Here is a 57671-nt window from a genome sequence, read left to right as displayed (position 1 = left end):
TGGCCATGCTGCTGTAGCCCGGAGTAGCTGGTGACCCGCCAGTCATCGACGATCGCACGCGCCAGCATTCGCGCCGACAGCGGGGGAAGAACCTCCTGCGGCGCCTGCCAGGGCTGCCGATCGGCAACGCCGGGGGTTTGCAGCGCAATATCCGCGCTGCAGAATGCCTGCAGGCGGGCCGCCAGCCCCGCGGCATCCATCGCTTCGCCTCCCTGCAGAAGGCGCCCCAGCGCGCTGTGGTGAAAATCGCTGTCGCCCGGCTTGTCGCTGCGCCGGGTGCTGAGCGGAGCCACGCCAAGGCTGCAGTGCCAGACCGCTCGCGTCAGGGCTACGTACAGCAGGCGTAAATCCTCCGCCAGGCGCTCCGCTTCCGCCAGCTCGAGGCTCCCCTCATTCTGTTCAAGGTCGAGCACCGCCGCAAAGGAGTCGCGATCGTGATAAAACGCCTGATCCTGCTTGCGGAAGCGGGCGATAAACGGCAGCCACACCAGCGGATATTCCAGCCCTTTCGATTTATGGACGGTGACTACCTGCACCAGATGCTTGTCGCTTTCCAGGCGCATCTGCTGGCTGGAGGCATTGCTGTCCGGCTCGGCGATGCGCTGCGTCAGCCAACGCACCAGCGCATGCTCGCTTTCCAGCTGGTTGGCCGCTTCCTGCAGCAGCTCGCTGATATGCAGGATATCGGTTAAGCGCCGCTCGCCGCCGCTCGTCGCCAGCAGGTTTTCGGCAATATGCCGGGCGGTCATCAGCGCTCGCAGCATCGGCATCACCCCGCGCTGGCGCCAGATGCGGCGATAGTCGCTAAACTCTTCCACCAGCGCATCCCACGCGCGCTCGTCCTGGTTCAGGTTTTCAATATCGCGGGCGTTCAGACCGAAAATCGAGGTCGCCAGCGCGCTGCGCAGCGTGTTTTCACGTTCGGGCGCCAGCGCCGCCTGCAGTATCCACAGCAGCTCCTGCGCTTCCGGCGTTTCAAATACGCTATCGCGGTTGGAGAGATAGACCGAGGGGATCGCCAGAAGCTGCAGCGCATCGCGGATTAGCGACGCCTCCTGGCGATTGCGCACCAGCACCGTGATATCGGAAGCCTGCACCGGCCGGGAGGTGCCGTCGCGCCACAGCAGCGCGCGCCCCTGCTGGCCGGCGCTCAGCCAGTCGCGAATTTGCGCAGCGCAGAGCTGGGCCATAAAGGCTTGATAATCCCCCGCGCCCACCGCTTCGCCCGGCATCAGCCAGATGTTCATAGCCGGAACCGTATCATCGTCGACGCTGAAGCGCAGATGCTGGTTTTTCGGCGCCGACTTTACCGGCATGAACGGGATTTCGCGGAACATAAACGGATTATCGCCGAGGCTAAACAGGCGATTGACGCTCTCCACCATCCCCGGAGCGGAGCGCCAGTTGGTATCCAGCGTGTAGTGCGCGGCAACGTCGCCGCGCGCCTTCATATAGGTAAAGATATCCGCGCCGCGAAAGGCGTAAATGGCCTGTTTGGGATCGCCGATAAGCAACAGCGCCGTCTCCGGCTGCCGCCGCCAGATGCGGCGAAAAATGCGGTACTGCTGCGGGTCGGTATCCTGGAACTCATCGATCATCGCCACCGGAAAGCGCTGACGGATAGCGCTGGCCAGCGCTTCGCCGCTTTCGCTGCGCAGGGCGTCATCGAGGCGGCTGAGCATGTCATCAAAACCGAGCTCGCCGCGGCGACGCTTTTCGCGCGCCACCGCTTCGCGGATCTCCACCATTGCCCGGGCGATCACCAGATCGGTGAGGGTCAGCGGCGCGGAGAGCAGCGCCTCAATGGCGCTAAACAGCGGGTGAACCGGCGGTTCGCCATCCGCTTTGGTACGTTCGTGGAGGAACGGCCGGGAGAATTTTTCCAGCGCCTCCGGCAGGCGGTAGCCGAGCGTTTCTTCCTGCGCCCAGGCGTTGACTTTCTCTATCCACTTACCCTGATTGCCGCGGTTAAACTTACGCCGGTCGAGGCCGGAGTTTTCCAGCACGCTTTCAATCTCGCCCACCTGCTCGCGCCACTGCCGCTTCACCGCGTCAATGCGCGCGATGATTTGCCGATGGCGCTCGGCCAGCGTCTCTTCCTGCGCCGGCGGGGATTTAAGCTGCGGGGCTTCGCCCTGTAGCCAGCGGTCGAGGGATTTCAGCAGATCGCGCGGGCCTTTCCACGCTTCGTGGATAACCGCGGCGATCTCGCGCGGCAGCGGGTAGCAGTGGCGGCGCCAGAAGTCGGCGCAGGCCTGGTAACGGAGGCGGGATTCGTCCTCGATCAGCTGCTGTTCGAAGAGCATGCCGGACTCAAAGGCGTTGAGGCTGAGCATGCGCTGGCAGAAGCCGTGGATGGTGAAAACCGCCGCTTCGTCCATCTGCCTTTCCGCCAGCATCAGCGTTTGCGCGGCCTGGTTTTTATCCGGAATTTCCGCCAGCAGCGCGGCGTTGAGAGGGTCGGCGGCCGTTTCACGCAGGCAGGCGATACGCAGAGCGTGGATATTGCTGCGGATACGACCGCGCAGCTCCTCGGTCGCCGCCTCGGTGAAGGTCACCACCAGCAGCTCCTCCACGCTTACCGGCCGGGGAAAGGCGGATTCTCCGCCCAGCCCCAGCAGCAGCCGGAGGTACAGCGCCGCGATGGTAAAGGTCTTTCCGGTGCCCGCAGAGGCTTCTATCAGGCGCTCGCCCGTCAGGGGCAAGCGCAGGGGGTCAAGAGGCTCGGCGGTTTCGGTCATTCATTCTCTCGCATCAGGGGTAAGGATTTCTGCAATGCGCTGACGGTTTCCCAGACTTTGCCGCCCGGCGGCAGGGCGTAATCGGTTTTACCATTCTGGCTACCGGATACCTGGGATAATATCGCCATGCCCTGCGGATCCACCACCGTCTGATGGAAGAAGTCGGCAAGCTTTTGCGGCGTCAGCAGTTTAATCTGAGCCACTACTTTATCACGTGAATCGAAGCGCATATTACCGCGATCGAAATCTTTGCTCAGCTGCGAGGCTTCCCCGCCCAAAGTCTGCGGCGCCTGCATCATCTGGGCGATCGTCGCCTGCTGAATTTGCGCAAACTCTTCCGCGGTCATCGCCCTCAGCTTTGCCTCCGCCGTCGGGAAGAAGGCCTGGAAGCGCTGCCACAGGAAGGCGGGCTGCTTATCGCTGCTTTGCAGCAGGAAGCCGACGCCCCACTGGCGGCCGACGTTCATCGAAAACGCAAAGACCGCGTAGCCCAGCTGTTCTTCGGTACGCAGCTGGTTATAGAACCACGGCTGGATAATTTGCCCGAGCAGAGAGCTGGCGGCAGAGCTGCTGTACTCATCGATATTCGGCGGCGCAAAGACCGCGGCCAGCGCCGAGTCGGTGCTGCTGCCGGCTTTTTCAAAAATGGCCAGCTGTTTGCTATCAACCAGCACATCTTTGTTGCGGCACCATTCGTTGCCGTCGGAGCCCAGCTGCTGCTGAATCTGGCGCGCCATGTCGGTGGATTGCCCGGCGGTCAGGTTGCCAATCACCAGCAGCTCCGGACGCCCTTTCGCTTTCAGGTTGTCACGGTATGCCAGAACGTCCTTGAGGGTGATTGACGGCAGCAGCGCCCGGCGCTCCTCGCGCTGGAAGTACGGCACCTGCGACACCATCTGGGCCGGCATAATCGCCTGATCGTAGGCTTTGCCCTTGTCCGCCGAGTCCATCATCTGCGCGTACCAGGATTTTGCCTGTTCCAGCTGCTCTTCGGTCGGCGCGTAGCTGAAGTAGCCGTCCAGCAGCGCGGTGAACAGCTGCGGCAGCCGCTGGGTATAGCCGTTCGCGTTGACCATCAGCCCGTTGTTGGCGCCGGTTGAGAACGTGATGCCGCCCACCGCAGCCTGGTTGCTGAGCTGGTCGAGGGCAATTCCCGCCAGATAATCATTCAGCGCAAACATCACCTGACTGCGGGCGCTGTCCATCGCCTGCGGGTTACGCAGCACCAGCGACACGTCGGCCTTCGGCTCGCTGGCGAAGTACTGGCTCGGCGCATAGACCACCCGCAGGGTCGGTTCATCGACGATCAGCTGCGGATGCGGATAGGCTTTATCGCTTTTGATCAGCGTAAAATCATCCGGAATGTAGGGGTTGAGCGTCGGCAGCTTAAGGTCAATCGCGTTCGCTTTCTGCTGCCAGTCGGCAAAGGTCTGCGCGCTGATTTTATCCACCTGATACGGCGCATTGACGAAGTAGGCGCTCTTGTTATGCGGCTCCTGCGGGCTGATGTACCACACGCGCGCGTTTTGCGGGGTCATCATCGCCAGGCGGTCTTTAATCGCCTGCGGATCGTAGCGATCGGCAATATTCACCACGTCGAGAGTATGCTCTACCGGCACGCGGATCATGGTGTCCGCCAGCCATTCGACGTAGTCCATATCGCGGTTGATTGAGGGGTAGCGGAAGTCGAGCGCCAGCACATGCGCCAGCTCGTCGAAATAGCGTTTATCGATGCCTTGGGTGCGCAGCAGGTTGAGATAGCTGAAGATCGCCGCAGCGACCTCGTCGCGATGCGCCAGGCCCTTATCGGTCAGGGTCGCGGAGATCGCCAGCACCCCGCTGTTGCCGTTCACCACCGGATCGGAGTCCGCGCGGATGCCTTCCACCAGGCCCTGATTCTGCAGCCAGTCGGAGAGCGTACCCGGGCTGCGGTTGCCAATCATGTAGGTCACCAGCTCGTCGGTCTTGCTGCGGAACTGCTCGCTGTTGTTATCGATGCGGAATTCAACGCGTAGCACTTTGCGCGGCATCGCCGGCACGTAGTGGATGATGATGCCCTTTTGCGCATCGGTCACCACCGGAACGGTAATCACCGGCCGGTCGATATTATGATTCGGCACCCGGCCGTAGGTTTTGGCGGCGATACTCGCCAGCTCCGGCAGCGGTTTATTGCTGTAAATAACCGCCTTCATCAGGTTCGCGGAGTACCAGCTGTCGCGGAAGGTATGCAGCGCAGCAAGAACCGGTTTTCCCGGTTTGTCGCTCAGCGTTTCAAGATTACCGCCGGAGAAATGCGCCGCCGGGTGCGCCGGGTTTATGGTTTCGGCGCTCACCTGGGCCATGCGCATCCCGTCGCGGGTACGCGCCATGGTTAATTCGGCATTGACCGCATTACGCTCGCGGTCGGCGTATTTTTTATCCAGCAGCGGAGAGGCGATGGCGTCCGCCAGGCGATCGACCGCCCCGTCCAGCGCATCGTTCTCAACTTCGAGATAGAAGGCGGTACGATAGGGCGCGGTGCTGGCGTTGTGGCTGCCGCCGTGCATTTTCAGGAACTCTGCAAGGTTGTCAGGCTGCGGGTAATTCTTCGAGCCCATGAGCGTCATGTGCTCGAGAAAGTGCGCCAGACCCTGGTGCTCTTCCGGATCCTGCAGCGACCCCACCGGCACCACCAGCGCCGACAGTGATTTTACCGCCTGCGGATCGGAGACCAGCAAAACGATCATGCCGTTATCGAGGTGGATCGCCTGATACTGACGCGGATCTTTTTCACTTTTGCGGATGGTTTCCTGAACGGGCTGCCATCCGGTGTCTGCCTGACTTAACGGCGCCCAAAGGGCAGCCAGCACTACAATAACCTTGAACCATAAACTACGGGGCATTCACGGACCTCACCATTAACAAACTTTCGCTGCGCTGGGCACAGCGTTGATAAAAACATCAGTCCGTGATTCGTTGCGCATGATAATTGAAGAGCCGTCATCTGCGCAATTTTTATACTATGACAATTCTATTCGGACTGATGGAAACGAAATACCGGCAACAGATAACGCTGCGCCTGAGCAATGATTTCGTCATAGTAAGCAGGCTCAAGGGTGCGCCACAGGCGCTGGTACCAGACATCGCTACCCTCACCGCTAATCACCATGTTGCCTTCATACGCCTGCAGAAACTTGCTGCGCGCTTTTTGCTGCGTCTCGTCGTCCATTAACATGACATCCTTTTCGGCGTCATAACAGGTTTTTAGCCACGCCCCCGCGCTTTCAGGCAGCAGCAGCAGCGGTTTTGACATGCCCTGCAGATAGCCGTCAACCAGCTCATCAAGATATCCCTTCGCCTGCTCCTGCGCCAGCGGCGGGAAACGCCATTCGCCTTCCTTACGCACCAGCAGCCGGCTAGTGCCGGTTCCGCCGCCAGCACAGTAGACAAGGTGCTCCAGCCAAAGTTGCATTCCCTGCGCCACGCTGAGCAGCGAAGGCCGCCAGCGCAGCAGGCCGTCAGATTGTACCTGCTGCAGCCATCCGGTTATGTTGACTCCGTTACATTGCAGATCGATTTCCATGCTTTGTCCCGGCTGGCGGCTGGCGACTACCCGCTCCGCGAGATTCTGCATCTCCTGGCGCTGGGTCTCCCAGGCCAGTTCGCCGAAGGCGCCATAGGGCAGTTCGCCCGCCGCGCGGAAGCGGCGGTACATCACCGAGGCGTCCTGCTGTTCAATTAGCGTATTCAGCAGCTGCTGGTTGAGCTGGTAGCGGCTCAGCCCCTCGAGGGTGAACGGCTCATCGTCCGGGATCTCACTCTCCTCCGAGCGGAAATTTACCCGCAGCCGCTGCTGGAAGAAGGCGCGAACCGGGTGCTGCCAGAAGCGCAGCAGCTGTTCAAACGGCAGGGTGTCGATGTCCGCTGCCGGAAGCGGCTGGATAAAGTCGCCGTGCGCCTCCCCCTGCTGGCTGGCGGCGGCCAGCCACTCCCGGGCGTAGCTTTGCTCTTCATCGTCGCGGAAGTTGGCCGTATCGAAGGGCATGCGGCTATGCAGATGGGTAATATGCGCTTTGACCCGTCGCTCGCTGGCGTCGCAGTCCAGCGCCTCGTCTCCCTCCAGGCAGTGGCTCTGGCCGATATAATCAGCCAGCTCCTGTACCAGCACCGACGGGTAGCGCTCGCTATTATCCTGGATGGAGCGGCCGATATAGCTGATATAGAGCTTCTGCTCGGCCGACATCAGCGCTTCGAGGAACAGGTAGCGGTCATCATCGCGACGGCTGCGATCGCCGCGCTGCGGCTTCTGGCTCATTAAGTCAAAGCCTAGCGGCGCCAGGGCGCGTGGGTAAACGCCGTCATTCATCCCCAGCAGACAAACAACTTTGAACGGAATAGAGCGCATCGGCATCAGGGTACAGATATTGACCGGGCCGGCCAGGAAACGCTGGCTGATACGCTGCTGATCGAGGCGCTGCGCCAGCTCGTCGCGCAGTAAAGAGAGCGGCACCGTCTGCGTATACTGCGCCTGCGCGCCTTCGCCAATTACCGCCTGCCACTGCTGTTCAATCAGCGCCAGCGCGGCTTCCGTTTCGCCGTCAGGCAGGAAGAAGTCGTCGAGCAGATCGCGACAAACCGGCAGCCACTCCGCCAGCGGTCGCTCCTGCGCCAGGCCGCGCCGCCAGAGGTTGAGCTGCATCAGCAGCGACGCCAGGTTGCCCACCAGTTCGGCAATCAGCCCGCTGGATTCGTCGTACGGCAGCACCGACTGCCATTCGCCCTGGCTGCTGTCCATCGCATAGCCCAGCAGCATCCGCGTCAGGCCAAAGCTCCAGGTGTGCTGGCCGGTGGCGGGGAGATCCAGCTCGCGCACGTTATCGTCATCCATGCCCCAGCGCACGCCGGACTCGTTCACCCACTGGCGCAGATAGCGCAGCCCTTCTTCATCGATATTAAATCGTGCCGCCAGCACGGGGACATCCAGCAGGGCCAGCACGTCTTCGCTGGCAAAGCGGCTGTCGGGGAGGGAAAGGAGCGTAATAAACGCCTGCAGCGCCGGGTGCGACTCGCGGGCCCGGCGGTCCGAGATGGCCCACGGTAGCCAGCGCTCGCCGCTGGCGGCGCCGAACACCGCCTGTATATAGGGGCTGTAGCTGTCGATATCCGCCACCATCACGATAATATCGCGCGGCGTAAGGTCGGGGTCCGCCTCCAGCATCACCAGCAGCCGGTCGTGCAGCACTTCCACCTCGCGCTGCGGGCTGTGGCAAACGTGGATGCTCAGGCTGCGATCGTTTGGGGCGAGCAGGCGCTTGTCGCGGCTATGGGCGAACTCTTGCGCCGTGCGCCCCGCCACCGCCATATTGCTCAGCTCAAGGATATCCGACTGCAGGTTATGCAGCAGGTTATCCGGAGCGATATCCACAAATGCGTCCAGCTCTTCGTAACGCTCCAGCCCGGCCAGCAGGTAGATGTAGTCGCGTCCCAGCTTGCCCCATGAGGCCAGCAGCGGGTTGCCGACATCCTGCTCGCCGTCGTCGTTAAACAGGCCGGGAGCCTGCTCTGCATCGCGAAATAGCGGTAGCTCTCGCGGCTCGCGATGGTGGCGGCGCTGGCGCGACATCAGCTTTGCCAGAAACGCCGGGTCTTTAATATCGCCCCAGTAGTAGCGGCACGGGTTGGTGAAAAGGACGTAGACATCAACGTGTTTGCCGAGCGCCTGCAGCGCCTGCAGATAGACCGGCGGCAGCGCCGAGATGCCGCAAATAAAGACCCGCGACGGCAGCCCGGCCGGCGGCTCATCCGTGTCCTCAAGCGCGCGGATAAAGCGCTGGTACAGGTTGGCACGATGCCACAGCGGCTGTCCCAGCCCGGCGGTATGTTCGACTAGCGCTTTCCACAGCGGCGCCTGCCACTGCTGGGCGTCCCCCAGGCCGTCAACGCGCTCATCGGCTTCCCAGCGCATCAGCCATTCCGGGCGATAGACCAGATACTGGTCGTAGAGATCCGCCACCCTGGCCGCCAGCTGAAAGAGCTTACGCTTGTCGCTATCGTCGCTGAGGTAGTGGCGCAGCAGGGCGAAGGCTTCGTCATCCAGCCGCTGCGGCAGCAGAGTCATCAGCTTCCAGCTCATGCTCTGCTTGCTGAAGGCGCTTTCGCCGGGGATATCGGAGAGCACGCGCACAAACATGTCCCAGATAAAGCTGGCGGGCAGCGGGAACTCGATATTGGCGGCAATGCCGAAGCGCTTTGCGAGGGTCATCTGCAACCACTGCGCCATCCCGGTACTTTGCACCAGCACCATTTCCGGCTTAAAAGGGTCGTCCAGCCGCTGGCGCTCGACGATAAACTCCATCAGCGCTTCAAGTACGTCCAGACGGTTTGAGTGGTAGACCCTTAACATATTCGCTCCTGACTACTGGCCGACCGGGCAGTGCAGCCGGGTCATCTGTACCCGCTTTTCCAGCGGCGTGGTGATCGTTACCGTGATGCTGACACATCTTGCTGTCGATGTCTGCAAGCGGGTGACGCTCCCGCCTGCCGGGGATTCCGGCGGCTTAAGCTGGCCATAGCGCCACGCATCGCGCCACAGCTGGCGATACTGGTTCAGCTGAATAAAGCCGCCGGCCAGCCCGCGCTGGTAGCCGCCTAGCGCGGTGATGACTATCGCCAGCAGCACCGTTGCCAGAAGGGTTTCCGGCAGACTAAAGCCCCGCTGGCGGGTCAGGGGATCTGACATAGGCTCGCCTCCTTCAGCGGGCAAAAATCGCTCCAGCCGTGGGGCGAGAAGCGCACGCTTCCCTGCTCAACCCGGCCAGACTGCCACAGCAGCACGCTGCCGCTGGCGGCGATCAGCAGCGCCGACGCGTCGTTAAAAATCCGCAGACAGACGCGCCAGCCGTCGGCGCCGGAGTGTCGGCATGCCTGCGCCTCCTGCGCCGACCACGCCAGCATTTTCCCCCACTGCAGGGCCGAGTGCGCGCCGGCGGTATCGCGCAGCGCCCGGGTTTCGCCGGCGGTTTGCGTCAGCAGCGAACGCTGCTGCTGGTTCAGCCCCTGCAACAGCAGGCTGCCGAGCGCCAGCAGGAGCAGCACCATCAGCAGCGAAGAGAGCCCGCGCTGGCGGTTCACAGGTTATATCCCGTCACGCTGTACTCCGCCTGCGCCGTAATGCGGGGATCCAGCGTCGAGCGCGCGGCCAGTAGGATGCTAAGCTCCGAGGCAAAGCCGGTAATATTGTGGCGCTGAACCTGAAAACGGGTCACCTCGATGGCGCCGGGGTTGGTCATGCGCTCCCAGCCTTGCTCTCCGCAGCTTTCCGCGCCGCGCCGCGTTTCGAGCGCGCCGTTGCGCAGCCGAAACCCCGTCGCATCGGACATAGCCTCCGGCGAGGTATTCCAGACGCCGTCGCTCGCGCTGTCCCAGCGGACAATGACGCAATCGCCGCTGCCGGCAATATACAGCGGCTGCCCGACGCAGCTGCCGAGACAGTAGCCGGCGCGCTGCAAATGCTTAGCGATCGCGTACAGCCGCTGCCAGAGCTCATTGTCCAGAGAGTGCTGCTGCGTCTGCTTCAGCACCTGTCGCTGCAGCGCGGGCAGAAAGCGCGCGGTTCCGAGGAGTAAAACGGAGCCAATGGCCATCGCAATCAGCGTCTCCGGCAGCGAGAATCCTCGCGCGTTTACAGACATGATGCCCTCTCCATGCCGCGACAAAGGCGGATGCGGCCCCAGTTAGAGACAATAATATTCCAGCCGTCGCCGGCGCTTTGCAGACGGATATGCCCGGCCCAGGCGCTGTTGCGCAGGCCGTAAAAACCCAGGCCTGGCGTGATGGTAGTCAGCGCGACTTCAGGCCAGTGCGGACGCAGCGTAAAGGGCCCCTTCGCCGCACAGTCGGCAGGGGTATCAGCAGCGCTCAGGCACCAGCCCTGCTCCACCTGCCCAACGCTTAGCAGCCGATCGCGGTTATGCCAGTTGGCGTCATCGCGCAGCAGCACCAGATAGTCGCGAACCTGAACGGCGGTTTGCCACAATCGCTGCTGCTGTTGCCAGCGGTTCCAGCCAAACATCCCGCTGGCGCCGAGGATCGCCACCAGCGCCAGCGTCACCAGGGTTTCAATTAGGGTATAGCCGCTTTGTCTGTTCATAGGGCGAGTATGGGGATCACCCGGCCCAGGCGCGAGGGGCTATTCCGCGGTTAGCGCGGCGCGTCGAAGAGTATCGGGAGATTTACAGCGGGTTGCAGAAAATCAGGAAGCAGGTGAGCAAAAGCGGCGCCCCGGCATCGGTCAGGGCGCTCTGCCGGGGGTGGACCCGCTAAGCCGGCATAAAAAAACCGGCGCCGCGGGCGCCGGTTTTATCTGTCACAGAATAGCGTAGAGATTAAATCGCCACCGGCGCTTTAATGCCCGGATGCGGATCGTAGCCTTCGATTTCAAAGTCCTCAAAGCGGTAGTCGAAAATCGACGCCGGTTTGCGCTTGATCACCAGCTTCGGCAGCGGGCGCGGCTCGCGGCTCAGCTGCAGGTCGGTCTGCTCAAGATGGTTGCTGTAGAGATGCGTATCCCCGCCGGTCCAGACAAAGTCTCCGACGTCGAGGTCACACTGCTGCGCCACCATATGCACCAGCAGCGCGTAGCTGGCGATATTGAACGGCAGGCCGAGGAACACGTCGCAGGAGCGCTGATAGAGCTGGCAGGAGAGCTTGCCGTCGGCGACGTAGAACTGGAAGAACGCGTGGCACGGCGCCAGCGCCATTTTATCCAGCTCGCCGACGTTCCACGCCGAAACGATGATTCGGCGCGAGTCCGGGTCGTTTTTCAGCTGCTCCATCACGCTGCTAATCTGGTCGATGTGGCGGCCGTCCGGCGCGGGCCAGGAGCGCCACTGTTTGCCGTACACCGGCCCCAGATCGCCATTTTCATCCGCCCATTCATCCCAGATGGTGACGTTATTTTCGTGCAGGTACGCAACGTTGGTGTCACCCTGGAGGAACCACAGCAGCTCGTGGATGATGGAGCGTAAATGACAGCGCTTGGTCGTCACCAGCGGGAAGCCTTCCTGCAGGTTAAAACGCATCTGATGGCCGAAAATCGAAATCGTGCCGGTACCGGTGCGGTCATTTTTTTGCGTGCCCTCGGCGAGCACTTTCTGCATCAAATCAAGATACTGTTTCATGGTTCCTCAAGAAGTTTGTTGCTGCGGACGACGGCGGTACGCCCAGACCATCATAATGATACCCGCAAGCACCATTGGAATCGAAAGAATCTGCCCCATGCTGATGTACTGGACCCATTCGCCGGTGAACTGCTGATCCGGCTGACGGAAGAATTCAACGATAATGCGGAACAGACCGTAGCCGATCAGGAACAGGCCGGAGACCGAGCCGGTCGGGCGCGGCTTGCGGATAAACAGGTTCAGGATCAGGAACAGGACGATACCTTCCAGCGCCAGTTCGTACAGCTGCGAGGCGTGTCGCGGCAGGGCTCCGTAGGTGTCGAACAGCGATTGCCACTCCGGGTGCGAAGGCAGCAGCGCCATGTCTTCCGCCCGCGAACCGGGGAAGATCATCGCGTAGTGGAAGCTCGGATCGACGCGGCCCCACAGCTCGCCGTTAATGAAGTTGCCCAGACGACCGGCGCCGAGGCCAAACGGGATCAGCGGCGCAATGAAATCAGCAACCTGGAAGAAGGTGCGTTTGGTGCGTTTGGCGAAAATGATCATCACCAGAATCACCCCGATCAGGCCGCCGTGGAACGACATACCGCCGTCCCAGACGCGGAACAGATAGAGCGGATCCTGCAAAAATACCGGCAGGTTGTAGAACAGGACGTAGCCGATACGGCCGCCGAGGAAGACCCCGAGGAACCCGGCATACAGCAGGTTTTCAACTTCGTTTTTAGTCCAGCCGCTGCCCGGACGATTGGCCCGACGGGTGGCTAGCCACATCGCAAAAACGAACCCAACCAGGTACATCAGGCCGTACCAGTGAAGGGCGACTGGCCCAACGGAAAATATTACCGGATCAAACTCCGGAAAATGCAGGTAGCCACTATTCATCTGTCACCATAAAGACTTGTTATTCCGCCGGAAGTGGACGGCGGTAATCTTGCGCACTCGCAGAAAACGGGCGCTCCAAAGGTTACGAATGATAGCATAAGCGCCAGGCGCGATCCGCGCCGGGCGTGTAAAAGATATGTATACGAATGCGAATAAGCGGCGGAGAATTCCCCGCAGGCGGCGCGCTATGCCCGGACTGCGGCGCAGGCGCCTTAGCAAAACTATCTTCCGCCGCGAATCAGCCCACCCAGCCCACGCCGCTCCATAAAGGCCGCCACCTGATGGCGAACTTCCGTCGCCATCTGCGCCTCCAGGCTACGCCGCGAAAGCTCCTGGGCCTCTTCGATATCAATGCGGCGCAGCAGGTATTTGACCCTTGCCACCGACCGGCCGTTCATCGACAGATGGCGATAGCCAAGGCCAATCAGGATGGTGACGCACATCGGATCCCCGGCCATTTCACCGCAAAGCCGCAGGTCGATGCCGAAGCGTTCGGCGTCGCGGGCAATCATCGCCAGCGCCCGCAGCACCGCCGGATGCAGGCTGTCATACATATTCGCCACCCGGGTATTGTTGCGATCGACGGCGAGGATGTACTGCGTCAGGTCATTGGTACCGACGGAGATAAAATCAACGCGGCTCGCCAGCTGCGCCAGCATGAAGACCATCGACGGCACCTCCAGCATCACTCCGAGTCGCGGGCGCGGAATGGCGTAGCCAATCATCTCTTCAACTTCGCGGCTGGCGCGGTCGATCAAACGGCGCGCCTCATCGACCTCATCGAGGCTGGTGACCATCGGCAGCAAAATGCTGAGGTTACCGGTGGCGGCATTCGCGCGCAGCATTGCCCGCACCTGAATCAGGAAGATCTCCGGCTGATCGAGCGTGATGCGGATCCCGCGCCAGCCGAGGCACGGATTCTCTTCGCTGATCGGCATATACGGCAGCTGCTTATCCGCGCCGATGTCGAGGGTGCGCAGCGTAACCGGCTTCTCGTTAAACATCTGCAGCATGCCCTGATACTGGGCAACCTGCTCCTCTTCCGACGGAAAGCCGCTCTGCAGCATAAAGGGAATTTCGGTGCGGTACAGGCCGATGCCGTCAATAAAGCCGCCGAGCTTCTCTTCATGGCCGAGGCTCAGGCCGGCGTTCAGCATGACCTTCACCCGCTCACCGCTTTTCAGCTCAGAGGGGCGTTCAAGGTCATCTTCCGCCAGGCGGCTGAGCTCGTTCTCTTCGCTGATTAAACGCTGATACTCTTTCAGCAGCGCCGGCTCCGGGTCGACCAGCAGTTCGCCGCGGTAGCCGTCCACCACCAGGGTGTGCCCATGCAGCAATGAAGGCTGAATATCTGCCCCCATGACCGTCGGGATCCCCAGCGCGCGCACCATGATGGCCGCATGCGAGTTGGCCGCCCCGTCGCGTACGACAACGCCGACCAGCCTGTCCTGGGGGACTTCCGCCAGCGTCGTCGCCGAGAGTTCGTCGGCGACCAGAACGATGCGATCCGGCCAGGTGTTTGGCCCCTGGGTGGTATCGTCGAGATGGAACAGCAGCCGCTGGCCCAGGGTGCGCAGATCGCCGGCCCGCTCTTTAAGATAGCCGTCGCTGAGCGCCGCGAACTGCTCGGCGAACTTCTCGATAATTTTTTTTACCGCCCATTCGGCGACGGCCCCTTTGTCGACTTCCGCAAAGAGTTCGCGACGCAGGCGGGCGTCGGAGAGCAGGTGTGAATAGAGGTCGAAGATAGCCGACGTCTCTTTTTGCGCCCCGGCGGCGTAGCGCTTACTGTAGCGACGAAACTCGTTGGCCGCCTCTTCCAGCGCGCCGGTCAGACGCTCGCGTTCGGAAACCGTGTCCAGCGTCGAGGCTTCGTATACCTGCTCCATCTGCGGCAGGCTGACGTCCATCCAGCCTTCGGCGATGGCCACCCCCGATGAGGCGGGCAGCGCGCGGATCCGCGTCTGGCGATACTGGCCAAATAGCGCGGTCAGCTGCGACTGGGAGAGAATGGCGGCCATCTGCGTCGCGAGGGTAACGAGGAAGGACTCCTCGCTTTCGTCAAACTGACGCAGCTCGCGCTGCTGCACCACCAGCACGCCCAGCAGCTGACGGCGCTGGATAATCGGCACGCCCAGAAAAGCGCGGAAACGGTCCTCTTTGACAGCCGGAATATATTTAAAGCTGGGGTGTTTTTGCGCATCGGCAAGGTTGATGGGCTCCGCAAGGCGCCCGACAAGGCCCACGAGGCCTTCGTCAAAAGCGAGCGCAACGGTGCGCCCGCGAGGTTTTTTCAGCCCGCGAGTCGCCATCAGGTAGTAGCAGCGTCGGTCGTGGTCGGCCAGATACACCGAGCAGACTTCCGTTTCCATCGCTTTGCAGATATCCGTAACCAGGATATCCAGCGCCTCGTTTAAACGCGGCGCGCTCGCGACCTTCTCGACGATTTCTCGTAACCGAGTGAGCATAATGTGCGTGGCTTAACCTCTTTTACGTCGATATGCAGGCGCGCTTTGCGGCTTAGGTGCGGTTTCGGCCAGCAACATGGTGACGCTGGCGAACTCTTTCATCACCCGGCGGTAAACGTCGCGCTTAAACGATACCACCTGACGAACCGGATACCAGTAGCTAACCCAGCGCCAGCCGTCAAACTCGGGGGTGCTGCTGGTTTGCATATTGACTTCCGCATCGCTGCCGATCAACTGCAGAAGAAACCACTTCTGTTTCTGGCCGATACAAACCGGCTTAGTATCCCAACGCACCAAACGTTTAGGCAATTTGTAACGCAACCAGTTACGGGTAGAGGCCAGAATGCGGACATCTTTACGACTTAGCCCAACCTCTTCAAACAATTCCCGATACATTGCCTGCTCGGCTGATTCTCCTGGATTAATGCCCCCCTGCGGGAACTGCCACGAGTGCTGGCCATAGCGCCTGGCCCACATGACCTGGCCCTGGCGATTACAGATTACAATACCGACATTTGGGCGGTAGCCATCGTCATCAATCACCGGACTACCTCAAAATAATCTTCAATGTGAACGATTGTTTCACACTCGCCGGAAACGGTAAACCACTCTCTTGTCACACGGCTCACGAATAACATTTGAATAACTCACAGTTATCAGCAGAGTTATAAACAGCGGCGGCTATCGCAGCGCCATTTTATTCACTTTTTCTGTGGATAGAGTTGTGAAGAAGTATGGAATTACCCAGGGAAAACCCGGAGTAATCTGAACCGCTTACGCATAGTCATCTTCAATAATTTCATTATATTCATTTAGTTATAATGTATTTCTTTCATAAATTACAGTATAACGTGATGATCATCACATATGCGATCCCGGCGCTGATGAAAGATCGAGCAATGCCGGTTTTATCCACAGATTACGCAAGTCCATCGGCCATATTTTGTCTAAAAATTCGATTTTCGTCGCACGTCAAGGCTGTAAATGAAAACAGTAGTGGTGCTTTTCCCCAGTTATCCCACTTTTCTGTGGATAACATGGTGTAAGATCCTGTTCATTGCCAGTGACCAGTTCTGGAAAACCCGCCGCGATCATTTTTTACGCGGCAAAAAAGCCCAAAAAAAGTCATATGAATCATCAAATTGTCATACTTACCCAGGAAAAGGTAAACTCTATCCACAATGCACAAAAATAGCGCTCATTTTTTAGCCAGAGGTTTTATCTTATGCCCACCCTTTCGCCCCTGCTTGCACCGCCGCAAACCCAGCAGCAGCTTTTAGCCCAGGCCCAGCGGCTGGCGGGCTATTCGCTGGGCGAGCTGGCCGCGCTGGCGGGAATTCCGATTCCGCGCGATCTGAAGCGCGATAAAGGCTGGACGGGCATCCTGCTGGAGGTTTGGCTGGGCGCCAGCGCCGGGAGTAAACCCGAACAGGATTTCGCCGCGCTGGGCGTCGAGCTGAAAACAATCCCCGTCGACGCGCAGGGGCGGCCGCTGGAAACCACCTTTGTCTGCGTCGCGCCGCTCACCGGCAACAGCGGGGTCACCTGGGAGAGCAGCCACGTTCGCCATAAGCTCAAGCGCGTGCTGTGGGTTCCGGTAGAGGGCGATCGCGCGATCCCGCTCGCCCAGCGTCGGGTCGGGGCGCCGCTGCTGTGGACCCCCAGCGAAGAGGAGGATCGCCAGCTGCGAATGGACTGGGAGGAGTTAATGGACCTGATCGTGCTGGGTCAGGTCGAGCGCATTACCGCCCGCCACGGCGAAGTGCTGCAGCTGCGGCCGAAAGCCGCCAACAGCAAAGCCTTAACCGAGGCCATCGGCGCGCACGGCGAACCGATCCTCACCCTGCCGCGCGGTTTCTATCTGAAAAAAAACTTCACCGCCGCCCTGCTGGCCCGCCATTTTCTGCTCGGCCACGATTAATTTTTTGTTCTGCCTGCCGGGTTGCATATAATTGCGACTTTCTTTTTTGCAGGACTTTGAACAATGTTATTTGCATGGATAACCGATCCTAACGCCTGGCTGGCGCTGGGTACGCTGACGCTGCTGGAAATCGTACTCGGGATCGATAATATTATTTTTCTCTCTCTGGTTGTTGCCAAACTGCCCACCGCCCAGCGCGCCCACGCGCGACGCATCGGGCTGATGGGCGCAATGCTGATGCGCCTTGCGCTGCTGGCCTCTATCGCCTGGGTCGTGAAGCTGACCAATCCGCTGTTTAGCGCGTTCGGCCACGACGTCTCCTTGCGCGATCTGATCCTGCTGCTCGGCGGCCTGTTCCTGATCTGGAAAGCCAGTAAAGAGATCCACGAGGCGATCGAAGGGCAAGATGAGGGACCGAAGACCAACGTCCACTCGTTTATGGGCGCCATTGTGCAGATTATGCTGCTGGATATCATTTTCAGCCTCGATTCGGTAATCACCGCCGTTGGCCTCTCGGATCACCTGTTCATCATGATGGCCGCGGTGGTTATCGCGGTGCTAGTGATGATGTTTGCCGCCCGCTCGATTGGCGACTTTGTTGACCGCCATCCGTCGGTGAAAATGCTGGCGCTGGCGTTTTTGATTCTGGTTGGCTTTACCCTGATGCTTGAAAGCTTCGGTATTCACATCCCGAAAGGCTACATCTACTTCGCGATGTTCTTCTCGATTGCCGTCGAAAGCCTCAACCTGCTGCGTAATAAAAAAAATCCGCTGTAGCCCGCAAAAATGCAGCCCACACCTGGGCTGCAATCTTTTTTAAGACTTTACCGCTTTTTATGTCCCACAAATCAGGCTATTAATACACTGGTGTGAGGTGCGACCATTATAGAGGTGTTAACGATGAAAAAATGGGCAGTGTTGATTTCCGCCGTAGGACTGGCCTTCTCGGTTTCCGGTTGCAGCAGCGATTACGTTATGGCGACCAAAGACGGGCGCATGATTTTGACCGACGGCAAGCCGGCGGTTGACGACGATACCGGTCTTATCAGCTACGAAGATCAGCAGGGCAATAAAATGCAGATCAATCGTGACGACGTTTCACAGATTATTAAGCGCTAAAAGATTGCCGCGGCTAAACGCCTGGCAACGCGTCTTCGGCAATAAATCACGGTGTTAAGAAAAGAGTCGGGTAAACCTGATACGTCCGCTGCAGCAGCCTGCGGACCCTACCGGCCCGGCTTTTTTGATCTTTTTACTTCCTCTTTTTCTTCCCCTCTGCCATTTTGATACTCCTTTGTCGGGGAAAGCCTGATCTTGTCAATAAAAAAGGAAGCCGGCTATGCAGTATCACCGTATCCCACACAGTTCTCTCGAAATCAGCACGCTGGGGCTGGGCACTATGACTTTTGGTGAACAGAATAGCGAGGCCGACGCTCACCAACAGCTCGACTACGCTGTCAGCCAGGGCATCAACCTGATCGATGTCGCTGAAATGTATCCCGTCCCGCCGCGCCCGGAAACCCAGGGCCTGACGGAAACCTACGTCGGCAACTGGCTGGCGAAACACGGTAGCCGCGAAAAGCTGGTTATCGCCTCTAAAGTCAGCGGCCCTGCGCGTAACAACGACAGCAGCATCCGTCCGAATCACGTCCTGGATCGCAAAAATATCCGCGACGCGCTGCACGATAGCCTGAAGCGCCTGCAGACCGATTATCTCGATCTTTACCAGGTTCACTGGCCGCAGCGCCCGACCAACTGCTTCGGCAAGCTGGGCTACACCTGGAGCGACTCCGCGCCGGTGGTCACCCTGCTGGACACCCTGGAAGCGCTCACCGAATTCCAGCGCGCCGGCAAAATCCGCTATATCGGCGTCTCCAACGAGACGGCGTTCGGCGTAATGCGCTATCTGCACCTCGCGGATAAGCACGACCTGCCGCGCATCGTCACCATCCAGAACCCGTATAGCCTGGTGAACCGCAGCTATGAAGTGGGCCTGGCGGAAGTCAGCCAGTATGAAGGCGTTGAGCTGCTGGCCTACTCCTGCCTGGCGTTCGGCACGCTGACCGGCAAGTACCTCAACGGCGCGAAGCCGGCCGGGGCGCGCAACACCCTGTTCAGCCGCTTTACGCGCTACAGCGGCGAGCAGACGCAGCTGGCGGTAGCGGCATACGTCGATATCGCAAAACGGCATAATCTCGATCCGGCGCAAATGGCGCTGGCCTTCGTGCGCCGTCAGCCGTTTGTCGCCAGCACGCTACTCGGCGCCACTTCGCTGGAACAGCTGAAGACCAACGTTGAAAGCCTGCATCTTGAGCTCAGCGAAGAGGTGCTGGCAGAGATTGAAGCGGTACACTGGGTTTATACCTACCCGGCGCCGTAAGCGGCCTTTGCGGGCTACGGCACGCCCAGCGCCGTAGCCCTTCTAAGCGCAAGCCGCCTTAGCGCCGCCGTCCCCAAAACCACAGGGCGGCGATAGCCAGCGCGAACGCCGCGCCAAAGACCACCCCGATACCAACCACCGGAATGCCCGCCCTGACCGCCATCGAGTAGAATCCCAGCATCAGCAGCATGGCGACGTTTTCGCCAAGGTTCTGCACCGCAATCGCGTTGCCCGCGCCGACGGTATGCTTCCCGCGCTCCTGCAGCAGCGCGTTGAGCGGCACGATAAAGAAACCGCCGAACGCGCCAAGCAGCAGCAGCAGGCCAAACGCCGGCAGAAGCGCATGCTGGAGGGTAAAAAAGATCACCGCGACGCCAATCAGAATCCCGGCAGGCATGCAGCGGGAGACCGTCTGCAGCGTCACCAGCTTCGCCGCCGCTCCCGCGCCCAGCACGATCCCTACCGCCACCATCGCGTTCAGGTAGGTGGGCATAGCGTTGTTCGAAATCCCAAGCGCCACGGGAACCCATAGCACCAGCAGGAAGCGCAGCGTTACGCCGGCTCCCCAGAACAGGCTGGTACCCACCAGCGAAAAGCGCGTCTCCCCGCTGCGCCACAGCGTTTTACAGGCGCTGAAGAAGCTGTGGGTCATCGGCGTAAAGCGCCAGGATTGTCCCGGACGCGCCGCCGGCAGTTTCGGGATCCACAGGTTCGCCACCACCGCGGCGCCGTAGACCAGCGCACAGAGGGCCAGCGCCGCCAGCACGTGCCAGTCGGCGAGGATGCCGCCCGCCATTGAGCCCAGCAGAATCGCCGCGATGGTCGAGGACTCCATCAGGCCGTTGGCCTTCACCAGCTTATCGCCGGTGGTCAGCTCGCCGAGAATGCCATATTTCGCCGGGGAGTAGGCGGCCGCGCCGATACCGACCAGGGTGTAGCCGAGAAACGGGTTCACGCCGAAGCAGATACAGCCGGCGCCAACCAGCTTCATGCCGTTGGCGACCATCATCACTCGCCCCTTGGCGAAGCAGTCGGCAAACTGCCCGACAAACGGCGCAAAGAGAATGTAAGCGCCCACAAACAGCATCTGCATCACCGGCTGGCTCCAGTCCGGGTAGAACTGCTGCTTCATCAGCGCCAGCGTCGCGAACAGCAGCGCGTTATCGCCGAACGCCGATAAAAACTGGGCGCAGATAACCGCCACCATCCCCTTCGAGTACAGCGAATTGTTAGTGTGTACTGACTCATTCATCAGAATGTTCCGTCTCTTCAACCATACTTTTAAGGGTGACAAAGTCCGGCTTGCCGCTGCCGAGAACCGGGAGCTGCTTCAGCCAGCGAATGTCGCGCGGAACCGCCAGCTCCGGCACGCCGTGCTCGCGGGCGTAGCGCAGCAGCTTTTCGCGATTCAGTTCATTATCGGTGGTGAAGAGCACTAAGGCCTCGCCTTTGCTGGCATCCTGCCTGATGGCCGTGCCGTGCATTTTGTCAGGAGAGACCGCCAGCGCCATCTGCTCGACCATCTCCAGCGACACCATCTCACCGGCAATTTTAGCAAAGCGCTTCGCGCGCCCCTGAATACGCACATAGCCCTGTTCGTCAAAGGTGACGATATCCCCGGTGTCGTACCAGCCGCTCTCCGTTTCGCCATGCTGATTTTCCGCCGCGGGGGTCTCCAGCACGCCCGGATTTTCCACCCGCAGATAGCCGTTCATAATGTTCGGCCCTTTAAGCTGCAGACGACCGCCCTGTTCAATGCCCGGCATCGCCAGCAGGCGCGCGTCCATTCCCGGCAGGATCCGCCCAACGGTGCCCACCTTCGCCGCCATCGGGACGTTAATCGACACCACCGGCGCGCACTCGGTTACGCCATAGCCTTCGAGGATGCGCAGGCCAAACTTGTCCTGCCACAGCTGTTTCGTGCTGTCCTGAAGTTTTTCCGCCCCGGCCACCACGTAGCGCAGACGATAAAAGTCATAGGGGTTGGCGAAGCGGGCATAGTTCCCGAGGAACGTTGAGGTGCCGAACAGTACCGTACAGTTGCGGTCATAGACCAGCTCCGGCACCACCCGGTAGTGCAGCGGGCTGGGATAGAGAAATACTTCCGCTCCGGTAAACAGCGGCGTGAACAGGCCCACCGTCAGGCCGAAGGAGTGGAACAGCGGCAGCGCCGACATAAAGCGATCGTTGGCGGTAAAGTCGGCGATGGTTTTAATCTGCTCGACGTTGGCGAGGATGCTCTTGTGGCTATGCACCACGCCCTTGGGGTTACCTTCCGAGCCGGAGGTGAAGAGAATAATCGCCGCATCTTCCGGCTGCTGCCTGACCTGCGCCAGCTTCGGCATCAGCAGGTGGCTGAAGATCCACAGCTTATCGGCGGCGGTCACCTCGCCTTTTAAATCTTCAAGGAATACCCAGCGCACCTGGGTCAGCTGCTCCGGCAGATGCCAGAGCTTGCCCTTATCGAGGAAGGTGCGGGAGGTGAACACGGTTTTGATTTCAGCGGCGGTAATCGCGCTGCTCAGGCCTTTTACTCCGGCGGTATAGTTCATCATCGCCGGAATGCGCCCGCGGGCGATGGCGCCAAAAATCACCGCCGCGCTGATCCCGGCGTTCGGCAGTATCAGGCCGATTTTCTCGCCCTGAGCGCTGTATTTTTCGAGAATTCGCGCGACAAACAGCGTTTTGGTCAGCAGCTTGCGATAGGTATCCGGCTGAAAGTTAATATCTTCCACGCAGTTTTTCCGCGCGCCGAAACGGTCCTGCGCCGCCAGCAGAGATTCATACAGCGTTTCCCGCGGGCGCACCGCCATCCGCGCTTCCATCATTATCTGATGCAGCATTTCGCCGGCGATTTTGCGGCGGTCGCGGGCCCGCGGCGCTTCCGGCATCGGCAGATGCGTTGGCGGCAGCAGGTGCAGCCGGATGCGCGGGAACGGGCGGCGTCTGACCAGCCCTTTCAGCCGGCTGAACGGGGTCAGCTCGGCGCCTTCGATACGCAGCGGTACAATGGTGGCCTGCGACTTCGCGGCGACGAACGCGGCGCCGTCATAGATTTTCATCAGCGATCCGCTCACCGAGATGCGCCCTTCCGGGAAGATAACCACCGGCCGTCCCTGCTCAATCAGGCGCACGAGGTGTTTAATCGACATCGGTTTTGTCGGATCGAGGGGAACAAAGTCGATAATCGGCGACAGCGCGCGCATAAACCAGCGCTGGCTAATGGAAGAGTACACCGCAAAGACCGGGCGAACGGGAAGAAACAGCGCCAGCAGGACCCCGTCGAGGAAAGAGACGTGGTTCGGGGTAATGAGGACTTTTTTGCCATGCAGAGCCTGCGTGTCACCGGTCAACCTGACCCGGTACATTCCTTTGAACAGCAGCCTGAAAAATGCCAAAAGCATAACAACTCCATTTGACCGGTTATTAAGTCATTGCAGGTTACACGAGAAGGCATTTGAAAGCAGTGTGGGGGAGAATTTTTTGGAATAAAAAAAACCTGCGCATCTGCGCAGGTCGGTGCAAGATAATCAGTACGAAAAGCGTACTTAAGAAACTCACCTATCAATACCTCTGGGACCCTGATTGTCCGGTTTTTTAGCCCCGCGACGCCAGCGCTAAAACGCAAGGGAATGAGCCTAAGTGCAACCAGTTATTACCATTTTCGCTAACTGTAACAGCGGCGAACGGCGGGCAAAAAAAACCTGCGCATCTGCGCAGGCTGGTGTAATTAAAGTGGTCAACGTGAAGTCGACTCCACCTATCAATACCTCTGGGATAGCCAGAATATCAATGCATTGAGCGGAGAAACCAGCGAACATTCGCAACAGCTAATCGCAAAGTGTAACCAAAGGTGTGAATTTACCCCCTGCCGTTTCATTCACCGCGCCGGCTGTGTGTAACTTAGTCATCAGCAGAGCAAACCTGCATCACATTTGCGTTAAACCGTTAGCCCTTATCCTTGAATCTGCCGCGCTTTCCCGTAACATAACCTAAATGTAAACGCTTTCCCTATAAAAGGTCTGGTATGGCGACAATTAAGGATGTAGCCCGACTCGCTGGAGTGTCCGTCGCTACCGTATCCCGCGTGATCAACAACTCCCCGAAAGCCAGTGAAGCCTCCCGTCAGTCGGTCGGCGCAGCGATGGAAATACTCAACTACCACCCGAACGCCAACGCCCGCGCGCTGGCGCAGCAGTCAACGGAAACCGTCGGCCTGGTGGTGGGCGACGTCTCCGACCCCTTTTTCGGCGCCATGGTCAAAGCCGTCGAGCAGGTCGCCTACAATACCGGCAACTTTTTGCTGATTGGCAACGGCTACCACAGCATCCAAAAAGAGCGCCAGGCGATTGAGCAGCTTATCCGCCACCGCTGCGCGGCGCTGGTGGTACACGCTAAAACGATCCCCGATGACGAGCTGGCCGGGCTGATGAAGCAAATTCCCGGCATGGTGCTTATCAACCGCATATTGTCCGGCTTTGAGCAGCGCTGTGTCGCGCTGGACGACCGCTACGGCGCGTGGCTGGCGACACGCCATCTGATTCAGCAGGGTCATACCCGCATCGGCTATCTGTGCTCTAACCACCCGATTTCGGATGCCGAAGATCGTCTGCAGGGCTACTACGACGCGCTCAAAGAGAGCGGCATTGCCATTAACGATCGGCTGGTGACGTTTGCCGAGCCTGATGAAAGCGGCGGCGAACAGGCGATGACCGAACTGCTGGGACGCGGCAGGAATTTTACCGCCGTCGCCTGCTACAACGACTCGATGGCCGCGGGCGCGATGGGGGTGCTGAACGATAACGGCATCGACGTGCCGCGCGAGATTTCGCTGATTGGCTTTGACGACGTTTTGATATCCCGCTACGTTCGCCCGCGTCTGACCACGGTGCGCTACCCGATTGTCACCATGGCGACCCAGGCTGCCGAACTGGCGCTAGCGCTGGCGGACAGGCTCCCGCCGCCGGAAATCACCCACCTGTTCAGCCCGACGCTGGTGCGCCGTCACTCGGTGGTCGCCCCGTCGGAGAGCGACAGGTCGTAGCGGTAGAGGTGCACGGCGGTGGCCGGATAGTCCAGGCCCTCGCCGATATAGCGCCAGCCAAAGCGCTCATAAAAATCCCGGCAGGCGGAGTAGAGATGCAGCTGCGGATAGCCGCTCCGGCGGGCATAATCAATAACGTGCCGCTGCAGTTTCCCCGCCAGCCCCTGCCCCCGCGCCTCTTCGGCGACGTACAGCGCCGCCATCCACGGAAACAGGTCCTGACGGCTGATCAGATCGCAGCGCCAGAGCCCCACCGTTGCCAGCAAAAGATCGCCATCAACGGCAATAAAGGTCAGCGGCAGCGCCCCCGGCGTCTGGCTGTGGGCGACGATGCTGGCAAAAAAGGCCTGCGGCAGCGTCTCGCCGCCGAAGGCCTGCCACAGCCACTGCGCGACCTGCGGCGCGTGCTGCGGCGCAGCGTAGAGGGGCAGAATGGTCATACCGGCTTTCCCTGAAAGATCGGCACCGACTCAAACAGGTAGCCGTCAAAGTCCGGCGCGTCCTCGTCCGACAGCTCCAGCAGGCTGTTTTTCACATTTTCCAGGTGCTGCCACATCGCCTGCCAGGCGCCCATCACGTCGCGGCGGCGCAGCGCGGCGAGAATCGCCTGCCGCTCGCCGAGCCACTTCAAGCGATAGGCGCGGCTGGCGATATGCACGTTAAACTGCTGCCAGAGCGGGCTGCTGTCCATCTGCAGCCAGATACGCTCAACCGTTGCCAGCAGCATCTGGTTTTGCGTCGCCCCGGCCAGCACCAGGTGAAACATCCGCGCGTTATCCTGGGAGGCGTCGTTGCTGGCAATCGCCCGCTGCTCCTGCTCGATGATGCGCTTGAGGTTGTCGATATCGGCGCGCGTCGCCATTTTTGCCGCAAAGGCGGCAATATTGCTCTCCAGCAGCTGGCGGGCCTGCAGAATCTCAAACGGACCGACGTCGCTGCTCAGCATCTGCTCCTCCTCGCTATCGTCCTCGTGGGGGATACGCATCACGTAAACGCCCGAGCCCTGGCGAATATCGACCGTGCCCTGCAGCTCCAGCATCAGCAGGGCTTCGCGGACGATGGTGCGGCTGACGCCGTAGGTTTCGGCGATATTGCGTTCCGGCGGCAGCCGCGACCCGATGGGATAACGCCCCTGCGCAATCTGGGCGCGCAAATCATCGCCAATTTCCTGGTAGGGTTTCTTTTCCGGCGGAATGATAGCCTTCTCCACAATATCACCTGTGCCTTATCTGCGAGTGAATCCATATCGGCGCTATCTTAGCAAAATTTACGCCGGGCTAGCGCAACTCATCGTCGATATCCAGCGTCAGCTCGCGGCTTTCGCGCAGCGCGCGAAACCAGCTGGCGGAAGCCTTCGGCCGCCGCGCCCGGTCGTTCTGCAGATCGATTTCAATCAGCCCGTAGCGATTTTTAAAGGCGTTCATCGGCGACACGTTATCGGTAAACGCCCACAGCATATAGCCGTGACAGTTGGCTCCCGCCTCCCGCGCGAGCAGCGTTTGCCAGAGATGCTCGCTGATAAAGCGAATACGGTACGCGTCGACAATGGTGCCTTCGTCGTTGCGAAACTGGTCTTCGTTTTCGACGCCCATACCGCTTTCGGCGACAAACCACGGAATATTGCGGTAATCATGTTTAATCCGCATCGCCATATCAAAGACAATGCGCGGATAGATTTCCCAGCCGCGGGAGGCGTTCATTCGCCGCCCGGGCAGCTCGAAGGGCTCGTAATACCAGGCCGGATGGAACGGCGTCTGCGGGTGCCAGGCGCGCGACGGCGCCTTAACCCGGTGCGGATAGTAGAGGTTAATGCCCAGCTCATCCACGGTATTGTCGCGGATAATCGCCAGCTCTTCGGCGCTATACTCCCAGGCGACGTCGTGCTGCGTCAGCAGCGCAAATAGTTCTGGCGGATACTCGCCGTGGACCAGCGGGTCGAGGAAGATACGGTTATAGAACAGATCGTAAACTTCCGCCGCGCGCACGTCGTGCGCCGCCGCTGAGCGCGGGTAGGTCACCTCCGGATTGAGAATGCAGCCTACCGTCCCGCGATAGCCCCTGTCGCGAAACAGCCTGACCACCTTCGCCGTCGCCAGCACCTTGTGGTGGTTCCACTGCATCCACGTGCTGGTGTTCTGCTCGTAGGGCCAGCGCAGCGCGTCAAGGTAGACGCGGGTTTGCACGACAATCGGCTCATTGAAGGTAAACCAGCGCGTGACCTTTTGATGGTAGCGGGCGAACACCTTCTCCGCGTAGCGCACGAACAGCTCAACGACCTTTTTGGCCGCCCAGCCGCCGTACTGCTCCAGCAGATAGCCCGGCAGCTCGTAGTGTTCAAGGCAGATCATCGGCTCGATACCGTTAGCCAGCAGCTCGTCGAACAGCTGGTCATAGTAGGCCGCATACTCCTCATCAACCGTGACGTTTTCATAATCGGTCAGAAAGCGCGACCAGTTGATTGAGGTGCGGTAGTGGGTCAGCCCCGCCAGCTTCATCAGCTGGACGTCCTCACGAAAGCGGTTGATAAAATCGGTGGCCACCGCCGGGCCGTAGCCGTTATGCCAGACGTGGCGGTCGCGTTTGTACCAGAGATCGGGCCAGGAGTCCTGCCCCTCTTTCTTGCCGCTCCAGCCCTCGGTCTGCCAGGCGGAGGCCGCCGCGCCGAGGATAAAATCGTTGGGAATCGCAATCCTTTTTGTGCTCATCATATCCTCAGGCGTTGTTGGCGATCTGTGAGTTTTCCGCCTGCCGCTGCGCGGTTTCCAGACGGCGGGAGGCAATCTTCACAAACGGCAGGTAAATCAGTACCGCGGTGATGATACAAACCAGCTGGGTCACCACCGCCCCCATCGAACCGGCGGTAGAGAGCCAGGCGTTAATCAGCGGCGGCGTAGTCCAGGGCACCATCACCACCGCTTTTCCGGCAAATCCGGCCGCCGTCGCGAAGTAGCCGATGCTGCCGGTCACCAGCGGCGTGATGATAAAGGGGATCGCGAGGATCGGATTGAGCATGATCGGCATACCGAAAATCACCGGTTCGTTAATATTGAACAGCCCCGGGCCAATCGACAGTTTGGCGATCTCTTTCATCTCCTTGCGCCTGCTGGCGATCATTACCGCAATCAGCAGGCCGATGGTCAGCCCCGAGCCGCCGATGCTCATATAGACGTCCCAGAACGGCATGGTGATAATATTCGGCACCTCTTTTCCCTGCTCGAAGGCGCTCATATTGACGGTAATCGCCCCCAGCAGCAGCGGCTCGCGGATCGGTTTGATCATCTGATTGCCGTGAATACCGATCACCCAGAACAGCTGGGCGACGAACATCAGCAGCAGGATCCCCGGCAGGCTTTGCACCACACGCTCCAGCGGCTGCTGCACCACCAGATAGACCGCGTCATACAGATACATGCCGGTTAGCTGATGGAAAATAAAGCCAAAGGTAGCGATGGCGGTGGTGGTAATAATCGCCGGGATCAGCGCCGAAAACGACGCCGCCACGTTCGGCGGCACGGTATCCGGCATCTTTATCTTCAGGCCCTTGCGCGTCTCCAGCCAGCAGTAAATCTCTACCGACAAAATGGCGATAAACATGCCGAGGAACAGGCTGCGGGTATCTGAAAACTGGCGCAGCAGCACGTCTTTGACCACGTGCATCTGGCCGTCGACCATCATCTCGACGGTGGTTGGAGTGACGCAGATAAAGCAAATCACCGCCAGCAGCCCAGGGAACAGGCTCTTGATACCGTTAATGCGCCCCAGCTCGATGCCGATCAGAAAAACGGCGCCGATATTAAGGAAGTTGAGGGTCGCATAGTTGATAGCGCTGGTAATCGGCTTGAGCGCGGCGAGAAACGATAGCGACTGAAAGCTGGCGAGTCCGTTTTTCGGGTCCAGCACCATGTTTGAGATCAGCACCGAAAAGGCGCCGACGATGATCACCGGCATCAGGGTAATAAAGGCGGATTTTATCGCCATGATGTAGCGGTAGCTGTTGAATTTCGTGGCGAAACTCCCCAGTGAGTCGATCAATTTTTCCTGCAATGCCATAGAGGATACCTCAGGTTGAAGGGCTTTTTGCGCGCCAGGTGTACAGCCGAGCACCTTTTGGCATACCAAAAAAATAGTAACTGGCGGCAAAAAGTTCTGTGATTCAGATCTCAACGCGCAATTTGGCATTCCAGATTTTTTATAAAATTAAATATTGGCATACCGCATTGGCGACATCGATTTTCACCGCGGCGCAGTTCCTGCAAAAAGCGTGATCCCGATAGTTTTTTGCGCGGCGTAGAGGTCATATCCCCCTGAATGTCTGTGATAAACTGCGAAACACCACGTGATATCAGGAATCGATTAATGGCTACAATGCTGGATGTCTCAATTCGCGCAGGCGTCTCTAAAGCGACGGTTTCCCGCGTGTTGAACGGCACAGGTCAGGTAAAAGAGAGTACCCGTCAGCAGGTATTCAAAGCGATGGAGGAGCTGGGGTATCGGCCGAACTTTCTCGCCCGTTCGCTGGCCAACCGCACGAGTAACAGCATCGGACTGGTGGTTTCCACCTTCGACGGCTTCTACTTTGGCCGTCTGCTGCAGCAGGCCTCGCGCCAGACCGAAGCCTGGGGAAAGCAGCTGATTGTCACCGACGGCCACGATGCGCCGGAGCGCGAAGAAGAAGCGGTGCAGATGCTTGCCGATCGTCAGTGCGACGCCATCATCCTCTATACCCGCCATATGAGCGAAAAGAAGATCATGTCGCTGATCGACGCCGTCGATATGCCGCTGGTGGTGATTAACCGCGACGTCAGCCTCGCCCGCGATCGCTGCGTGTTCTTCGAGCAGGAGGATGCCGCCTTCCAGGCGGTGAACTATCTGATTACTCAGGGCCATCGCGAGATCGCCTGCCTGACGGTTCCTATGCACACGCCAACGGGCAAAGCCCGCCTGCAGGGTTACCGCAAGGCGCTGAAGAAAAATGGTATTGCGTGGGATCCGGCGAAAGTGAAATACGGCGATTCAACGATGACCCGCGGCTACGAGCTGTGCCGAGAGCTGCTGGAGGAGAAAACGCCGTTCAGCGCGCTTTTTTCCTGTAACGACGATATGGCGCTCGGCGCCTCAAAAGCGCTGCATCAGGCGGGGCTGCGGATCCCACAGGACGTTTCGCTATTTGGTTTTGATGACGCCCCCAGCGCAAAATGGCTGGAGCCGGGCCTGTCGACGGTCTATCTGCCCATCGACAATATGATCACCACCGCCATCGATCAGGCGATCAAGCTTGCCAACCATCAGCCGATCGAAACGATCCCGCCGTTTACCGGCACGCTGGTGCTGCGCGAGTCGGTCACGACGGGTCCCTTTTTAGATCAGATTTGCTCTAAGACCAGCAGCTCCTGAATGGTCTGGCGGCGGCGAATCAGCCGCGCGCTGCCGTTATCGAACAGCACTTCCGGCAGCAGCGGGCGGCTGTTGTAGTTCGAGGACATCGACGCGCCGTAGGCGCCGGTATCGTGCAGCACCAGGTAATCGCCCGGCGCCACATCAGGCAGCAGGCGCGTTTCCACTTTCCCCCCTTCCTGCTGGGTAAAGACGTCCCCGGATTCGCACAGCGGCCCGGCGACCACGGTTTCAATCATCGGCGCCGCGCTGAGGTCGCGACCATCCGCCGCCAGGGCGCTGATATGGTGGTAGCTGCCGTACATCGCCGGACGCATCAGGTCGTTAAAGCCGGCGTCAATCAGCACGAAGTGGCGGCTGCCCATCTCCTTCACGCTGCGCACCTGAGAGACCAGCACGCCGGATTCCGCCACCAGGAAACGACCCGGTTCGAGCTCCAGCTTCACCGGATGCCCCAGGTGCTTCGCCACCTGCTCGCGCGCGGCGTTCCACAGACCGTAATAGTGATCGGTATCGATCGCCTCTTCGCCTTCGCGGTACGGGATCGACAGGCCGCCGCCGGCGGAGATCGCCTGCAGATCCTGACCAAACTCGATCACCTGGCGCACCATCGCGCCGCATACCTGCTCGAGGTGGGCATAATCCACCCCTGAGCCAATGTGCATGTGAATCCCCACCAGCTGCAGCTGATAGCGGCGCATCACCTCCAGCGCCGCCGGCAGATGGCTGTACCAGATCCCGTGCTTGCTGTTCTCACCGCCGGTATTGGTTTTCTGGCTATGGCCGTGACCGAATCCCGGGTTGACCCGCAGCCATACACGATGGCCCGGCGAGACTTCCCCCAGCTGGCTCAGCATATCCACCGATCCGGCGTTGACCGGGATCTGCAGCTCCTTGACCCGCTCCAGCGTTGCGTCGTCGATCAGATCGGCGGTGAAGACAATATCTTCCGGATGCTGCTGCGGATCGTAGCCCGCCGCCAGCGCGCGCTCAATCTCGCCAAGCGACACGGAATCCACCTTCACGCCCTGCTCGCGCATCAGGCGCAGGATATGAATATTCGAGCACGCTTTCTGCGCAAAGCGCACCACGTCAAACTTGCTGAGCTGGGCAATCTGGCGGCGAATAATCTGCGCGTCGTAAACCCATACCGGGCAGCCAAACTCGGCGGGCAGGCGCAGCAGGTTATCTGCGGTCAGGTCGGTATCGGTGGCGTAAAGCGAGCGTGGCATGGTTAACTCCGGCGTTGTCTGCGTTGGGCGTGTTTTTTTATGATTACGCCATAGCCCGAAGGGAATAAAAAATATCGTTTTATCGTGAGTCTATGCAAAAATGATATGGATACCTGATGCCACCCGAGAGCCGCCATGCCCGCCGTCAATTTGCGCCATATCGAAATCTTCCACGCGGTGATGACCACCGGCAATCTGACCGAGGCCGCCCGCATGCTGCATACCTCGCAGCCGACGGTCAGCCGGGAGCTGGCGCGCTTTGAAAAGGGGCTGGGGCTGAAGCTTTTTGAGCGCGCTCGCGGCCGCCTGCAGCCCACGGTGCAGGGGCTGCGGCTGTTTGAAGAGGTACAGCGGTCGTGGTACGGGCTGGACAGAATCGTCAGCGCGGCGGAAAGCCTGCGCGAGTTTCGCCAGGGCGAGCTGTCGGTGGTGTGCCTGCCGGTCTTTTCCCAGTCGTTTTTACCGCTGCTGCTGCAGCCGTTTCTGGCGCGCTATCCGGAGGTCAGCCTGCAGATTGTCCCCCAGGAGTCGCCTCTGCTGGAGGAGTGGCTCTCCGCCCAGCGCCACGATCTTGGCCTGACCGAAACCCTGCATACCCCCGCCGGAACCGAACGCACGCCGCTGCTGACGCTGAATGAAGTCTGCGTCCTGCCGCAGGGCCACCCGCTCGCCGCGAAGCAGGTTCTGACCCCCGCCGATTTCCACGGCGAAAACTACATCAGCCTGTCGCGGACCGACAGCTATCGCCAGCTGCTTGACGCTCTGTTCCTTGAACATCAGGTCAAGCGGCGGATGGTGGTCGAAACCCACAGCGCGGCGTCGATTTGCGCGATGGTGCGTGCGGGCGTCGGCATCTCGATCGTCAATCCGCTCACCGCCCTTGACTATGCTGAAAGCGGCGTCGCGGTGCGCCGCTTCAGCGTCGATGTGCCTTTTACCGTCAGCATGATCCGCCCGCTGCACCGCCCCGGCTCGGCGCTGGTCGACGCCTTTATTCACCATTTACAGCACAGCCTGGCGCAGATTCAGCGCCCGCTCGATACGGTGCTTAAGAAAGCATAAATGCCATCGCGTCCGCGGCATGAATGGCCGCGGTATCAAATCCCGGCCTTTCTGCGGGCACCAGCGGCCGCTCGTTTTCGCCATTCGCTCCTTTTATGGTTACCCCGGAGAAACAAACATGTGATCGGCTTTCCACTTCTCTCGTCGATCGTTTCCATTTAGAAAATTATCCTATAAGTTAAATGAAACATTGTTTCATTTAACTACGGGACCAGCGGATGTTTATTTTTCATAAAGAGACCACCCTCGACGATCTGGGTAACGGCGTGACCCGGCGTATTCTGGCGCACGATGGCAAAATGATGGCAGTTGAGGTTAATTTTGACGCCGGGGCCGTCGGGCCGATGCATAACCACCCTCACGAGCAGCTGACCTACGTGCTTTCAGGCGAGTTCGAATTCACGATCGGTGATGAGAAACATGTGGTTAGCGCCGGCGACACGCTCTACAAGCGGCCGAATATTATGCACGGCTGCGTATGCCTGAAGGCGGGAACCCTGCTGGATACCTTTACGCCCATGCGTCAGGATTTTCTGCCAGGCTAATATTCCCCCGGGCATGCCGCCGGCATGCCCCTCTACGCTTTCGTCCTCCCTCCTCCGCCATATTATTTGTTAATAAATAGGTGAAAATTAAATCATTAGCCGGGCAATCAAATGCCTCAAACCTTCTTCACTTCACACTCTTAGCCTCTCCCTCAGCCCCTTACGGGCGGTGTAAAACGTCGACCATCGCATTTTTTGAAACATCGTTTCGACTCCGATCACATTTCCGTTATGAATCGAATGACTCCGTAATAAATAGCAATAAAATAAAATTAAAACGGTGTTTTATAAAATGAGAAGCGCCGGGCATAGCAAAGCCGAGCAGAGGCGCGCCCGGCAAGAAACGGCGGGTGACAACCGAGACCAACGCAGGGTTCAACAAGGAAGGAAGCGCCAGCACAGACACCAGCAACAGATTAATTTTTCCGGCTACCTTTCAGCGCACGTGACGCCCGCAGCTTGAAGCTCGCCGGATTTAAACCGAATCCGTTTTACAAACTCGTAAGCCAGGTAGGTATGTATGAATGAAAACAAGCTCCTGGGATTGGCATGGATATCGCCCTATATCATCGGGCTGATAATCTTTACCGCCTTTCCCTTTGTTTCATCTTTCTTCCTCAGTTTCACTGAGTACGATTTGATGAGTCCGCCGGTATTTAACGGCATTGAAAACTATCGCTACATGCTGACCGAAGATTCGCTCTTCTGGAAGTCCATGGGCGTCACCTTCGCCTATGTCTTTTTAACCATTCCGCTGAAGCTGGCCTTTGCGCTGGGCATCGCCTTTGTTCTGAACTTTAAGCTGCGCGGAATCGGTTTCTTCCGTACCGCGTATTATATTCCTTCTATTCTCGGCAGCTCCGTGGCTATCGCCGTGCTGTGGCGCGCGCTGTTCGCTATCGACGGCCTGCTGAACAGCTTTATCGGCGTGCTGGGCTTCGACCCGGTCAACTGGCTCGGCGAGCCGTCGCTGGCGCTGATGTCGGTGACCCTGCTGCGCGTCTGGCAGTTCGGTTCGGCGATGGTTATCTTCCTCGCGGCGCTGCAGAACGTTCCGCAATCGCAGTACGAAGCGGCGATGATCGACGGCGCCTCGAAGTGGCAGATGTTTATGAAGGTCACGGTGCCGCTGATTACGCCGGTGATTTTCTTCAACTTCATTATGCAAACCACCCAGGCGTTCCAGGAGTTTACCGGACCGTATGTGATAACCGGCGGCGGCCCGACCTACTCCACCTATCTGTTCTCGCTCTATATCTACGACACCGCATTTAAGTACTTCGATATGGGCTACGGCGCGGCGCTGGCATGGGTGCTGTTCCTGGTCGTCGCGGTATTTGCCGCTATTGCCTTTAAGTCTTCGAAATATTGGGTGTTCTATTCCGCCGATAAGGGAGGCAAAAATGGCTGATATCCAACAAATTTCCGCGGCTCGTGATATCGCAGAGCGCGAGGTTGCCAGAACGCTGCGCCGTGAAAAAATAAACGCCAGCGTCCGCTATGTGATCCTGCTGATCGTGGGCCTGCTGATGCTCTATCCGCTGGTGTGGATGTTCTCGGCATCGTTCAAACCGAACCATGAGATCTTCACCACCCTAAGCCTGTGGCCCGCTCACGCGACCTGGGACGGGTTTATCAACGGCTGGAAAACCGGGACCGAATACAACTTCGGCCACTATATGCTGAATACCTTCAAGTATGTGATCCCGAAAGTGATCCTGACCATTATCTCCTCCACCATCGTGGCGTACGGCTTTGCCCGCTTCGAGATCCCGTGGAAGAAGTTTTGGTTCGCCACCCTCATCACCACCATGCTGCTGCCGAGCACCGTACTGCTTATCCCGCAGTACCTGATGTTCCGCGAAATGGGGATGCTGAACAGCTATATGCCGCTGTACCTGCCGCTGGCCTTCGCCACCCAAGGGTTCTTCGTCTTCATGCTGATCCAGTTCCTGCGCGGCGTGCCGCGCGATATGGAAGAGGCGGCGCAGATTGACGGCTGCAACTCCATCCAGGTGCTGTGGTACGTGGTGGTGCCGATTTTAAAACCGGCGATTATCTCGGTCGCCCTGTTCCAGTTTATGTGGTCAATGAACGACTTTATTGGTCCGCTGATTTACGTCTATAGCGTCGATAAGTATCCGATCGCGCTGGCGCTGAAAATGTCTATCGACGTTACGGAAGGCGCTCCGTGGAACGAAATTCTGGCAATGGCGAGCATCTCCATTCTGCCATCCATCATCGTATTCTTCCTGGCTCAACGCTACTTCGTACAGGGCGTCACCAGCAGCGGGATTAAAGGTTAAGAGGGAAAAACATGGCTGAAGTTATTTTCAACAAACTGGAAAAGGTCTACTCCAACGGCTTTAAAGCGGTACACGCTATCGATCTGAAAATCGCTGACGGGGAGTTTATGGTGATCGTCGGGCCGTCCGGCTGCGCCAAATCCACCACCCTGCGCATGTTGGCGGGCCTGGAAACCATCAGCGGCGGCGAAGTACGCATCGGGGAGAAAATCGTCAATAACCTCGCCCCGAAGGCGCGCGGCATTGCGATGGTATTCCAGAACTACGCGCTCTATCCGCATATGACGGTGCGCGAAAACCTCGCCTTTGGCCTCAAGCTGAGCAAGCTGCCAAAGGAGCAGATTGAAAGCCAGGTTAACGAAGCGGCAAAAATCCTCGAGCTGGAGGAGCTGCTCGACCGTCTGCCGCGCCAGCTCTCCGGCGGCCAGGCCCAGCGCGTGGCGGTTGGCCGGGCGATTGTTAAAAAGCCGGACGTGTTCCTGTTCGATGAGCCGCTCTCTAACCTCGACGCCAAGCTGCGCGCCTCGATGCGCATCCGAATCTCTGACCTGCACAAGCAGCTGAAGAAATCCGGCAAGCCGGCGACCACCGTTTACGTCACCCACGATCAAACCGAAGCCATGACCATGGGCGACCGCATCTGCGTGATGAAGCTGGGCCACATCATGCAGGTGGACACCCCGGATAATCTGTACCACAAGCCAAAGAATATGTTTGTGGCCGGCTTTATCGGCGCGCCGGAGATGAACATCCGCCCTTGCAAGCTGGTTGATCGCAGCGGCCGCCTGCATATGAACATCGGCGACGATCTGCTGCCCCTCAACGACGCGCTGCAGAGCAAAGCCGAAGGCTACAAAGACCAGCCGCTGTTCTACGGCGTGCGCCCGGAGTTTGTCTCCATCTCGGACCAGCCGTTCGCCGAAGGCTGCGGCTCCGGCGAGATGGTTCGCGTGGAAAATATGGGCCACGAGTTCTTTGTCTATATGAAAGTCGCCGATTATGAGCTGACCGCCCGCGTCCCTTCCGACGAAGCCAGGCCGATTATCGAAAAAGGCCTGCATCGTAAGATCTATTACCGGTTCGATCTCAACAAGTGCCATCTCTTTGATGCGTCGACCGAACAGAACATCTCTCTGTAATCACTGGAGTATTAAAATGAAAAAAGTGCTCTTAAGCGCCGCAATCTCCGCCACTCTGGGCTTGACCGCGCTCCCTTCTCTGGCGCAGGACGTTAACCTGCGCATGTCCTGGTGGGGCGGCAACGGCCGCCATCAGGTGACCCTGAAAGCGCTGGAAGAATTTCATAAGCAGAATCCGGATATTAACGTCAAGTCGGAATATACCGGCTGGGACGGCCACCTCTCGCGCCTGACCACGCAAATCGCCGGCGGCACCGAGCCTGACGTGATGCAGACCAACTGGAACTGGCTGCCTATTTTCTCGAAAAATGGCGACGGCTTTTACGACCTGAATAAGATGAAGGACGTCATCGATCTCAGCCAGTTTGACGCGAAGGAGCTGCAGTCCACCACCGTTAACGGCAAGCTCAACGGCATTCCCATTTCCGTCACCGCCCGGGTGTTCTACTTTAACGATGAAACCTGGGAAAAAGCCGGCGTCGCGTTCCCCAAAACCTGGGACGAGCTGATGGCGGCGGGAAAAGCCTTTGAAAGCAAGCTCGGCAAGCAGTACTACCCGGTGGTGCTGGAGCACCAGGACACCCTGGCGCTGCTGAACTCTTACATGATTCAGAAGTACAACCAGCCGGCTATCGACGATAAAACCAAGAAATTCTCCTACAGCAAAGAGCAGTGGGTCGAGTTTTTCCAGATGTATAAAAAGCTTATCGACAGCCACGTGATGCCGGATACCAAGTACTTTGCCTCATTCGGCAAGAGCAACATGTATGAGATGAAGCCGTGGATTCAGGGCGAATGGGCGGGAACCTATATGTGGAACTCCACCATTAACAAATACTCCGACAACCTCAAGCCGCCGGCGAAGCTGGCGCTGGGCGAATACCCCATGCTGCCGGGAGCCACCGACGCCGGCCTGTTCTTTAAGCCCGCGCAGATGCTCTCGATCGGTAAATCGACGAAAAACCCGGAAGCGGCGGCGAAGGTGATTAACTTCCTGCTGAACAACAAAGCCGGGGTCGATACCTTAGGGCTCGAGCGCGGCGTGCCGCTGAGTAAAGTCGCGGTGCAGTACCTGACCGAAGACGGCACGATCAAGGTTGACGATCCGGCGGTTTCCGGGCTGCGGCTGGCGCAGTCTCTGCCGGCGAAGCTCTCCGTGTCGCCGTACTTCGACGATCCGCAGATCGTTGCCCAGTTCGGTACCTCCCTGCAGTACATCGATTACGGGCAGAAATCCGTGGAAGAGACGGCGGTGGACTTCCAGCGTCAGTCGGACCGCATTCTCAAGCGCGCCATGCGCTAATTACACCCTGCCAAACCTCCCCGCGGCTCCCGCTGCGGGAGGACTTGCCAGAAGCCCGCCACGAAAGACAACATCATCCCGCCGGGCGCCAGGACCGGCGGTTTTCTTTATCCTCAGAAGAAGTATTTGAAGCGCACGCGAGCGCCGTAGCGTTCGTCCGCGCCCGCGCTTTTCTCCGCCGATGAATCCAGCCACGAGGCGTAGGCGCCGAGGTAAATGTTAAAATTCGCCATATCCATGATATTCGGCAGCAGCCACGAGGCGTGCAGCGTGTGGATGTCATAGCGTCCCGGGGCAAGCACGGCGCACTCGTTGTCGCATTCTGCGCTCACGCCCGCCAGATTAAACTGGTCGATTTTGTTATGCGCATAGATGTAGCCCAGCTCCACGCGATGCCACAACGCGTTGATGCCGGCGCTGAAGTCCTGTTCATCCGTGGCGTCAAGATAGGCGGTGCTCAGATTCACCACCGCGCCATCCTGCGGGTCGGCCTTTTGCGTGTTCCAGCTCATGGTCATGCCGTAGCCGGTACGGCTCGACTGGTCGACCCAGCGGCCGCGTGAGTCCTGATAGCCGTAGGCGTTATTGACGAGGTTACTCTCCATCGCCGCCGCCACCGACCACGCGCCGGAGTGCCACGCCACCACCGGACGCACATAGGCGACGTTTTTCTGGTTATCCAGCGCGTTGCCGTGATAGTTGCGATCGACGAAGAGCGTGCTGCCGTCCTCCACCAGCGTATTCACCTCGACGTACCAGCTGTCGAGATTTTTGCTCAGCAGGAAGTTGCCGCCGCTGCTGCTGCGTCCGCGCCCCTCTTTCATCGGTAATGCCTCCAATTAGTAGAACATGTATTTCTCGATGAATGAGCCGATGACTTTTTCGTGCAATTCGATGGAACGTGAAAAACATATTGTTTTGCGTGCCAGCCGCTTGATACGGGTTCGCAGCGTCAGATTGTTTCGCTCAATGCGCTGTGTGAAAATTTTACCAGTCAGATGTATCTCCTTCGGCACCTCTCTGGCGTAGCTTCCCCAATCGTCGCTCGTTATCATGCCAATGCTGAAGGGGGTCAATAACGCCAGCAGCGCCTGACATGTCTCATCATTACGGGGGCCGAACGTATAAGCCAGAACGCCCCCTGTTTTGGTGTTGTAGGCATACCAGAGCCAGTGCTGCCGGGCTTTACTGCCGACAAAGCCCCATTGCTCATCGAGTTCACAGATAAGAGCCACATCTGCATGGGCAACCGGAGAGGATGTTATTCGCTTCGGCGCGAGTTTTTTAAAGTGCGGATGACGGTGTTAATGCCGATTTTTAGCGTTCTTGCCGTATCCCGGACACCGGCACCGTTGAAGGCCATTTCGGTAATTTTCTCTTTGACACCCGGCTTACGGGCTTCATAGGTATAGGTGAGTAAAAACACGCGGTGGCAGTCACGACAGCGAAATCTGTCACGGCCTTTAGGGTTCTGACCATGGCGATAAACCTGAGCAGACTGACAACGGGGACAATGAACGTTAACGCTGGCCATGAGAAAACCTCAAAAGCGGGCATTATACATCATTCAACTAATTAGAGGCATTACCAGCACGGCAATAATAACCCGCCCATCGTCGCAGACGGGTTATTAACGACCAAATAAAACAGTGACGATGTTATTCGAGCTGCCAGGCTCCGGCCTCAGATAAGCTGGCGGATCCGCTCCACGCAAATAAGGTTAATTCACGGCGGTCAGCATCCGGATAAATACGGCTGCTGAGGCAGGCTTCGCCCTCGTTAACGAAGACCTCGACGGAAGAGCTGTCGAAGAATATCCGTAGCTTCAGCGGCGCCCCGGCGGTTAACGGCACGCTGCGCGCGCCGCACAGTCGATGCTGCGGATAGTGACGCTCCAGCACCAGGCGCTGCATCTGCGCATCAACGTAGACCCGCAGGCCGTCGCCAAAGCGGAGGCCGTATTGCTCAGCGCTGCAGCTGGCGCTATCCCAATGCAGGATAACCTCCATCGCCTCGCAGTTTTCCACCAGCGTGGTCTGCTGGTTTTTCAAGGTGCTTACCGGCCACGGGAACCACGCTCCGCGCAGGCTTTCGACCTCTTTAGCCGGGCGCATCCGCAGCCGGCTGTCGGCGCTCAGGCTCAGCTCGCGCGGCAGCGAGAGCATCCCCGCCCAGCCGTCCTGCTGCTCCGGCAGCGGCGATTCCCACATATCCAGCCAGCCGATAACGATTCGCCGACCATCCGGCGTCAGAAAGCTCTGCGGCGCGTAAAAATCATGCCCGCTGTCCATCTCTACAAACTCGCCTTCGCGCACAAACTTCCCCCCCGGCTGCCAGTCGCCGAGCAGGTAGCCGCTCTGGAACAGGTTACGATTCTGATAGCCCTGCGCCGCCATGCCCTGCGGAGAAAACATCAGCACGCGCCTGTCGTTGAGGGTAAAAAAGTCCGGGCACTCCCACATGTAGCCCATCTCTTTTTCCGCCTCATCAAGCACGCCCGCGTCCTGCCACTGGCGCAGATCGGCCGAACGGTAGAGGCGCACCTGGCCGACGTCGCCGAGGCGCGCGCCGACAACCATGTACCAGCTATCCCCCTCGCGCCACACCTTAGGATCGCGGAAATGGTGCAGCCCCGGCGGGGTATCGAGGACCATCCCCTGGCGCTCAAAGTGGATGCCGTCGCGGCTGGTCGCCAGGCACTGCACCTGATACAGGTTGGCCTCGTCGTTCGGGTCGCCGTGGAATTTATGCCCGGTATAAATCAGCGCCAGCGTATCGCCGTCGACCACCGCGGAGCCGGAGAAGCAGCCGTCCTTATCCTCCGGGCCTTCCGGCGCCAGCGCCACCGGCAGATGCTCCCAGTGCACTAAATCTTTACTGCGCGCATGGCCCCAGTGCATCGGCCCCCACTGCGTCGAGTAGGGATGGTGCTGGTAAAAGGCGTGATACCAGCCGTCGAACCACACCAGGCCGTTAGGATCGTTGATCCAGCCCGCGCGGGCGGCAAGATGGTAGCGCGGGTACCAGCGCAGGTTCAGCGCACCACTTTTCGCCTGCAGTTCCCGTTCGGCGTTGCTAATTGAGTAGGTCATAGTCTTCACTCTTGTCATTCAAATAACGGAGGGTTGCGGCATCATCGGGTCGGATGGTGACTTAGCCGAGCGCAGCAAGAAGATGGAGATAAAGGTGGTGAAGAACACCAGCAGGCCCATAATCAAATAGGACCGGGCAAAGCCGTATATCTCGTAGCTATAGCCCGCCAGCGGCGACAGCACGGTCGCGATAACCGAGCTGGTGCAGGCAAAGCCCACCAGATAGAGCGTCGATGAGAGGCGCTTATCAAAGTTTAAGCTGTTGTATTTAAAAATAGATACCAGCAGGATCGGCAGCTCGACCGCGTGCAGCAGCTTGGTTATTGAGATGAGCAGCGGCCCCTCCACCAGCCCGGAGGCCACCATCCGCAGCGCCATCACCATACCGGCGAAAATCAGGCCATTTTTCGCGCCAATGCGGTTAACCAGCCAGGGCGCGCAGAACATCCCTGCCGCCTCAAGAAACACCTGGAATGAGTTCAGGTAGCCGTACATGGCGTTGCCCTCCTGCAGCGTGGCGAACTGCGAGGAGAAATAGACCGGGAACTGCTGGTCGTAGACGCCGTAAATACAGGTGCCGACGACGAAAAACACCAGCGCCCAGAAGCGGCGCAGAGTGAGCAGACGCAGCGCGTCCTCCAGCGTCACCTTGCCGCCCGCCACCGCTTCCTCCATCGCCTGCGGCGCAGAGGAGACCCGCAGCCTCGCCAGCAGGACAAAGAATACCAGGCCGGAGCAGCTGGCGACGGCAAAGTTCAGCTTCGGGTTGATGTTAAACAGCAGGCCGGCAAAAAAGGTCGCCACCGCCCAGCCCAGCGATCCCCACATCCGCGCCTTGCCGAACTCAAACTGGCTCTGGCGCGCCACGCGCTCGGTGTAGGATTCCAGCACGCCGATCCCGCCGTTAAAGGTCAGGCCGATGTAGATCCCGCCAAAAACGCTGCCGAGAAAAATGTTAATACCCAGCAGGTAGCCGAACAGCAGATAGGCGGGCCCGGAGAGGATCAGCAGCGCGGTGATATACCAGAGCAGGTTTTTACGCAGGCCGAGCTTATCCTGAATAAAGCCGTAGCAAATTTGGGCAAACAGCGCCGAAACGGAGAGAACCGCGTAGATGATGCCGGTATCCCCCGCCTTCAGTCCGACCTCCTGATGGAGCCAGATAGAGAGCAAAGAGCCGGACGAAGACCAGGTCACGAAAAAGAAAAACAGTAAGGCGCTGAGTATCGGATAGCTGTGAGAGTGATGTGCTTTCATCATGACGTTCTCTGTTGGAGTAATGCGCAGATGGTAACGTTAACAAAACGCAAAGCTCATGCTCTTTAGCTGAAATACATGATGTTAATCACATAAGTTAACGTTAACATAACAGAGATGCGATCGCGATCAAATATTCCTCGCCATCGCTGCGGCACAACCTGCGATAGAATATCGCATGATCCTTTTACATCAGCGACTTAGTTATATAGCCTGTTGCCTGACGACAGCGTTGGAGTAGTAAATATGGCATCTTTGAAAGATGTGGCAAAACTGGCGAATGTCTCTCTAATGACGGTCTCACGGGCGCTGAATAGCCCGGAGCGCCTGAAGCCAGAGACTCTGGCTCGCGTTCAGGCCGCCATTGAACAGACCAACTACGTCCCCGATCTCTCCGCCAAAAAAATACGCGGCGCCCACGCTACGCCAAACACCATCGGAGTACTGGCGCTGGATACCGTCACCACCCCCTTCTCGGTGGAAATTACGCTCTCAATCGAAGAAACCGCGCGGGCGCACGGCTGGAACAGCTTCGTGGTCAATATGTTTTCCGACGATAGCCCGGAAACTATCGTCGATCTGCTGCTCTCCCACCGACCGGACGGGATTATCTACACCACCATGGGGCTGCGCCAGGTGCCGCTCCCGGCCAAGCTGCTGACCCTCCCCTGCGTGCTGGCCAACTGCGAAAGCCTGCACGACCCGGTGGCCAGCTATGTTCCGGACGACGAGCAGGGTCAGTATGCGGCGGTGCAGGCTCTGCTGGCGGCGGGCTATCGCCGCCCGCTGTGCCTGCATCTGCCGGCGAAACATCTGGCGACCGTGCGCCGACGCCAGGGGCTGGAGCGCGCCTGTCGGGAAGCGGGTATCGATCCGCATACGCTCGAACACCGTTATATGGAGTATGGCGATGAGCACTACCGCGACATCCCGGCGATGCTGCTGGCCAATATCCGCGAAGGTAAGCCACGGTTCGATGCGGTGATTTGCGGTAACGATCGCATCGCTTTTATGGTTTATCAGACGCTGCTGGCGCAGGGCCTGCGCATTCCGCAGGACGTGGCGGTGGTGGGTTACGATAATATGGTCGGCATTGGCGATCTGTTTTTACCGCCGCTCTCAACGGTGCAGCTTCCGCATTATGAAATAGGGAGTCTGAGCGCCCTGCATATTATTAACGGCGACAGCCATCGGGATACGGTGCGGGTTGCCAGCCCCTGGCTGCCGAGAGCGTCGCTGTAATCAGTTACCAATATCGCGCAGCTTCTTGCCGGACATCAGGTTGCGTTCGATGTGCTCAAGGCTGACGTTTTTGGTTTCCGGGATCAGCCAGAACGTCACTCCGATAAAGGCGACGTTCAGCGCGGTATAGAGCCAGAAGGTGCCGGCGGCGCCAATCGCGTCGAGCAGGGTCAGGAAGGTCGCGCCGATAATCATATTCGATACCCAGTTGGTGGTGGTCGAGCAGGTGATACCGAAGTCGCGGCACTTCAGCGGCTGAATTTCCGAGCACAGGATCCACACCACCGGGGCGGCGCTCATGGCATAGCCGGCAATGCACATCATGGTCATGCCGACGGAAAGCCAGGATAAGCAGCTTGACGCGGAGCCGTTATCAAACTGCATCAGGCAGTAGCCGAGCACCAGCGTGCCCAGCGCCATCACGCTAAAGCCGATTTTCAGCGCCGGCTTACGTCCGGCTTTGTCCACGGTAAACACCGCAATAAAGGTGGCAAACATAAAGGTCAGGCCGACGACGAGGGTCGCCATCATCTGCTGCTCGGTGGTGGTGAAGCCCGCCATTTTAAAAATACGCGGCGCGTAGTACATGATGATATTCATCCCGGTGAACTGCTGCATCGCCTGCAGCAGCATGCCGAGAAACACCGCCCGACGGACGTTGCGGTTGATCTTAAACAGCGCCCAGCCGCCCTGCTTGAGCTTCAGGCTTTCGCGAATTTCATTGAGCTCATCCCGGGCTTTCTCCGAGGTATCGCGCAGCATGCGCAGCACTTCTTCCGCCTCGACGTGGCGCCCCTTCTCCGCCAGCCAGCGCGGGCTGTTGGGCAGGAACACGACCAGAATAATCAACAGGACCGCAGGCAGGGCCAGCACCCCCAGCATGGCGCGCCAGCTGCCGCTGTAGCTAAACGCCGTATCGGATAAAAAGGCCATCACGATCCCCAGCGTCACCATCAGCTGATACATGCTTATCATCTTCCCACGGACATTTTCACTTGCCATTTCAGAGAGATAAAGCGGCGCGGTGTAGGAGGCGATCCCGACGGCAACGCCGAGGAGAACCCTCGCCAGCAGCAGGACCTCCACGCTGTTGGCAAAGGCGGAGCCGATGGATCCGGCCACAAAAAGTATTGCCCCGACCATCAGGCTGTATTTACGCCCGAGGCGGAAAGAGAGCCAGCCGTTGAACAACGCGCCGACGGCGGCGCCCAGCATCATGCTGCTCACCACCCACTCCTGCAGGCGGCTGGATAAGGCAAAATGATCGGTAATAAAGGGCAACGCCCCGGCAATCACCCCGATATCGAGGCCAAACAGGAGTCCGGCCACCGCGGCGGCAATGGAGACAAACTGGTTCATGCGCTGGGTATCGCGCTGCGTACGCGGCATTAACGTAGAGTCATTATTAATTGAGGTCATTTTCCCCTGCCAGAACATAGTAAGACGTGATGAGAAAGTACGGGATCGGCGGGGTAATGTGTCAGGGTGGAGATGCCAAAAATATGGACTAATTAGCTACCAGTCATCGTTTTGTGATGGACATTCAACTTTCATGTCGGCACGAAAATTTATCAGCAGCTGATAAAAATCCAATATTCATGCGATTTATCGCCACTCTATAACCAATTAATATGGATTATTTTCATTTATCAATATGGATAATTAATGTTCACGGATAAAAAAACCCGCCGTCTGGGGCAGGTTTTTATCCGCCAAAGCGGGGAAAACTAACGCGCCAGCCAGCCGCCATCCACCGCAACGGTATAGCCGTTGATGTAGTCAGACGCGCGGGAGGAGAGGAACACCACTGGCCCCATCAAATCGCTCGGCAGGCCCCAGCGCCCCGCCGGAATGCGCTCAAGAATTTCAGCGCTGCGCTGCTCGTCGGCGCGCAGCTGCTGAGTATTGTTCGTCGCCATATAGCCCGGCGCGATAGCGTTGACGTTGATGTTATGCTGCGCCCACTCGTTCGCCAGCAGGCGGGTGACGCCCATCACGCCGCTTTTTGAGGCGGTGTAGGAGGGAACACGGATGCCGCCCTGGAAAGAGAGCATTGAGGCGATGTTGATGATTTTGCCGCCGTTGCCCTGCGCAATGAAGTGCTTCGCCGCCGCCTGGGACATGAAGAAGACGCTCTTGATGTTCAGATCCATCACGTCATCCCAGTCCTTTTCGCTGAACTCGAGGGCGTCCTGACGGCGAATCAGGCCGGCGTTGTTGACCAGGATATCGATATGGCCAAATTCGGCGACGGCGCGCTCCAGCAGCTGCGGGATCCCGTCAACCTGGCGCAGATCGGCGGTCAGGCTAAGAAAACGACGGCCCAGCGCGGTGACGCGTTCAATCGTTTCCTTGGGCTCAACAATATTGATACCGACAATATCGCAGCCCGCCTCCGCCAGCCCTACCGCCATGCCCTGGCCCAGACCGGTGTCGCATCCGGTCACAACGGCCACTTTACCCTGGAGAGAGAATGTATCGAGTATCATACCTGGTTCCTTTATCTTTCAGATAGCCCGCACTACACAGGCGAGGTTCTATAGGTTCGACCGGCTGCTTGCGCTGGCCATATGGTAAGAAGAACTCTCTGGGACTTCCCCATCATAAAAATAAAACAGAGTTCCGTTTTACTGGTGACATCATCTTATCGCCAGGCAAGGTCATTTACAATTATTATTAAAACATCGTTTCAATTTTTAAGTCGGCAAATGCTAAAAATGCAAATCAGATCACGAAGCGCCGCTCCACCCTGAGAGAAGATCGAAATAAATTCGTTTAAATACAAACAATTATGTTAACTTTGAAAATAATCATCAGATCGTAAAAAGATGGTATAAAAACAAAGTTCCGCCGCAATGCCGCTGCTCGTAGCCAAAAAAACGCGATCCACCGCAGGAAGTTATTGTGAACTGCGCTCGCCATCACAAATAATGAAACGATGTTTTGATAAATTAACACCCATCTTTTAAATCAATCTCATCCGGTAATACGCCCCTCAGGGAGCCGCTACCGCAGGAAGGAAAAGGAGTACATCATGGCTAAAGGCATGCGGGTCAAACTCAACTACAAAGTCAGCCGCGATCCCGATACCGGGACAGAGGTCACCCGCTTAACCCCTCCGGAAGTGACCTGCCATCGTAACTATTTCTATCAGAAATGCTTTTTCAACGACGGCAGCCACCTGCTGTTCGCCGGTGAATTCGACGGGCACTGGAACTACTACCTGCTGGATATCGCCGCGGCCGAAGCCGTTCAGCTCACCGAAGGGGCCGGCGACAATACCTTCGGCGGCTTCCTCTCGCCGGACGATACTTCGCTTTATTACGTTAAAAACGACCGCTCGCTGCTGGAGGTCAACCTCGCTACGCTGCAGGAGCGCGAGGTCTATCGCGTCGCCGATGAGTGGGTGGGTTACGGAACCTGGGTCGCCAACAGCGACTGCAGCAAGCTGGTGGGCATCGAGATCGCCAAAAGCGACTGGACGCCGCTTAACGACTGGCAGACTTTCCACGACTTCTTCCATAAGGGCCCGCGCTGCCGCCTGCTGGGCGTCGATTTGCAAACCGGTGAAAGCCGCACCATCCATGAAGAGAAAAACTGGCTGGGCCATCCTATTTATCGACCGTTTGATGACCGCACCGTCGCCTTCTGCCACGAAGGTCCGCACGATCTCGTAGACGCGCGCATGTGGCTGGTGAATGAAGACGGCACCGGCGTACGTAAAGTCAAAGAGCATGCGCAAGGCGAAAGCTGCACTCACGAGTTCTGGGTGCCGGACGGCTCCGCGCTGGTGTACGTCTCCTACCTGAAGGGCCAGCAGGGACGAACCATTTACAGCTTTAACCCGGACAGCGGCGTGAACGAAGCGCTGATGCAGATGCCCTCCTGCTCGCACCTGATGAGTAATTTTGACGGCACGCTGCTGGTAGGCGACGGTTCCGGCACTCCGGTAGACGTAAAAGATACCGGCGGCTATACCATCGATAACGACCCCTATCTGTACGTTTTCGACGTGGCGAAGCGGGCTTATTTCCGCGTTGCGCGCCACGATACCTCCTGGGCAACGCTCAATAACAGCCGCCAGGTGACCCATCCGCACCCCTCCTTTACGCCGGACAACGGTGCGATTCTGTTTAGCTCCGATAAAGACGGTAAACCGGCTATCTATATCGCGAAGCTGCCCGAGCAGCGCGAGATGCTGCCGGCATAACCTGTTGTAACCTGAGTTTGATTGCGTACTTCTGTAACTGGCCTTGCCCTCCTTCGCGGAGGGCTTTTTTTTGCCCCGCTCCCCGCCACATTCGGGCGGAGCCGGTGAAGCGGGCGATCATCAACAGAGGATGGCGGCCGATTAACGGCAAAACCCCGGCTAACCGCGCCGGGGTAAACGAATGAGGCGGTTGTTCAGGTTAGAAGGTGTACGCTACGCCTACGCGGAAGCGGGTCTGGCGGTCGCTGCGATCGTTGACGCCAACGTTACCCACCTCGCCGTAGGGCGCCCAGTTTTTATCCAGCTTATAGGCCAGCTTGACGTTATATTCCTGGGAGTAGGGTTTATTGTTATTACGATTTATACCTTCGCTGCTGCGGGCATAAACGTAGTTCAGCTCGGTGCGCCAGTCGCCCATCACGAAGCCTGCCCATGCATCGCCGCGGTTAACTTTATCGTCCTCTTTGCCCGCGTTTGCCGGATAGCGGGTGTAGTCATAGCGGTAGCGGGCGGCAACGTAGAAACCGTTATCGAAGCTATACTGCACGCGCAGATTCGGCTTATAGATCGAACGGCTGTCGTTACTTTCAATATTAAAGCCCGGCGTGACGGAGAAATTCTTGTTCGCCTTCCACTGCCAGCTGATGGTTTCTTCGTGCCCGTTGCCCACGAAGTCTGAATAAGGTTGATCGGTGTTATCCCCTCCCGACTTCCACTTTGCCTCGACGGAGAAGCCAAAGCCGTTGGCGAACCGGTGCGAAACGGCGACGCGGTCGGCGTTGGTTTTATCGGTTTTACCGCCGTCGATGAATTCATGACGCAAATCCACCGTAACGGCTGAGGCGGCAAAAGAGGCGGCGCAGAGAGCAGCAAGAGCCAGAGATCGTGTCAACATAGGGTACCCCTCAAAATTAAAATTATGTTTCTTTTTTATGAAACTGAATTTTATTTTTTAAGGCACCATGTTTTAGTGATCGAGATCGTAATTATTTGTTTCAAAAAACATGGCACATAAAGACGTGACAACGCTCAACAAAAGAGGCCGTTATTCGCCTTTTTTTACCGAAATACGTCGAGAAAAGGGGGCTTAACGCCAATAAAAAAGCCTCCTGGATCACAAGGAGGCTTAGAAAGGAAGAGACTTCTTTTGGCGGTTACGCTCGCTCCACCGCCAGCGCGACGCCCTGGCCGCCGCCGATGCACAGCGTGGCCAGCCCTTTACGGGCGTCCCGCTTGATCATCTCGTGGACCAGTGAAACTAAAATGCGGCAGCCGGAGGCGCCGATAGGGTGACCGAGGGCAATGGCGCCGCCGTTGACGTTGACCCGCCGCTCGTCCCACTCCAGCACCCTGCCCACCGAAATCGCCTGCGCGGCAAACGCCTCGTTGGCTTCAATAAGGTCAACCTCGTCCAGCCGCCAGCCCGCTCTTTCCAGACAGCGGCGGGTCGCATGTACCGGCGCAATCCCCATCAGCGCCGGATCGACGCCTACGCTTGCGAACGCGCGGATCCGCGCGAGGATCGGCAGGCCAAGCTCCAGCGCCTTCGCCTCGCTCATCATCATCACCGCCGCCGCGCCATCGTTAATCGTTGAGGCATTGCCTGCGGTTACCGAACCGAGGCGGTCGAAGGTTGGCAGCAGGCGGGCCAGACCTTCCGCGCTGGCGTCCACCCGCGGCTGCTCATCGGTATCCACCCGTCGCGGCGCGCCGTTCTGCTCGGTCATCACCGGGACAATCTCGTCGCGAAAGCGGCCGGAGTCGATCGCCCGCCGCGCCTTGTGCTGCGAGCTCAGCGCCCAGGCGTCCTGCTGCTCGCGGCTGATGCCGTACTCCCGCGCCAGGTTTTCCGCCGTTACGCCCATATGGTAATCATTGAACGCGTCCCACAGACCGTCGTGAACCAGGCTATCGATCAGCTGGCTGTTGCCCAGCTGCGCCCCGGTGCGGCTATCGGTCAACACGTGCGGCGCGCGGCTCATATTCTCCTGACCACCGGCAATCACCACATCCGCCTCGCCGCACTGAATGGCCTGGGTGGCGAGATGCAGGGCCTTCAGCCCGGAGCCGCACACGTCGTTAATGGTGATCGCCGAAACGGTATTCGGCAGCCCGCCGCGGATCGCCGACTGGCGCGCGGGGTTCTGCCCGGTGCCGGCGGTTAAAACCTGCCCGAGGATCACTTCATCAATAGCGTGGGGATCGATTCCGGCTCGTTCGACCAAAGCCTTAACCACCAGACTCCCCAGCTCCACCGCCGAGTGGCGCGATAGCGTCCCCTGGAAGCAGCCAATAGGCGTCCGCAGCGCGCCGACGATCACGACATCTTTCATCCTCTACCTCTGCCTGCCTCTGTGCAAAGAAACACCAACATAGTAGAGAATTGTTATCAAAAGATTTCGCAAATGTTTAAAAAAAGTGAGGTAAATCACAAAGATTTGCGGCGATTTTACTGCTCCTGACGCTGTAAATGCTGGCGCAGCCAGCTGCCCGCCTCGCCCGGAGGCGCCCGCCTGTTCCATAATAAATCGACGGAAATCGCCCGCGGCCAGCCCGCAATATCGAGCGGCACCAGCGTGTCGACGCCGGCAAACTCCTCCACCAGCGCGCAGGGCAAAATGCACCAGCCCAGCCCCTGGACCGTCATGCTGAGCAGCAGCAGGTAGTTGGGCGCTGACCATACCTGCCCGTGAGCAGGACCGTTCCTGCTTTCCAGATAGGTGCTCAGCCGCAGCTCGCGCCAGCTGTGCAGCTCATCCCAGACGACTCTCCCCTGCGTCGCCAGCGGGTGCCGGGGCGCCACGTAAATCGCCATCGCGGTTTGTAGCGGCAGGCGCGTAGAGCCGATTTCCGGAGGATAGCTATCCCGGGCCTCAATCAGCCCCACCTGCGCGCGCTCCTTTTGCAGCAGGTCGACAACGTCCTCATCCTCACCGATCAGGCACTCAAATTCGGTGTGCGGAAAACGGCGGTCGAACTGCTCCAGCAGATCTTCAAGGACATCGGGATGCAGCGTATCGGAGAGCACAAAGGTGAGCCGGGCCTCGGTTTCGCCGGAGAGAGAAATAGCCAGCTCATCGAGTCGGTCGCTTGCCGCCAGAATCGCCTTCACGTAGCCCAGCACCTGCTCGCCCTGGGGCGTCAGCACCGGCTGACGGGCTGAACGATCGAACAGCGTCACGCCGAGATCGGCCTCAAGGTTTGAGATAGCGGTGCTGACGGTGGACTGGCTTTTGCGCAAGCGGCGCGCGGCGGCGGAGAACGAGCCGCAGGCCGCAGCTTCGACAAAAGCGGTGAGTGCTTCGGAAGAATAGCGCATGAACTATCTACTTTATCGATGGATACTATCTTTTGTTTATCATATTTACCCATAAAATGCGGAGTAATTTCTTACCACGCGTTCAGCCGACATCGCTAATAAAGGGCCGTGAACGCCGGCGTTACCCGGAGATAAACACCATGCAACAGAGCAACCTGCAGCGTAAGTCGCTGACAGAACGTATTATTCACGCGGTCAGCTTTGAGGGCCTCGCCACGCTGATCCTCGCTCCCACCGCGGCCTGGCTGATGCAGCGATCGGTGGTCGAAATGGGCGGCCTGAGCATTCTCCTCGCGACGCTGGCGATGGTCTGGAACCTGATTTATAACATGCTCTTTGACCGTATCTGGCCGGTTTCCCGCGTGATCAGGAACCTGAAGGTTCGCGCCCTGCACGCCATTGGCTTTGAGAGCGGATTTATCGTTATCGGCGTCACCGCCGTCGCGCTGCTCCTCGGGGTCTCGCTGCTGCAGGCGTTTATGCTGGAAATTGGCTTTATGCTGTTCTTCCTGCCCTACACCATGCTGTTTAACTGGGTCTGGGACACGCTGCGCGTTCGGGTGCTCAAGTATCGCCAACGGCGGATCCCCGTGCGCAGCTAAAGGCTGCCGCTCCCGACGCGGCCCGTCAGCGAAAACTATCACCACGACCAAAGGGCAGGTGTGGTAAATTACACTCCTTTTTTTTGGTTTTATGGTTGATAAATTTATACAATGTCTAAAATTTGGTCAAAAGAAGAAACTCTCTGGAGTTTTGCCTTATATGGCACTGCCGTAGGCGCTGGCACTCTGTTTTTGCCGATTCAGCTAGGGTCCGCCGGCGCCGTTGTTCTGCTCATCACCGCGCTGGTCGCATGGCCGCTGACCTACTGGCCGCACAGGGCGCTGAGTCAGTTTATTCTCTCCGCTAAGGTTGTTCCCGGCGCTGGCATCACCGGCGCGGTCAATCACTATTACGGCAAGAAGGTCGGGAATCTGATCACCGGGCTCTACTTCCTCGCCTTTTTCGTGGTGGTCCTGATTTACGCCGTGGCGATCACCAACTCCCTGGCCGAACAGCTGGCGCGACATATACCGATTACCGCCGGCGCGCGCGCGCTGCTCAGCCTTGCCGTCGTTCTGGTCCTCAATCTGATCTTCCTGATGGGCCGTCACATCACCATTAAGGTGATGGGCTTTCTGGTGTTTCCGCTGATCGCCTGCTTCCTGTTCCTCTCTATCTACCTGATCGGCGACTGGCAGCCCGCGCACCTCACCAGCCAGATGCAGCTGACCTCGCATACCTTCCACCAGGTTTGGATCTCTATCCCCGTGATGGTTTTCGCTTTTAGCCATACGCCGATTATTTCCACTTTTGCTATCGACCAGCAGGAGAAATACGGCGAGCAGGCGATGGGTAAATGCAAAAAAATCATGAAAGTGGCCTACACCATCATCTGCGCCAGCGTGCTGTTTTTTGTCGTCAGCTGCCTGCTGGCGATACCGGCCTCCTATATTGCAAGCGCGCGCGATGAAGGCGTCACTATTCTCTCCGCGCTATCGATGATGCCCGGCTCCCCGGCCTGGCTGGCGGTAACCGGGATCGTCGTGGCGGTGGTGGCGATGTCAAAATCCTTCCTCGGGACCTACTTCGGGGTGATTGAGGGCGCCAGCGAAATCGTGAAAACGTCGCTGGGGCAGATGGGGATCCGCAAGAGCCGCGCCTTTAACCGCGCGATGTCGATCCTGCTGGTTTCGGCGCTGACCTTCGCGGTGTGCTTTATTAATCCCAACGCCATCTCGATGATCTACGCCATCAGCGGACCGCTGATCGCCATGATCCTGTTCATCATGCCGACCCTATCGACGTACATCATTCCTGCCCTCAGGCCGTACCGATCGCCGGGGAATTTCATTACCCTGGTCGTCGGTCTGCTGTGCGTTTCGGTGATGTTCTTTAGCTAATCCTCCCCCGCGGCGACGGCCACCGCCGTTGCCGCACGTTCTGCTAATATTCCCGCCGCTGGATATCCCCTGACCGGTTTACACTTAGGCAGTGCATACTACAGGGGGAGTCTCTATGTCCAACGTACGGCAATCCGGAACCGGCACCTTAGGCGACCGTCAGGTTTATCGCCTGGGATACGGGGCAATGCAGCTAGCGGGCTCCGGCGTATTCGGCCCGCCCGCCGATCCTGAAAACGCGATTCGCGTACTGCAGGCGGCGGTGGCCGCGGGGGTCAACCATATCGATACCTCCGATTTTTACGGCCCGCACGTCACCAACCAGCTGATCCGCAGGGCGCTGCATCCCTACCCTGACGATCTCTGCATCGTGACCAAAGTCAGCGCCCGCCGCGATGAAAAGGGGAACTGGCTGCCGGCCATGTCGCCGGCGGAATTAACCCAGGCGGTTGAGGATAATCTGCGAAACCTCAATCTCGACGTGCTGGAGGTCGTAAACCTGCGCAGCATGCTGGGCACCCACGGTCCGGCCGAAGGATCGCTGGAAGGCCCGCTGACGACGCTGCTCGAGCTCAGGGAGCGAGGGTTAATCCGCCACATTGGGCTCAGCAACGTCACCGCCAGGCAGGTCGCCGACGCGCAAAAGCTGACGCCCGTCGCCTGCGTGCAGAACCAATATAACGTCGCGAATCGCCAGGATGACGAGCTTATTGACGCGCTGGCAGCACAGAATATTGCCTACGTTCCCTTCTTCCCGCTCGGGGGCTTTACGCCGCTTCAGGCACAGGAGCTGAACGATATCGCCGCCGAACTTGCGGCGACGCCGATGCAGGTCGCCCTCGCCTGGCTGCTGCAGCGTGCCCCCAATATTCTGCTTATCCCCGGCACCTCATCGCGCCAGCATCTTGAAGAAAACCTTGCCGCAGCCGCCTTAACCCTGCCCGCCGGCGCTCTCAGTACCTTAGATAACCTCAAACTTTGAGCAACCGTCCCCTGCCGCCAACGCTTCTAAGCGCATGGCGACAGGGGTCTTCTGGCGCTAATATTTGCCTGGAATTAACTCAACGCTGCTGGCACTATAGATCCTACAAATGGGTATTTGCCCCCAGCCGTTTTTTTGCGACTATCCCTATCCATAGCGCCACTTTATACTCTTCGACCGGCCTCCTTATTGGAGGCCGCAGTCGTTTGTATCTATGCTCATTAATGAACTATTGATTACAGGAAAAACAACTGCCCATTCGACGTTTATACGAATCAATTTAGTGAAAAAGATAGCTAATAACATCAAATGCTCATTAAAACATCTGGTTAACACAATCAGAATGTTGCTATTGCTATAAAAAATCCATACACAATATAATAATTAACAAGGACTTCACATGACAGAGGGAACAATAAAGGCCAGTAAGTATGAGATCATTGCTATTTTCAGGGAGGAACTCAGAAAACAGTCTGAGATAGAGATTTTCTTTAATAACAAAAGCTTCATTACTCAACTGGCGCGTGTAGATTTTTCAGAATTCCACATCGTCACCCACAGCAAAATCCCTCCGGGGCATAAATTCAAATTTGTTCTGCATAGCGATTCAGGAAAGATAGAGTTCTGCTCAACGCTGAAGAAACATTCGGGGAGTAGTTCAGCCAAAAGTAATAAAGTCTCATTTACCTTACCGGAATGTATCCAGGTGGTTCAAAGACGGCGCGATCCGCGATTTCGCTTACAGCATCAGCATGATTTCTTTTGTCATGGCCGCCATAAGAATGGCGAGAACTACACTTTTGAAATTAAAGATATTTCAGACGGCGGCTGCGCGCTGATGGCCAAAGACCCCAATCTCAAGTTTCTCACCCACAATTCAGTTCTTAAAAATTCGATTCTTTCCCTCGCCGAATATGGGGAGATCACCGTCGACCTGGTGGTCAAAAATGTCGTGACGGTGACCCTCGATGAGGAGAATGAAGAGAGGGAAAGCTATCATCAGGTTTCCTGTCAGTTTAAGTTCCGCCATCACGACGACAAGAGAAAAATAGAGAAAATACTGCTTGATTTGATTCTTGAAGCAAAGAGAAAAAAGAGAATCTGAGCCCTTGGACAGCATATTGCTATACACCGATGACAACCTTATCGGTCAATCAATACATCGTTATATGATTGATAACAATAAAAACGTTATCACCTTAAGCTATCACAATATCATTCAAGGGGAGGCCCTCCCTCAGGCTAAAATTATTATTTTCAACGTCATTCATAAGGATATTTCTGCTGCCGACACGGTGCGCTTACTAAACAAAATGCGCTTCTGCCTGGCGCGCTGCGTCCGGCTGGTGCTGATCGTCAGGAGCGATATCGCCGGGCTGTGTCGGGAGCTGATTTTTTTAGAAAACTTGCTTGTTTTAACTGAAAAATCATCGCTTAACGATTTTTCAGAGAGCACAAAGGTGCCGACCTCCGCCGTCGATTACCGGTTTATGCTAACCCATAAAAAGCTCTCGTTCAGAGAGCTTCAGGTGCTGGAGCTGCTCATGGCCAGCTATAACAACAAGCGTATCGCGGCGGTTCTCAACATTGATCATAAAACGGTGCACAGCCATCGCATTCATATCATGAAAAAGCTCGACATGGGCAGCTCCCGGGTTATGAATAAAAAAATAGTCACCATGTATCAGTGTTAGACGTTTTCGCCGCGCCCTGAAAACCAAAGCAAGTGACCAATCAAAATATTGTCATCAATTGGTCACTTGCTTTTAATAAAAATTCACATCGGCATCAAGGTCCCTTATAATATTTTCACTCTGCAGCCTCCGCTTGCTAAATTTCCGACACGAGAAAATGAACGCTAACATATTTTCAGACCATAACTTATCACGTGGCGATATCTCTGTTCGTTATGTTTTTCAGAAAATGTTCTCGCCGCAGGACAAACTGGTTGCCGTTGAATGCCTGAGCCGCTTCGATTATATTCCCGTAGCACCCGAGTTTTTCTTCCGCCACGCCAATAAAACGCTCCGCGAAAGTATTTTCATGGAGCAGCTGGCGCTGATTGAGAAGCATAAGGCGTGGTTTATTAAGAATAATATTTCTGCCACCATCAACGTGGACGACCATATCCTCAGCATTTTACGCCAGCCGCAGATCGAAGAGTATATTCAGCGCCTGGGCTGCGTCCATTTTGAAGTGACGGAAAATTCTAATAACCTGCTTAATAATGCACTTAGCGCCTGGCAAAGCACGCAAACCACCACCCTCTGGCTGGATGATTTCGGCGCTGGCAATGCGGGCATTAACGCCATTCGTGGCTATCATTTCGATTATGTAAAAATCGACAAAGACTTTTTCTGGCATTTAATGCAAAAAGAGTCCGGACGACCGCTAATGGATGCGCTGGTGACTTTCCTTGCCCACAACAACCATAACGTTATTATTGAAGGGGTAGAAAGCGAGGCGCATAAAAAATGGCTACAGGGAATGTCGTGGTTCGCTATTCAGGGACACTACTGGAAAGAAGTTAGCATTGAAGAGCTGGTTGAAGAAGATAAAGTCATTTAAAAAATGCCGGGCTCTCCGGCATTTTTTCCGCGCGAATAATGCCAAACGGCTGCCGGAAAGCGCGCTTTTGCGCCCACGCGCCCGGGGGCTTAATTATAAACCAGCTCCCAGGTCGCCCAGCTGGTCATCGGACCGGAGGTGGCTTTTTCCGGCGCCGGGGAAACGTAGCCGATATAATAGGTAAATACGCCGCCATCTAGCGCTTTTTCTTTAATCGGCACCCGGTTTTGCAGCGGATCGGCCGGCACAATTTTATTGCTCTTATCCAGCGTATTATTGTCATTAGTCGACAGCGCCAGATAAATGTTACGCGCGCCGTCCGGCAGAGTGTTCGCCAGATAGCCCGCATTTTCATTGTTGACGTTATTGACCATAAACCCGTCGATCCAGCGAACGTTCACCGCACGGACTTCGCTTTGGTCCGCCGCGCCGCCGTCGTGACGCAGCTGGCAGTTCGACAGTTCAAGGGTAAAGGGCTGCGCTTTCATAAAGGCTCCGGCCCCGCGATCGTGCACCTCCGCCAGGCTTACCGGCGCCAGCCAAACGCTGCCGCTGCCGGCATTATGGCCGCCGTTAAGCGCCACGCTGCAGGAGATATCCGTTACCCGGCCGGCAAAATCCACCCGCCCGTTATCATAGTTGGTCATAAAACCCGCGGCGGAAGAGGCAACAAGCAGGCCGCTCATCGCCAGCAGGCCGGCAAATCGTTTGCCGCTATGCTTATATCCATTTTTCTTCATACCCGCCTCCCGAATTAATCGTACGTCAGGTTAAAGATCATATGAGACTCAACCTCGCCGGTGCTGGTGGCCGCCGCGTACTGATAAAAACGCGCCAGGAAAGGTATCGTGATGTAGCGCGTTTCCTGGTTGCTTAGGGTACCGACGTTGTAATTCTTATTGAACTCAACCGGCACGCCGCCTTTTAGCACCTGAATCCCAATCCCTTTAGCCATCGCGCTGCCGGCCTTTTCGTTCAGCAACGCTCCCCGGGTGACGGTCGTACCGGTGGCAAGCGTGCCGGAGAAAGAGGCCTCGATATTGGCATAGCCGGTCGCGCTCAGCCCGCCGCTGCACTGCAGCTCAATATTAAAATCTTTGCCGCCGGCGTAGGTGCCGACGCCGTTCAGATCGCTGCGCTTAATGGTCCCGACGTCAACGTTCATATTCTTACCGCTGAGCACCGTACAGGACGGCGAGACCACGGTAATCGCATTGGCGCTGAGGTAGGTTTCCAGAATCGGGTTGCTGCCCCGCTCCCAGTCGTAGGAAGTATATTTCCCCGCCGCCAGAGTACCGCTGCCTGTAGTCGCGGCGGTTTTAATAATCTCCAGCGTAAAGCGGGAGCCTTCCAGCGAGTAGTTGGTGGTGCGGTTGATGGTGGATGAGTAGACGTCGGGATAGACGATATTAACCGTCGAGCCGCCGCGGCTAAAGCGCATGCCGATGCCCGGCACGTTGGTGGAGTAGACCTTATTCCCCAG

The 57671-nt window shown here is 58.0% G+C and carries 49 protein-coding genes and 4 pseudogenes (2 of these 53 cut by a window edge); 21 read left to right on the top strand and 32 right to left on the bottom strand.

What is annotated here, in order from left to right; all coding sequences use genetic code 11:
• The 11 genes from recB to rppH form a co-directional block, all read right to left on the bottom strand.
• Positions 1-2741, bottom strand: the 5' portion of a protein-coding gene (gene recB, locus AC1M2H_RS05385) for an exodeoxyribonuclease V subunit beta (RefSeq protein WP_480150592.1). 805 nt of this gene lie to the left of the window's left edge; 2741 of the gene's 3546 nt are visible here — the first part of the coding sequence; the start codon lies at positions 2739-2741; the stop codon falls past the left edge of the window.
• The gene (gene ptrA / locus AC1M2H_RS05380) at positions 2738-5623 is read right to left on the bottom strand and encodes a pitrilysin (RefSeq protein ID WP_480150591.1); all 2886 of its coding nucleotides are present in this window, start codon (positions 5621-5623) and stop codon (positions 2738-2740) included. The genes recB and ptrA overlap by 4 nt, the downstream gene beginning before the upstream one ends.
• 128 nt (positions 5624-5751) lie before the next feature.
• The gene (recC, locus tag AC1M2H_RS05375; protein WP_480150590.1) at positions 5752-9123 is read right to left on the bottom strand and encodes an exodeoxyribonuclease V subunit gamma; all 3372 of its coding nucleotides are present in this window, start codon (positions 9121-9123) and stop codon (positions 5752-5754) included.
• Positions 9124-9135: 12 nt separating this feature from the next.
• Positions 9136-9459, bottom strand: coding sequence for a prepilin-type N-terminal cleavage/methylation domain-containing protein (locus tag AC1M2H_RS05370; RefSeq protein WP_480150589.1), 324 nt, complete (start codon positions 9457-9459; stop codon positions 9136-9138).
• On the bottom strand, positions 9444-9851 hold the full coding sequence (locus tag AC1M2H_RS05365) for a DUF2509 family protein (RefSeq protein WP_480150588.1): 408 nt from the start codon (positions 9849-9851) through the stop codon (positions 9444-9446). The genes AC1M2H_RS05370 and AC1M2H_RS05365 overlap by 16 nt, the downstream gene beginning before the upstream one ends.
• Entirely contained in the window at positions 9848-10411 is a 564-nt protein-coding gene (locus tag AC1M2H_RS05360) for a prepilin peptidase-dependent protein (protein ID WP_480150587.1), read from the bottom strand. Before AC1M2H_RS05360 ends, AC1M2H_RS05365 begins: the two co-directional genes overlap by 4 nt.
• The gene (locus tag AC1M2H_RS05355) at positions 10402-10869 is read right to left on the bottom strand and encodes a prepilin peptidase-dependent protein (RefSeq protein ID WP_480150586.1); all 468 of its coding nucleotides are present in this window, start codon (positions 10867-10869) and stop codon (positions 10402-10404) included. The genes AC1M2H_RS05360 and AC1M2H_RS05355 overlap by 10 nt, the downstream gene beginning before the upstream one ends.
• Positions 10870-11104: 235 nt before the next feature.
• Entirely contained in the window at positions 11105-11899 is a 795-nt protein-coding gene (gene thyA / locus AC1M2H_RS05350; RefSeq protein ID WP_480150585.1) for a thymidylate synthase, read from the bottom strand.
• A 6-nt stretch (positions 11900-11905) separates the two neighbouring features.
• Positions 11906-12781 (bottom strand): prolipoprotein diacylglyceryl transferase, encoded by an 876-nt coding sequence (lgt, locus tag AC1M2H_RS05345; RefSeq protein ID WP_480150584.1) that lies wholly within the window; start codon positions 12779-12781, stop codon positions 11906-11908.
• Between the two features lie 221 nt (positions 12782-13002).
• Positions 13003-15249, bottom strand: a complete 2247-nt coding sequence (ptsP, locus tag AC1M2H_RS05340; RefSeq protein WP_480150583.1) for a phosphoenolpyruvate--protein phosphotransferase — start codon at positions 15247-15249, stop codon at positions 13003-13005.
• Positions 15250-15261: 12 nt separating this feature from the next.
• On the bottom strand, positions 15262-15792 hold the full coding sequence (gene rppH / locus AC1M2H_RS05335; RefSeq protein ID WP_480150582.1) for an RNA pyrophosphohydrolase: 531 nt from the start codon (positions 15790-15792) through the stop codon (positions 15262-15264).
• Positions 15793-16245: 453 nt separating this feature from the next.
• Here rppH and AC1M2H_RS05330 point away from each other — a divergent pair.
• The 5 genes and pseudogenes from AC1M2H_RS05330 to AC1M2H_RS05310 all read left to right on the top strand — a co-directional run.
• Positions 16246-16386 (top strand): annotated as a pseudogene (locus AC1M2H_RS05330) (hypothetical protein); the annotation flags it as partial.
• Between the two features lie 88 nt (positions 16387-16474).
• Entirely contained in the window at positions 16475-17170 is a 696-nt protein-coding gene (gene mutH / locus AC1M2H_RS05325) for a DNA mismatch repair endonuclease MutH (RefSeq protein WP_480150581.1), read from the top strand.
• Between the two features lie 63 nt (positions 17171-17233).
• Positions 17234-17947, top strand: a complete 714-nt coding sequence (locus tag AC1M2H_RS05320) for a TerC family protein (protein WP_480150580.1) — start codon at positions 17234-17236, stop codon at positions 17945-17947.
• A gap of 123 nt (positions 17948-18070) precedes the next feature.
• The gene (locus tag AC1M2H_RS05315) at positions 18071-18289 is read left to right on the top strand and encodes a YgdI/YgdR family lipoprotein (RefSeq protein WP_004867116.1); all 219 of its coding nucleotides are present in this window, start codon (positions 18071-18073) and stop codon (positions 18287-18289) included.
• A 220-nt stretch (positions 18290-18509) separates the two neighbouring features.
• Positions 18510-19550 (top strand): NADP(H)-dependent aldo-keto reductase, encoded by a 1041-nt coding sequence (locus AC1M2H_RS05310; protein ID WP_480150579.1) that lies wholly within the window; start codon positions 18510-18512, stop codon positions 19548-19550.
• Positions 19551-19608: 58 nt separating this feature from the next.
• Here AC1M2H_RS05310 and lplT read toward each other — a convergent pair whose 3' ends face one another.
• Positions 19609-20802: a lysophospholipid transporter LplT gene (gene lplT, locus AC1M2H_RS05305; RefSeq protein WP_480150578.1), complete on the bottom strand. Its 1194-nt coding sequence runs from the start codon at positions 20800-20802 to the stop codon at positions 19609-19611.
• Entirely contained in the window at positions 20795-22954 is a 2160-nt protein-coding gene (aas, locus tag AC1M2H_RS05300) for a bifunctional acyl-ACP--phospholipid O-acyltransferase/long-chain-fatty-acid--ACP ligase (protein ID WP_480150577.1), read from the bottom strand. Before aas ends, lplT begins: the two co-directional genes overlap by 8 nt.
• A gap of 623 nt (positions 22955-23577) precedes the next feature.
• On the opposite strand from aas, the gene galR reads away from it, so the two are divergent.
• A complete protein-coding gene (gene galR / locus AC1M2H_RS05295) occupies positions 23578-24594 on the top strand; it encodes an HTH-type transcriptional regulator GalR (protein WP_480150576.1) in 1017 nt (338 codons plus the stop codon).
• Here the strand turns inward: galR and AC1M2H_RS05290 are convergent.
• From AC1M2H_RS05290 to AC1M2H_RS05275, 4 genes are all read right to left on the bottom strand, one after another.
• Positions 24555-25034, bottom strand: a complete 480-nt coding sequence (locus AC1M2H_RS05290; protein ID WP_480150575.1) for a GNAT family N-acetyltransferase — start codon at positions 25032-25034, stop codon at positions 24555-24557. The genes galR and AC1M2H_RS05290 overlap by 40 nt on opposite strands.
• Positions 25031-25804: a GntR family transcriptional regulator gene (locus AC1M2H_RS05285; protein ID WP_480150574.1), complete on the bottom strand. Its 774-nt coding sequence runs from the start codon at positions 25802-25804 to the stop codon at positions 25031-25033. The genes AC1M2H_RS05290 and AC1M2H_RS05285 overlap by 4 nt, the downstream gene beginning before the upstream one ends.
• A gap of 67 nt (positions 25805-25871) precedes the next feature.
• The gene (locus AC1M2H_RS05280; protein WP_480151848.1) at positions 25872-27299 is read right to left on the bottom strand and encodes a glycoside hydrolase family 1 protein; all 1428 of its coding nucleotides are present in this window, start codon (positions 27297-27299) and stop codon (positions 25872-25874) included.
• 7 nt (positions 27300-27306) lie between these two features.
• A complete protein-coding gene (locus AC1M2H_RS05275; protein ID WP_426812064.1) occupies positions 27307-28644 on the bottom strand; it encodes a PTS sugar transporter subunit IIC in 1338 nt (445 codons plus the stop codon).
• Between the two features lie 315 nt (positions 28645-28959).
• On the opposite strand from AC1M2H_RS05275, the gene AC1M2H_RS05270 reads away from it, so the two are divergent.
• Entirely contained in the window at positions 28960-29988 is a 1029-nt protein-coding gene (locus AC1M2H_RS05270) for a LacI family DNA-binding transcriptional regulator (protein ID WP_480151847.1), read from the top strand.
• Here the strand turns inward: AC1M2H_RS05270 and lysA are convergent.
• On the bottom strand, positions 29958-31220 hold the full coding sequence (gene lysA / locus AC1M2H_RS05265) for a diaminopimelate decarboxylase (protein ID WP_480150573.1): 1263 nt from the start codon (positions 31218-31220) through the stop codon (positions 29958-29960). The genes AC1M2H_RS05270 and lysA overlap by 31 nt on opposite strands.
• 135 nt (positions 31221-31355) lie before the next feature.
• Between lysA and AC1M2H_RS05260 the strand changes: the two genes are divergently transcribed.
• Entirely contained in the window at positions 31356-32282 is a 927-nt protein-coding gene (locus AC1M2H_RS05260) for a LysR family transcriptional regulator (protein WP_480150572.1), read from the top strand.
• Here the strand turns inward: AC1M2H_RS05260 and AC1M2H_RS05255 are convergent.
• Positions 32269-32346 (bottom strand): annotated as a pseudogene (locus tag AC1M2H_RS05255) (aspartate/glutamate racemase); the annotation flags it as partial. The gene AC1M2H_RS05260 and the pseudogene AC1M2H_RS05255 overlap by 14 nt on opposite strands.
• A gap of 154 nt (positions 32347-32500) precedes the next feature.
• Here AC1M2H_RS05255 and AC1M2H_RS05250 point away from each other — a divergent pair.
• On the top strand, positions 32501-32827 hold the full coding sequence (locus AC1M2H_RS05250) for a cupin domain-containing protein (protein WP_480150571.1): 327 nt from the start codon (positions 32501-32503) through the stop codon (positions 32825-32827).
• 229 nt (positions 32828-33056) lie between these two features.
• On the opposite strand, the gene AC1M2H_RS05245 is transcribed toward AC1M2H_RS05250, so the two are convergent.
• Positions 33057-33233: a hypothetical protein gene (locus AC1M2H_RS05245; protein ID WP_480150570.1), complete on the bottom strand. Its 177-nt coding sequence runs from the start codon at positions 33231-33233 to the stop codon at positions 33057-33059.
• A gap of 114 nt (positions 33234-33347) precedes the next feature.
• Here AC1M2H_RS05245 and AC1M2H_RS05240 point away from each other — a divergent pair, with 114 nt between their 5' ends.
• Genes AC1M2H_RS05240 through AC1M2H_RS05225 form a run of 4 tightly spaced genes read left to right on the top strand, consistent with a single transcriptional unit; the run spans position 33348 to position 37575 of the window.
• Complete coding sequence (locus AC1M2H_RS05240; protein WP_041147051.1) at positions 33348-34238, top strand: carbohydrate ABC transporter permease; 891 nt, start codon at positions 33348-33350, stop codon at positions 34236-34238.
• Positions 34231-35133, top strand: a complete 903-nt coding sequence (locus tag AC1M2H_RS05235; protein WP_480150569.1) for a carbohydrate ABC transporter permease — start codon at positions 34231-34233, stop codon at positions 35131-35133. The genes AC1M2H_RS05240 and AC1M2H_RS05235 overlap by 8 nt, the downstream gene beginning before the upstream one ends.
• An 11-nt stretch (positions 35134-35144) precedes the next feature.
• Positions 35145-36272 (top strand): ABC transporter ATP-binding protein, encoded by a 1128-nt coding sequence (locus AC1M2H_RS05230; RefSeq protein ID WP_480150568.1) that lies wholly within the window; start codon positions 35145-35147, stop codon positions 36270-36272.
• 16 nt (positions 36273-36288) lie between these two features.
• Entirely contained in the window at positions 36289-37575 is a 1287-nt protein-coding gene (locus AC1M2H_RS05225; RefSeq protein ID WP_480150567.1) for an ABC transporter substrate-binding protein, read from the top strand.
• A 113-nt stretch (positions 37576-37688) separates the two neighbouring features.
• On the opposite strand, the pseudogene AC1M2H_RS05220 reads toward AC1M2H_RS05225, so the two are convergent.
• The 5 genes and pseudogenes from AC1M2H_RS05220 to AC1M2H_RS05200 form a co-directional block, all read right to left on the bottom strand.
• A pseudogene (locus AC1M2H_RS05220) lies at positions 37689-38399 on the bottom strand (carbohydrate porin); the annotation flags it as partial.
• Between the two features lie 15 nt (positions 38400-38414).
• A protein-coding gene (locus AC1M2H_RS05215; RefSeq protein ID WP_480148365.1) for an IS1 family transposase occupies positions 38415-39109 on the bottom strand; the annotation gives its coding sequence in 2 pieces (ribosomal slippage) (positions 38415-38863 and positions 38863-39109; 696 coding nt in all).
• A 124-nt stretch (positions 39110-39233) separates the two neighbouring features.
• Positions 39234-40667 (bottom strand): glycoside hydrolase family 32 protein, encoded by a 1434-nt coding sequence (locus AC1M2H_RS05210; RefSeq protein ID WP_480150566.1) that lies wholly within the window; start codon positions 40665-40667, stop codon positions 39234-39236.
• Between the two features lie 18 nt (positions 40668-40685).
• On the bottom strand, positions 40686-41927 hold the full coding sequence (locus tag AC1M2H_RS05205) for an oligosaccharide MFS transporter (protein ID WP_480150565.1): 1242 nt from the start codon (positions 41925-41927) through the stop codon (positions 40686-40688).
• 65 nt (positions 41928-41992) lie between these two features.
• Positions 41993-42082: pseudogene (locus AC1M2H_RS05200) on the bottom strand (hypothetical protein); the annotation flags it as partial.
• Positions 42083-42170: 88 nt separating this feature from the next.
• Here AC1M2H_RS05200 and AC1M2H_RS05195 point away from each other — a divergent pair.
• The gene (locus tag AC1M2H_RS05195; protein ID WP_480150564.1) at positions 42171-43166 is read left to right on the top strand and encodes a LacI family DNA-binding transcriptional regulator; all 996 of its coding nucleotides are present in this window, start codon (positions 42171-42173) and stop codon (positions 43164-43166) included.
• Here AC1M2H_RS05195 and araE read toward each other — a convergent pair whose 3' ends face one another.
• Together araE and kduD are read right to left on the bottom strand one after the other, a co-directional pair.
• Entirely contained in the window at positions 43167-44585 is a 1419-nt protein-coding gene (gene araE, locus AC1M2H_RS05190) for an arabinose-proton symporter AraE (protein ID WP_480150563.1), read from the bottom strand.
• Between the two features lie 308 nt (positions 44586-44893).
• Entirely contained in the window at positions 44894-45655 is a 762-nt protein-coding gene (gene kduD, locus AC1M2H_RS05185; RefSeq protein ID WP_480150562.1) for a 2-dehydro-3-deoxy-D-gluconate 5-dehydrogenase KduD, read from the bottom strand.
• Positions 45656-46200: 545 nt separating this feature from the next.
• Between kduD and AC1M2H_RS05180 the strand changes: the two genes are divergently transcribed.
• The gene (locus AC1M2H_RS05180; RefSeq protein ID WP_480150561.1) at positions 46201-47376 is read left to right on the top strand and encodes an oligogalacturonate lyase family protein; all 1176 of its coding nucleotides are present in this window, start codon (positions 46201-46203) and stop codon (positions 47374-47376) included.
• Positions 47377-47575: 199 nt separating this feature from the next.
• Here AC1M2H_RS05180 and AC1M2H_RS05175 read toward each other — a convergent pair whose 3' ends face one another.
• The 3 genes from AC1M2H_RS05175 to AC1M2H_RS05165 all read right to left on the bottom strand — a co-directional run bounded on the left by AC1M2H_RS05175 (position 47576) and on the right by AC1M2H_RS05165 (position 50695).
• Positions 47576-48271 (bottom strand): porin, encoded by a 696-nt coding sequence (locus AC1M2H_RS05175; RefSeq protein ID WP_480150560.1) that lies wholly within the window; start codon positions 48269-48271, stop codon positions 47576-47578.
• A 259-nt stretch (positions 48272-48530) separates the two neighbouring features.
• Complete coding sequence (locus AC1M2H_RS05170) at positions 48531-49709, bottom strand: acetyl-CoA C-acetyltransferase (protein WP_480150559.1); 1179 nt, start codon at positions 49707-49709, stop codon at positions 48531-48533.
• Positions 49710-49825: 116 nt separating this feature from the next.
• Positions 49826-50695, bottom strand: coding sequence for a LysR family transcriptional regulator (locus AC1M2H_RS05165; RefSeq protein WP_480150558.1), 870 nt, complete (start codon positions 50693-50695; stop codon positions 49826-49828).
• A gap of 140 nt (positions 50696-50835) precedes the next feature.
• On the opposite strand from AC1M2H_RS05165, the gene AC1M2H_RS05160 reads away from it, so the two are divergent.
• From AC1M2H_RS05160 to mrkJ, 6 genes are all read left to right on the top strand, one after another.
• Positions 50836-51297: a multidrug/biocide efflux PACE transporter gene (locus AC1M2H_RS05160; RefSeq protein ID WP_480150557.1), complete on the top strand. Its 462-nt coding sequence runs from the start codon at positions 50836-50838 to the stop codon at positions 51295-51297.
• A gap of 111 nt (positions 51298-51408) precedes the next feature.
• A complete protein-coding gene (locus AC1M2H_RS05155; protein WP_480150556.1) occupies positions 51409-52638 on the top strand; it encodes an amino acid permease in 1230 nt (409 codons plus the stop codon).
• A 115-nt stretch (positions 52639-52753) separates the two neighbouring features.
• Positions 52754-53620, top strand: a complete 867-nt coding sequence (locus AC1M2H_RS05150) for an oxidoreductase (protein WP_480150555.1) — start codon at positions 52754-52756, stop codon at positions 53618-53620.
• A 400-nt stretch (positions 53621-54020) separates the two neighbouring features.
• On the top strand, positions 54021-54725 hold the full coding sequence (locus AC1M2H_RS05145; RefSeq protein WP_480150554.1) for a flagellar brake protein: 705 nt from the start codon (positions 54021-54023) through the stop codon (positions 54723-54725).
• A gap of 4 nt (positions 54726-54729) precedes the next feature.
• Positions 54730-55314 carry a LuxR C-terminal-related transcriptional regulator gene (locus tag AC1M2H_RS05140; protein WP_480151846.1) on the top strand — a complete coding sequence of 195 codons (585 nt, stop codon included), beginning with the start codon at positions 54730-54732 and terminating at the stop codon, positions 55312-55314.
• Between the two features lie 157 nt (positions 55315-55471).
• A complete protein-coding gene (gene mrkJ / locus AC1M2H_RS05135) occupies positions 55472-56188 on the top strand; it encodes a cyclic-di-GMP phosphodiesterase MrkJ (protein ID WP_480150553.1) in 717 nt (238 codons plus the stop codon).
• An 89-nt stretch (positions 56189-56277) separates the two neighbouring features.
• Here the strand turns inward: mrkJ and AC1M2H_RS05130 are convergent, their stop codons facing one another.
• Together AC1M2H_RS05130 and AC1M2H_RS05125 are read right to left on the bottom strand one after the other, a co-directional pair.
• A complete protein-coding gene (locus AC1M2H_RS05130) occupies positions 56278-56874 on the bottom strand; it encodes a fimbrial protein (protein WP_426812562.1) in 597 nt (198 codons plus the stop codon).
• A 68-nt stretch (positions 56875-56942) separates the two neighbouring features.
• Positions 56943-57671, bottom strand: partial view of a fimbrial protein gene (locus AC1M2H_RS05125; RefSeq protein ID WP_480150552.1) — the 3' portion only. The gene runs 267 nt beyond the window's last position; the window shows 729 of its 996 coding nt (coding positions 268-996); its start codon lies off the right edge, out of view — the gene reads right to left on this strand; it ends in the stop codon at positions 56943-56945.

The organism is Klebsiella sp. F11 (genome assembly GCF_056712265.1).
Note: the sequence above shows the minus strand (reverse complement) of the source record. Positions and strands in the feature narration are given on the sequence as shown.

What these genes read in the sequence shown, in the direction of transcription:
- lgt (WP_480150584.1), bottom strand. Translation starts at nt 12,781, where the DNA reads ATGAATAGTGGCTACCTGCATTTTCCGGAGTTTGATCCGGTAATATTT.
- AC1M2H_RS05130 (WP_426812562.1), bottom strand. Translation starts at nt 56,874, where the DNA reads ATGAGCGGCCTGCTTGTTGCCTCTTCCGCCGCGGGTTTTATGACCAAC.
- AC1M2H_RS05275 (WP_426812064.1), bottom strand. Translation starts at nt 28,644, where the DNA reads ATGGCATTGCAGGAAAAATTGATCGACTCACTGGGGAGTTTCGCCACG.
- AC1M2H_RS05260 (WP_480150572.1), top strand. Translation starts at nt 31,356, where the DNA reads ATGCCCGCCGTCAATTTGCGCCATATCGAAATCTTCCACGCGGTGATG.
- AC1M2H_RS05160 (WP_480150557.1), top strand. Translation starts at nt 50,836, where the DNA reads ATGCAACAGAGCAACCTGCAGCGTAAGTCGCTGACAGAACGTATTATT.
- galR (WP_480150576.1), top strand. Translation starts at nt 23,578, where the DNA reads ATGGCGACAATTAAGGATGTAGCCCGACTCGCTGGAGTGTCCGTCGCT.
- thyA (WP_480150585.1), bottom strand. Translation starts at nt 11,899, where the DNA reads ATGAAACAGTATCTTGATTTGATGCAGAAAGTGCTCGCCGAGGGCACG.
- AC1M2H_RS05250 (WP_480150571.1), top strand. Translation starts at nt 32,501, where the DNA reads ATGTTTATTTTTCATAAAGAGACCACCCTCGACGATCTGGGTAACGGC.
- AC1M2H_RS05280 (WP_480151848.1), bottom strand. Translation starts at nt 27,299, where the DNA reads ATGAGCACAAAAAGGATTGCGATTCCCAACGATTTTATCCTCGGCGCG.
- AC1M2H_RS05270 (WP_480151847.1), top strand. Translation starts at nt 28,960, where the DNA reads ATGCTGGATGTCTCAATTCGCGCAGGCGTCTCTAAAGCGACGGTTTCC.
- AC1M2H_RS05180 (WP_480150561.1), top strand. Translation starts at nt 46,201, where the DNA reads ATGGCTAAAGGCATGCGGGTCAAACTCAACTACAAAGTCAGCCGCGAT.
- AC1M2H_RS05315 (WP_004867116.1), top strand. Translation starts at nt 18,071, where the DNA reads ATGAAAAAATGGGCAGTGTTGATTTCCGCCGTAGGACTGGCCTTCTCG.
- ptsP (WP_480150583.1), bottom strand. Translation starts at nt 15,249, where the DNA reads ATGCTCACTCGGTTACGAGAAATCGTCGAGAAGGTCGCGAGCGCGCCG.
- AC1M2H_RS05170 (WP_480150559.1), bottom strand. Translation starts at nt 49,709, where the DNA reads ATGAAAGATGTCGTGATCGTCGGCGCGCTGCGGACGCCTATTGGCTGC.
- AC1M2H_RS05355 (WP_480150586.1), bottom strand. Translation starts at nt 10,869, where the DNA reads ATGAACAGACAAAGCGGCTATACCCTAATTGAAACCCTGGTGACGCTG.
- AC1M2H_RS05240 (WP_041147051.1), top strand. Translation starts at nt 33,348, where the DNA reads ATGAATGAAAACAAGCTCCTGGGATTGGCATGGATATCGCCCTATATC.
- AC1M2H_RS05205 (WP_480150565.1), bottom strand. Translation starts at nt 41,927, where the DNA reads ATGATGAAAGCACATCACTCTCACAGCTATCCGATACTCAGCGCCTTA.
- AC1M2H_RS05165 (WP_480150558.1), bottom strand. Translation starts at nt 50,695, where the DNA reads ATGCGCTATTCTTCCGAAGCACTCACCGCTTTTGTCGAAGCTGCGGCC.
- AC1M2H_RS05145 (WP_480150554.1), top strand. Translation starts at nt 54,021, where the DNA reads ATGACAGAGGGAACAATAAAGGCCAGTAAGTATGAGATCATTGCTATT.
- lplT (WP_480150578.1), bottom strand. Translation starts at nt 20,802, where the DNA reads ATGAATGAGTCAGTACACACTAACAATTCGCTGTACTCGAAGGGGATG.
- AC1M2H_RS05235 (WP_480150569.1), top strand. Translation starts at nt 34,231, where the DNA reads ATGGCTGATATCCAACAAATTTCCGCGGCTCGTGATATCGCAGAGCGC.
- aas (WP_480150577.1), bottom strand. Translation starts at nt 22,954, where the DNA reads ATGCTTTTGGCATTTTTCAGGCTGCTGTTCAAAGGAATGTACCGGGTC.
- AC1M2H_RS05155 (WP_480150556.1), top strand. Translation starts at nt 51,409, where the DNA reads ATGTCTAAAATTTGGTCAAAAGAAGAAACTCTCTGGAGTTTTGCCTTA.
- recC (WP_480150590.1), bottom strand. Translation starts at nt 9,123, where the DNA reads ATGTTAAGGGTCTACCACTCAAACCGTCTGGACGTACTTGAAGCGCTG.
- ptrA (WP_480150591.1), bottom strand. Translation starts at nt 5,623, where the DNA reads ATGCCCCGTAGTTTATGGTTCAAGGTTATTGTAGTGCTGGCTGCCCTT.
- AC1M2H_RS05320 (WP_480150580.1), top strand. Translation starts at nt 17,234, where the DNA reads ATGTTATTTGCATGGATAACCGATCCTAACGCCTGGCTGGCGCTGGGT.
- AC1M2H_RS05150 (WP_480150555.1), top strand. Translation starts at nt 52,754, where the DNA reads ATGTCCAACGTACGGCAATCCGGAACCGGCACCTTAGGCGACCGTCAG.
- AC1M2H_RS05360 (WP_480150587.1), bottom strand. Translation starts at nt 10,411, where the DNA reads ATGTCTGTAAACGCGCGAGGATTCTCGCTGCCGGAGACGCTGATTGCG.
- AC1M2H_RS05195 (WP_480150564.1), top strand. Translation starts at nt 42,171, where the DNA reads ATGGCATCTTTGAAAGATGTGGCAAAACTGGCGAATGTCTCTCTAATG.
- AC1M2H_RS05230 (WP_480150568.1), top strand. Translation starts at nt 35,145, where the DNA reads ATGGCTGAAGTTATTTTCAACAAACTGGAAAAGGTCTACTCCAACGGC.
- AC1M2H_RS05225 (WP_480150567.1), top strand. Translation starts at nt 36,289, where the DNA reads ATGAAAAAAGTGCTCTTAAGCGCCGCAATCTCCGCCACTCTGGGCTTG.
- mutH (WP_480150581.1), top strand. Translation starts at nt 16,475, where the DNA reads ATGCCCACCCTTTCGCCCCTGCTTGCACCGCCGCAAACCCAGCAGCAG.
- mrkJ (WP_480150553.1), top strand. Translation starts at nt 55,472, where the DNA reads ATGAACGCTAACATATTTTCAGACCATAACTTATCACGTGGCGATATC.
- AC1M2H_RS05370 (WP_480150589.1), bottom strand. Translation starts at nt 9,459, where the DNA reads ATGTCAGATCCCCTGACCCGCCAGCGGGGCTTTAGTCTGCCGGAAACC.
- AC1M2H_RS05175 (WP_480150560.1), bottom strand. Translation starts at nt 48,271, where the DNA reads ATGTTGACACGATCTCTGGCTCTTGCTGCTCTCTGCGCCGCCTCTTTT.
- lysA (WP_480150573.1), bottom strand. Translation starts at nt 31,220, where the DNA reads ATGCCACGCTCGCTTTACGCCACCGATACCGACCTGACCGCAGATAAC.
- AC1M2H_RS05290 (WP_480150575.1), bottom strand. Translation starts at nt 25,034, where the DNA reads ATGACCATTCTGCCCCTCTACGCTGCGCCGCAGCACGCGCCGCAGGTC.
- kduD (WP_480150562.1), bottom strand. Translation starts at nt 45,655, where the DNA reads ATGATACTCGATACATTCTCTCTCCAGGGTAAAGTGGCCGTTGTGACC.
- araE (WP_480150563.1), bottom strand. Translation starts at nt 44,585, where the DNA reads ATGACCTCAATTAATAATGACTCTACGTTAATGCCGCGTACGCAGCGC.
- AC1M2H_RS05210 (WP_480150566.1), bottom strand. Translation starts at nt 40,667, where the DNA reads ATGACCTACTCAATTAGCAACGCCGAACGGGAACTGCAGGCGAAAAGT.
- AC1M2H_RS05310 (WP_480150579.1), top strand. Translation starts at nt 18,510, where the DNA reads ATGCAGTATCACCGTATCCCACACAGTTCTCTCGAAATCAGCACGCTG.